The sequence below is a fragment of the Streptomyces sp. NPDC048361 genome, from assembly GCF_040651795.1.
Taxonomy (GTDB): Bacteria; Actinomycetota; Actinomycetes; order Streptomycetales; family Streptomycetaceae; genus Streptomyces.
On the sequence record NZ_JBEZKW010000056.1, the window covers coordinates 1 to 49,156 of the forward strand.

The following is a 49,156-nucleotide window of genomic DNA, read 5'->3' on the forward strand; positions in this document are numbered from 1 at the left end:
GCCCGCTCGCTTCGTCGCGGCGACCTCCTCGCGCCAGGCGACCAGCCGGGGGCACGCGCGGCAGCCGGTCAGCCGGCCGTCCAGCTCCCCGAGCCCGCCGCAACGCGCCGCGTGGAATACGGGGAACCCGCGATCGCCGGCGGAGGGCTGCGTACCTGTGCTGCCGACCTCGTTCATGGGCCCACGCTACCGGTGTGTTCCCGCTCGCAGCGGCAGGGGTAGTGCCAGTGGGGTTGTCGCCGGTGTGGGCGTCGGTGAGGCAGACGGTTGTGCGCCGAAGCACCTCGCCGGTGTGGGCGTCGGTGAGGCAGACGGTTGTGCGCCGAAGCACCTCGTCGGTGTGGGCGTCGGTGAGGCAGACGGTTGTGCGCCGAAGCACCTCGTCGGTGTGGGCGTCGGTGAGGCAGACGGTTGCGCGCCGAAGCACGCGAACGGCACGTTGGGATCAGGGACACCCGCCGGGAAACCCCGCCCTGCGACCGGTTCCTGGCCCGCTGCCATCGCCGCTGAGCCGGCGGCCGTCGCTCGGTGCGTGCCGCTGCGCGGGTGGGAGTGGCTCTACCCCCACCCCCTCGGGTGCCCGTGCCGCCGCCATGGGCAGGAGCGCCGACGAAACGGAGAAGGTATGGGCACAGCTGGGGATGCGTCTCGACGCGCGGCGCGCATGCGGTGGCCGCTTCCTCAACTCAGGGGAACCCACACGAGAGTTGTGCCGAATCCTCGGATGCCCGGCCACGCCCTGCGGTAGAAGTACGGCATGACGCCAGTCGAGGAAGCCCGGGACGAACTCAAGCACCTGCTGACCCGCTGCGAGCGCTGGCTGGGTGACGAAGGGGGAGTGAACGCCCTGCTTCCCGAGATGGCCGGCCTGGCCGACGACGCCGCACGCATGGCGGACCTGCGGACCCGCGCGCTGTCCTCCATGCTGAACGTGGCCCTGCTCGGACGGCAGTCGTCCGGGAAGAGCTTCCTGATCAGCGGCCTGCAAGGCGGCCTCGAATACGTCCCCATCACCGATGAGGACGGCATGTCGTCGGCGGAATTCCTCGGCATCCTGCCCTCCTCGGCGCGGCCCACCACGGCCTGCCCCTGCACGGTCATCCCGGTGGGGGACGAGGCCCGCGACCCCGGCATGGGCCGCGCGGTGCTGCGCGCCCGATTCGCCGGGGGCAGGACCGAAGAGATCGGCAGCGACGTGCTGCCTGCCGTGGTGGCCGCGTACGGAGCGGCGGACGGCGACATCACCAACCGCCGCCGCGAGCACTTCAACCTCCGCGTCGAAGCGATCGAGATGCTCATCGCCGACGCCCGCCTTCCGGTGAAGCTCTTCGATCTGCCCGGCTCGGAGTCGCCGATCGCCGAGCACGAAGTCATCATGCGCGAGGCGTGGGCGAAGGCCGACTGTTTCCTCTACGTGAGCCAGGCGACGTCGGCGCTGACCGCGAACGAACTCCAGCTCATCCGTGACCTGTACGCCCATCACGTGCAGAGCAACGGGAACAAGCAGGTGCTGTGGGTCCTGACCGGAATCGACCTGGCGACCCAGCGCGAGCGGGGAATGGCCGCCTGGAAGAGCGTACTGACCACGAACAACGACTATCTGCGGACGCACTTCGGCGTGCGGGACAGGCACTTCATCGGAGAGGGATTCCTGCCGGTCTCGGCTGCCTGGGAAGCCGAGGCGGCGTTCAAGGCCGCGCATGACGAGGACGGCAGCACCCTGGCGCGGCTCAGCGGAATGGAAACGCTGCGCGATCACCTCCGCGACCTCATGGAGTCTGGCGCCGGCCATGCCCATCTCCGTCAAGTCGCCGACGAGGCACGCTGGTTGGTGCGGAGGCGCCAGCGCCGGGTCTCCGACGTGCTCGACACCCACCAGCTGGCGGTGGAGGATCTGGAGACCCAGCAGAACAGCCTGCGTGAGCGCATCGCGGGCGCCGAACGCTCACTCGACCGCATCCGTGCCGAACTCGAGCGTGAGCTGCAGCGCAGGATCCGGGCGGCACGCGGCCCGTTCGGCGGTCTGGCCGACGAACTGCACCAGCACCTCGATCCGTTGATCGACAGCGGCAGCCTGAGCGCCGAGCACGCCAACGAGGTCGACGTGCACCAGGTCCAGTCGTTCAACCAGTGGATGACCGCGCCCGGTGGCCCGGCGACGCTGTGGCAGCGTGAGCTGCGCGCGCTGGACGAGAGCGCCCGGCACTTGCTCCGCGCGGACCTCGGCGTGGACGCCGGTCCCCAACTGGTCACGCCCGAACCGCTCGACACGAGCTACTTCCCGATGCAGACGGACGGCCGTCAGCCCCTGACCGCCTACGGGGTGGTGCAGGCCGCCGCGAACACCCTCGGCGTCGCCAGCCCCATCGCCGCCGGAGCCGTGTGGCTCACGACCACGCTCAGCCTCGCCACCATCGCGGTTCCGGCGGGCGCAGCCGTCCTTGCGGCCATCGCCGTCGCCAAGGTCACGGACCTCCTCAAAGACCGCGAGTCCAAGGTCCACAAGGCCCGTCAGGAACGCAAGGGCATGATCGACGAACATGTGGAGCAGGTACGCGGTGCCTTCGACAACGTCACCCAGAGCCAGGGCAGGCTCCTGCTCGACGCGGTCGAGCAGCACCACTTGCAGCATCAGGCGCGCCTGAAATCGACGCTTGCCCAGATCATGGAGCGGATCAACGCGGAGGACACCGTCCGCAACCGCGCCGTCATCGACCGCCTGACCCCCGTCAACCAGGCCGGCCAAGCCCTCGTCACCGCGTTGCAGGACCTGAGCGATTCGCTCGCGAACGACGTACGCGCAGTGCGGTGAGCCGCGCTGCGCCCGGTATACCACCGAGCCCCCGGCCCGGCCGCCGCCGGGGGTTCGGCGCCGGATCACGGATAGTAGGGCGTGTAGGTGATCGCGGAGACCTTGAGGTACCGGGCGCCGTCGGCGGTGGCCCAGGTGGAGGCGTCGGGGTTGCCGGGCCAGTCGCCGCCCACCGCGGTGTTGACGATGAAGTGCATGCCGGTGCCCGGCGGGGTGGTGTACCACTTGGTGCCGGTGAAGCCACCGTCCACCCAGAAGTCGATGTGGTCGGGCCACCAGGAGTACGCGTACGTGTGGTAACTGTTCGTCCAGGCCGAGGCGTTGTTCCGCACCCACTGCGTCTGCGCGTTGTTGGTGTCGTGGAACGTCTGGTAGACGGCGTTCGGGTTCTGTCCGACGATCTCCGCGGCGTCCATCTCGGGCAGCCAGGGGTTGAGATACGCGCCCCACACCGCGGGAAGCAGCCCCCGCCCGTCGGGCATGCTCGCGGTGAAGCTGTAAGTGCCGTATCCGTACAGGGCTTTGGACTCGGCACGGCCGGAACGGTACTGGCCGCCGCCCGCGTTGTTCGTCTTGATGATCAGGGTGCTGCCTTCGTACCAGACGCAGTCGGGCGTGTAGGTCTCCAATTCGTGGTTGGCGGTCCACCGTCCGTTGACGACGTTCCACGAATTGACCGTCTGCGGCGTGCCCCAGGATGCGGCATGGGCAGGCGGTTGTGCCAGCAGAAGCATCGACAGGGCGGCAAGCACCGCACCCGCCCACCGGGGGGATCTCACACGTGCTGAGAACATCGTGGCTCCCTCGCTCGAAGCACCGGGGCCGTGGGAGCGGTTCCACGGCCGCTTGTGCCACGGAGGGTAGGTGTCGGCTCATGGCATGACAAGACCCTCCCAGGGCGTGGTGCACCGGAGCCCTCCGAACGCGACGGCTTCGAGGAACACGGGAAACCGAGGAGATCGAAGCAACCGAGGAAGTCCAGGAAGCCCAGGAAAGCGATGGGCGCCGGAAAATGGTGCAGCCCAGTAGGTCGAGGAAACCCAGGGAATCGAAGGCGGGGAATGCCGTCAATCCGGGCCGGGGCGTACCGGAAGTGATATCAGGCCGTATGCAAACATTTCTGCCCTGCCCGGGCTTCACGGACTCGGCCGCGGTGCTGGACCAGCGCCGACTCGGAAAGCAGCGGGTCGAAGCCCTCCAGGTGTTCCGCGGCCTGACCGTGCCGGGCTACGGATGGCGACGGCACCCCGCGGTGCGGATGTGGTCCGGGTACGAGGAAGCCCTGGTGCGGTACGGCCTGGTGATGTGCGCGGCGTGGACGGCAGAGGGACGTGCCGACACCTGCGCGGGAACCCTGATGGAGGACTACCGCCGGTGGCACGACACGGGGAGCGTGCGCGACCAGGAGGAACTCGCCCGTGACGGGGAACTCCCGCCCTGGCTGGGCTCACCGGAATTCCACCGGAGCCACCGGTCGGCACTGGTCCGCAAGGAACCGGACTTCTACCGGTCCCTGTTTCCCGAGGTCCCGGACGACCTGCCCTACGTCTGGCCGGCCTCGGACCGTGAGCAGCGGCCGGACGGAACGTCGTAGCCGGGCCGGCGGGCGCGACGCGAGATCCGCTCAACGGCCTTGTCTGCAAGCCTGTTCACCGCTGCCGTGACGGCATCGTCGCCGTCCTCGATGTCCATACGGTCCGCCAGGTGCCGGGCGCGCTGTCGGTAGGCCGGGTCGCGGGTGGCCTCCCCGGAGGGCCGACGCCAGACGGGCCGCGGTGAGCTGACGCAGGGGGAGTGTGCGGGGTGCCACCGTGAGCCGGACGAGAAGGTCGGACCAGAACCCCCGGGGGACTTCGCTCGGCTCGGCAGGCGACTTGGGTGACCGGGGCCGGGATGGGGCCGGGATGGGGCCGCCCGGTCGCGGGCGCGCCGGGTCTATCCGCTCGGGGCCCGAGCGGGACCTCAGTCCGCCGCGAACACCCGCTCCAGCCAGGAACGACGGGCCTGCCACGCAGCCCGGCTGATCACCGCGTCCGGGACCACCAGGTCGAACGTGTGGTAGCCCCCGGACCACACATGGAGCTCGGCAGAGCCACCGGCCCGCCAGATCCGGTCCGCATCCAGGCCGAGTTCGGCCGCGTGCTCAGCGGTCCACAGCAGCCCGGCATAGACATCGTCGAGCGGTGCGGGATACGGATGCTCCGGTGCGAGCCGGTAACCTGCCGAGATCAGCGACGCCCCGAACCGCGACGACGGGGCCGAGGACTGGGCCGACCCTGCCCCGCGAGGTGTGTACCGGTAACCCGGGGGACGGGCAGGACCATCCCTCGGGCGGGGCTTCCCAGGGACGGGCAGGATCATCCCTCGGGCGGGGCTTCCCAGGGCCGGGCAGGACCATCCTTCGGGCGGGGCTTCCCAGGCACGGCACGGACAGTCAGCGGAACAGGCGGAAGAATCCGCGCACTTGCTTGACCAGTGACTCCGGCTGCTCCAGCGCGGCGAAGTGGCCACCATGCGGCATCTCCTCGAACCAGCGCAGGTCGGTGAACCGCCGCTCGGCCTCCCGCCTCGACGGGCGGGTGATGTCACGCGGGTAGACCGACAGCCCCGACGGCGCGGTCACCTTGTCACGGAAGTTGGCGAAGCTCTCCCAGTACAGGCGCGCCGACGACGTGGCCGACGCGGTGAACCAATAGACCGAGATCTCGTCGAGGATCGTCTGCCGCGACACCGCGTCCTCGGGATGACCGTCGTTGTCCGTCCACGCCCAGAACTTCTCGGCGATCCAGGCGGCCTGCCCCGCCGGGGAGTCGGTGAGGCCGTAGCCCAGCGTCTGCGGCCGGGTCGCCTGGATCGCCGAGTACCCCCGGCCGGTGCGCCGCATCTCCTTCTCCGCCTCAAGATTCGCCAGCTCCGCGGGTGTCGGGTCGTCGAACGAGCCCGCCGCCACGGAGCCCAGGTTCACGTGGACGCCGGCGACCCGCTCGGGCGCCACCTCGCCCAGCACCCCAGTCACCGCCGAACCCCAGTCACCGCCCTGCGCGCCGTACCGTTCGTAACCCAGCGAGACCATCAACGTGTCCCAGGCGCGCGCGGTGCGAGTGACGCCCCACCCGGTGGTCGATGGCTTGTCGCTCCAGCCGTACCCGGGCAACGACGGTGCGACCACGTGGAACGCGTCCGCCGGGTCACCGCCGTGCGCGCGCGGGTCGGTCAGCGGGCCCAGAACCTCCAGGAATTCGAGCACCGAACCCGGCCAGCCGTGCGTGAGCACGAGCGGGAACGCGTCCGGCTCCGGCGAACGGACGTGCAGGAAGTGGATGCCCAACCCGTCGATCGTGTCGCGGTATTGCGGGAACACGTTCAGCCGCTCGGCGAACCCGAAGTCGTAATCCTCGGCCCAGCTGCGGCAGAGCTCTTGCGCATACGCAAGCGGCAGACCCTGCGACCAGTCGTCCACCGGCTCGCGCTCGGGCCACCGTGTCCGACGCAATCGTTCACGCAGATCCGCGATCTCGGCTTCGGTGACGCTGACCTCGAAGGGCTCGGCCGACATGGCAAGACTCCTTACTGGTAACGGTGTTGTCGGAGTTCTCGGATCGCAAGCGGGTGGACCGTCATCGCGGGCTCGCACGTGTGGCGTCCGTTGGAACCGTCATCCCGGGCTCGCAGGCGCGGACCAGACGCACCGGGCTCAGTTGCCGCGCCATCCCGCACGGTTGCCCTGCACGTCGGCGATGCTCGGGTGACGCACGGCGTCCAGGCCGTCATCGGCGAGAAGGTCGGCGAAAACCCTCCTGGGGCTCATACCCCAGCACGGCGTCATCCCCGTCCAGGATCGGACGCATACCGCCCAGCGAATCGTCATCCGGTACCAGCTCCAACACCGCATCCCCCTTCTGATCCCGCGTGTGACGTCCCGTAACTGTCGAGGTTAAACGGCTGGCTGAACCGACGGGCCAATCGGTGTCACAGGCAGATTGGTTGCCGCCGATGTCACGAACTGATCGGCGACCGGCCAAATCATCGCCGGTGGGCCGGTTTGCCGGATATATGCGGCGCATTGCGCATGGGCATGAGCACCCCATGGGCACTCTGTGCGCCCTCCCAGTTCCTGCGAGTGACGGAAATGATGAGCGCATCGCACATCAGCCAGGTGATCCGCCGTCCCCTGTCCCTCGGCCGGGCGGACTGGCGGCCAAGGAGGTCATGGTGTTGCTTCTCATCTCCCCGAACGGTGTCGAGGAGGCTCTCGATTGCGTGAAGGCGGCGGAGCATCTCGACATCGTCGACGTGAAGAAGCCTGATGAGGGCTCTCTCGGCGCGAACTTCCCCTGGGTCATCAGGGAGATCCGCGACGCGGTTCCGGCGGACAAGCCGGTGTCCGCGACCGTGGGGGACGTCCCGTACAAGCCCGGCACCGTGGCCCAGGCCGCGCTCGGCGCGGTCGTATCGGGAGCTACGTATATCAAGGTCGGCCTCTACGGGTGCACGACGCCCGATCAGGGCTTCGAGGTCATGCGCGCGGTCGTCCGGGCGGTCAAGGACTACTGTCCGGACGCGCTCGTCGTCGCCTCGGGCTATGCCGACGCCCACCGGATCGGCTGCGTCAATCCGCTTGCTGTGCCCGACATCGCCGCCCGCTCCGGCGCCGACGCGGCCATGCTCGACACCGCTGTCAAGGACGGGACGCGGTTGTTCGACCACGTTCCGCCGGACGTCTGTGCCGAGTTCGTCCGGCTGGCCCACGCGTCCGGTCGTCTCGCGGCCCTCGCGGGCAGTGTCACGCAGGCCGACCTCGGTCCGCTGACCCGCATCGGTGCGGACATCGTGGGGGTGCGGGGCGCGGTCTGTAAGGGCGGTGACCGCAATACCGGCAGGATCCAGCCGCATCTGGTGGCCGCTTTCCGGGCGGAGATGGACCGGCACGCCCGCGAGCACGCCGCCGGCGTCCCCTCCGCGCGCTGACCGCCGGCATGGCGACCTCTGAGGCCGATCGCCTCCCCGGACCCCGAGCCGTACGCTTCGCCGTCATCGACCCGGCCACCGGGGAGGCTTTCGACGAGGCCCCCGATCAGCAGCAGGACGAGCTGGACGCCGTGATCGACCGGGCCCACCGGGCCTGGCACGGCTGGCGGGCCGACCCCGTCGCACGCACCACCGCGTTGCGCGAGGCGGCCGACGCAGTGGAGGGGGCCGGCGACGACCTCGCCCGGTTGCTCACCCGGGAACAGGGCAAGCCCCTGGCCGAGGCGTACGCGGAGGTCGCCCGTACGGCGGCCCGCCTGCGCTACTTCGCGGACCTCGCCCCCAGAACCCGGCGCATCGCCGACGGCCGGCCGGTGCGCAGTGAGATCCGCTGGCGACCGCTCGGGCCCGTCGCCGCGATCGTGCCATGGAACTTTCCCCTCCAACTCGCGGCGGCGAAGTTCGCGCCCGCGCTCGCGGCGGGCAACACCGTGGTCCTCAAACCCTCCCCGTTCACGCCTTTGGCCACCCGGCTGCTCGGTTCCGTCCTTGCCACCGTGCTGCCCGAGGACGTCCTGACCGTCGTCACCGGCCGCGAACCCCTCGGTGCCCGTCTCGCGTCCCATCCGGGCATCCGCCATGTCACCTTCACCGGTTCGGTGGCCACGGGGCGGGCCGTCGCCGAAGCGGCGGCTGCCTCGCTCGCCCGGGTCACGTTGGAGCTGGGCGGCAATGACGCTGCCATCCTGCTGGACGACGTCGACATCGACCGGATCGCGGACCGGCTGTTCTGGGCGGCGTTTCGCAACTGCGGGCAGGTCTGCATGGCGGTCAAACGCCTTTACGTCCCTGCCCGGTTGCACGCCGACGTCGTCGAAGCCCTCGCCCAGCGGGCGAAGACCGTCGCCGTCGGCCCCGGCCTGAACCCTGAAACCCGCCTCGGCCCGCTCAACAACGCCCCGCAGCTGACCCGAATCGAGCAGATCACACAGCAAGCTCTGGCGGACGGTGCACGGGCAGCGGCCGGCGGCCACCGGCAGGACAGGCCGGGTTACTTCTTCGCTCCCACCATCCTCACCGACGTGCCACCCGGCAGTGCGGTGGTGACCGGAGAACAGTTCGGACCGGTTCTGCCGGTGCTGCCGTACCGGAGCCTCGACGAAGCCGTCGACGGGGCCAACGGCACCGGCTTCGGACTGGGCGGCTCCGTATGGGGTACCGACCTCGACCGGGCCGAGGCAGTGGCCGAGCGGCTCGAATGCGGCACGGCCTGGATCAACCACCATGCCGAACTCTCCCTCGCCCAGCCCTTCGCAGGTGTCAAGGACAGCGGGGTCGGCGTCGCGGGCGGGCCCTGGGGAATGTACGGCAACCTCCGTCCGTTCGTCGTCCACCGCCCGCAGGAGGCGTGACGATGAGATTCCAGGCGGCCGTACTGCGCTCGTACGAGAACCCATTCACCGTCGAGGAGGTGGTTCTGCGGACAGAGCCCGCCGCCGGTGAAATCCTCGTCGAGATCGCGGGCACCGGGATGTGCCGGACCGATCTCGCGGTCCGGCGATCCGCCGGCCGGAGCCCTCTGCCGGCCGTCCTCGGCCACGAGGGCGCCGGCGTCGTCATCCGCACGGGGGATGGGCCGGACGCCGCGATCGGCGTCGGTGACCACGTCGTGCTGAGCTTCGACTCCTGCGGACACTGCCGGAACTGCCGCGGCGCGGCCCCCGCACACTGCGATTCCTTCGCTTCCCTCAACCTCTTCGGAGGGCGCAAGGAGGAACCGCCGCGGCTCACCGACGCGGCCGGTAAAGCACTGGCACCCCGGTGGTTCGGGCAGTCCTCGTTCGCCGAGTACGCCCTCGTCCCGGCTCGCAACGCCGTACGGGTCGACCCCGCGCTACCGCTCGAACTGCTCGGGTCCCTCGGCTGCGGTGCCCTCACCGGTGCCGGAGCGGTACTGAACACCTTCCACGCGGGTCCCGGCGACACCTTCGTCGTCTTCGGCGCGGGAGCGGTGGGCCTGACCGCGGTGATGGCGGCAACCGCCGCCGGAGTACTGACCGTTGCCGTCGACCGGCATCCTGACAGGCTCGCTTCGGCCGAGAGGTTCGGCGCGACCCCGCTGGCCGCCGGCTCACCCGACCTGCCCGAACGGATCCGGCGCCTGACCGACGGCGGCGCCCAGTACGCACTGGACACCACGGCCTCACCTCTGCTCATCAACACGGCACTGCAAGCCCTGCGTCCCACCGGCAGCCTCGGCCTGGTGGCACGCCTCCACACCCCACTGGCCCTCGAACCGGGCTCGCTCGACCGTGGCCGCAGCATGCGCCACATCTGCGAAGGGGATGCCGTACCCGGGGTGCTGATACCCCGGCTGATCGGACTGTGGCAGGCCGGACGCTTCCCCTTCGACCAGCTGATCCGCACCTACCCGTTGGCCGCCATCAACGAGGCCGAACGCGACTGCGACGCGGGCCGTGTGATCAAACCCGTCCTGCTCCCAGAGAGGGCAAACCAATGAGCGAGACACGCGGCACCGAGGACGCACTCGATCCCACAAGTGAACATCTCGCAACCCCCACTTCCGCCAACGGAGGAAGCATGGCAGACACGACGCCCCAGCACCCGGACGTGGATGGCGTGGACGGAGGTGTGGGCCTGACCGCCCTCCTGGTCGCGGCGGCACGGGCCATCGAGACCCACCGCCACGACAGCCTGGCCCAGGACACCTACGCGGAACACTTCGTGCGCGCGGCCCCTGCCTGCGCGGACTGGCCGGTACGTATCGAGCAGGTTCCTGACGGGGACGACAACCCGCTGTGGGGGCGATTCGCCCGCTACTTCGGCCTGCGGACGAGGGTCCTTGACGACTTCCTCCTGCGGTCGGTCGACACGAACGCCCGCCAAGTGGTCCTGCTGGGGGCGGGGTTGGACACCCGTGCTTTCCGGCTCGCCCTGCCGTCCGACTGCGTCATCTTCGAGATCGACAGGCCGGGCGTGCTGGCGTTCAAACAACGGGTGCTCACAGGCCTGTCGGCCGCCCCGAAGGTGAAGCGTGTCCCCGTACCGGCCGACCTGCGCGGGGAATGGAGCAGCGCGCTGACCACCCTCGGCTTCGACCCGACCGCACCGAGCGTCTGGCTGGCCGAGGGACTTCTCTTCTACCTGCCGGGCCCCACCGAGTCGCACCTCATCGACACGGTGGACAGGCTGACCACCGCAGGCAGCGCGCTGGCCTTCGAGGCCAAGATGGAGAAGGACCTGCAGGCCTACCGGGACAGCGCCACCTACACGGCGACGCGAGAAGAGATCGGCATCGACCTGCTCCGCCTTTTCGACAACGGACCACGGCCCGACTCCGCGGGCGACCTGGCGGCCAAAGGCTGGTCCACCTCGATCCACACGCCCTTCGACTTCACCCGCCGGCACGGACGCGGCCCCCTCCCCGAGCCCAACGACGCGCTGGAGGGAAACCGGTGGGTATTCGCGCACAAGCCCTGCCCATGACGGCGAAACGCCCTGGAAGCGCCGCCGCCATGAGGACGCGCCGCCTTAGGTTCGCCCGCTGCCCGCTGCCCGCTGCCCGCTGCCCGCTGCCCGTGGCGCGGCGAGCTGATGCGCGCTCCTTTCCCTGGGTCATTACGTCCTGGCGTTGCCCCCGGCCCTGAAGCCGGACCGTGTCAGACGGCCCGGGCAGCGACCAGCTGGTCGCCCGGGATCTGGGCCAGGTCCGGCGCGTAGTACTCCTTGATGCCGACGGACCACGTATCCACGGTGATGCGGTCCTTGGCGTCGGGACCGAAGGCGTCGAAGAGAGCGTGGATGTTCGCTTCCTCGAAGCCGATCGCCAACATCAGCGACACGAAGAGGGGGCGCTCGATCAGGCCGTCCCCGTCGGGGTCACCGAGTGCGGAGAGGGCATCGGCGAACTCGGCGATCGTGGGACCGAAACGCTCGGGGTCGAGCACGAACGGACGGAACTCTTCCACGGTGATCACACCGTCGCCGTTGGCGTCCAGTTCCGTGGCCAGCGTCGTCCAGTAGCGGCGGAACGCGGCCCGGATGGCGGCCTTGGCGTCGTCGTCCGAAGCGGCCGCCGCCTCCAGAACACGGCTCGTCATCAGGTCGAAGTCGTCGGAGTCGAGGACTCCGTTGCCATTGGCGTCGAAGAGGGAGAAGACCAGCTCGACCCGCTTGGCGGCTTCATTTCGCATTTCCATCACCTGTCTTCTGCGACCCGACGATTTCGGGCCTGGGCCAGTGAGGGCCTCTACTCAACCGCGTCGGAACCCACGAATTCGCCTGCCGGCTGTACTGGTGCGACCGGACGACCATGGTGTCAGCGGCCTCGACCGCCCTTCCCAACCCAGCGCGTTTAGCGGCCGTGACCCAGAGAACTGCCAGGAAGAGCCATAGTTTCTCGATCTTCACTTCTGGTGACAGAAGGACTGCTGAATGATCATGTGTGACAAGTCGGATGCCTCGTCTGCGACAGCGAGACCGTTTCGATCCATCCCGTTCGTCAGCTCATCCGAAGCCTGTGGTGACAAGGACGGGCGGGCGAATGAACCGCGTGAGGCTGAAGGTTGTCCCGGTCGGACCCGTCCCCGACAGCCTTGTCCACCGGAAGCTCAGTGCACCACGCGATGCTCGGCATGGCGGCATGGCCCGCAGTTGGCCGGGTGCTCGTCGAGGGAGGTGGGCGGCTTCGTGTTCTGGTCGATGTCCTTATAGATGGTGACCTCGCCGTCGATCCACTTGACCATCAGGTCGGAGGCGTTGGACCCGGCGAAGTCGCCGGCGGTGATGACGTCGGCGTCGAACTGGGACGAGTAGGAGATGTCATCGGTGGTGACGCCGGTCTGGTAGCCGCCGATGACGTCGCTGCGCTTGCCGTCGAAGTTACGAATGAAGGGTCCGCCGGACACTCCGGCGGCGAAAGCATCTGATCCCGAGGAAGGCGAGGGGGCGGTGGGGGTCTCGGGCATTGTGCTGCAGGCCGGAGGTGATGTTGGTGGGGCCGGCGAGTCGTAGGGGATCCATGGCGAGATTGCGCCAAGTGGGCATGGCGGTCGGTATCACAGGCCAGGTGAGTTGGGTTGTGGTCGCGGGAGGGGTCAGCTGCGGATCGCGGCGACTTCGCGGGCGAACTGGCGGCGGTCGATCAGCTTGTAAGCCAGGCGTGCTGGGGCCGGCACGACCTGCATAAACCTCTGCTGTTCCGCGTCATCGGCTTCCTCGGTGATGTGGCCGAGGAAAACCAGCCGCCGCGTGAGCGGAATCGCGCTCATGCCGTGCCTGCCGAGTGCGTCCCATTCGCTCTGGGTCAGCGTGACCGAGACAATCGGGAGGATTTTCCGCTCCTCCTCAGCCAGGTGGTCGATCAGCGTCGGCAGCATGGCATCGATGAGGTCCGCCATCCGCTCGCCGACGGCCGGGTCCGCGCTCGCTGTCCACGCCGGCAGCTCCACGTCGATGGCCGCGACGGCGCCGTCGACCTGTGCATGTTGGGCCTCCATCCGGTCCATCAGCTCCGGTTCGAGCACGGCTCGCTCGCGCAGCAGGGGAAAGAGCAGTTCGTCCTCGCCGGTGTGGTGGGTGTGGAGGAAGTCCAACATCTCCCGGGCGTGCGCGCCGATGACTTTGGACCGCGAACGGTCATTGGCCGCGGAGCGGAACAGCCGGGGGAGCTGATCGAACTCGCGCCGGATGACGCGGTGGATCAGAACCATCTCGTGGGTGTCGACGTTGGATCCGGAGGTACTCACGGTGACTCCTCGATGGTCGCGGCCTTCTGGACGGCTTCGCGCGCCGTGGTCACCGGTCGGCCGATGAGCTTGACCAGGTCGTCGCTGGCGGTGAACAACTCTCCGCGGGCCAGGCCGGCATCGGCGTCGGCGACGGCGGCAGCCATCTCCGGGAGCAGCCCGGCACCGGTCAGGATGGCGGTGTAGTCGGCGACCGACATGTCCTGGTAGGCGATGTCGGTGCCGAGGACGTCGCTGATCGTGGTGGCGAGTTCGGTCAAGGTGAACGGTGTTCCGCCCAGCTCGTAGGTCGCTCCGAGGTGCCCGTCCTGGCTGAGCACCGCGACGGCGGCGGCCGCGTAGTCGCGCCGGCCGGCCGCGCTGACGCGTCCGTCCCGGGCGCTGCCCATCAATGCGTGGTGTTGGGTGACCATCGGAAGCTGGTCGGTGTAGTTCTCCAAGTACCAGCCGTTGCGCAGGATGACGAAAGCCGAACTGTTCTCACGCACGTAGTCCTCGGTGCGGCGATGCTCGTCGGCGAGCGTCATCTGTGCGGTCGAGGCGTTGACGATGCTGGTGTACGCGATCCGGGAAACACCGGCTCGGGCCGCCGCGTCAATGGCATTGCGGGCGTTGTCGAACCGCTCTCCGATCGTCGTCGTCGAGACCAGAAGCATGGTGTCGGCGCCCGTGAAAGCCTCGTCAAGGGTGCTCGGATCGGCGAAGTCCGCGCGCCGCACCGTGACGCCGCTGCGTGCGAGATCGGCGAGCTTGTCGATATCCCGGCCAGTGGCCACGATCTGAGCCGGCGGCGTTCCGGCGGTAAGGAGCTGATCCACGACGAGTCGGCCGAGGTGACCTGATGCTCCGGTGATGACAATGGGCATGGTTTTCCCCTCAGAATATGAGGCGGTCCCGAAGGACCGGGTATGGGTGATGGGGTTTTCGCCCGGTGATGGCTCTGAAGGAATGGGCGCCCGGTCCTTCGGGCACTCCGACCAGTGATCGGGAAATGCGGTCATCGCTGGTTGGGGACCTTTCGGCGGAGTGCTCTTCGAGTTGCGGAATGCTGATCATGGGAGGAACGGGGCAATGGGATTGAGCACCAGGCACGAGCACATCTGGCATCGACGCAGGCAAGGGGTACCACTGGGCAGCCGCAATCGACTCCGCCAGCGAGAGTGTTTTCTCGACGCCACTGAATATTGTCCTGGAAAGCCGAAGCGGTAGACCCGTTGTCGCGGAGTTCGCCGACGAGCTCATCGGCGCCAACCATGTCGGATCGATATTTGAGCGAGGGGGTGGCTCCCTGGGAGGCTGGCCGCCGCACGATCGCGGCACCGGTTTCGCTGCTGCCTCCGGCGGCCAGGTCCCGCTTGCCGGCCAGGACTGCTGTCGCTGTCATCGCGCTACCTGTCTTCTTCTGTCTTCTCTGGACGTGAGAGGTCCTTGCGTCACGCCGCCCGTCTCTCGCTGACCCTGACGCTAAGGTCGTCAGGAATCTTGACTACCGTACGCATGTGGCGGCTCCGATGGCAACCGCGACAACTGCGAAGCCGCCGAGGGGTGGACGGTGCGTACGGGACTCAAAGTGCGCCGTGCCGCGCTCGCACCGCCGCGACCGGGCCGGCGGCGACCCGAGCGCGGCGGTGGTGACATAGGGTGTGGAGCTCGCAGGATCAGGCGGGCGATGGAACCGAGGGCGGCATGGACGACGAGCAGCGGGTCGATCTAGGGGTGGCGTTGTTCATCCCGTACCGGTACACCGAGGACCGGATCTTCCGGGCTCTCCAGGGCGCCGGGTTCGACGACTGGACCCTCGCCCAGTGTCGGGTGTTCCAGCGCGTCGCCCCGGACGGTTCTCGCCTCCAAGATCTCGCTGACCAGGCACAAATGACCAAACAGAGCGCCAGCGTGATGGTCGACCAACTGGAGCGCCTGGGCTACGTCCGCCGGGTCCCGGACCCCACCGACGGCCGCGCCCGGCGGATCGTGATCGAGGAGCGCGGCCGACAGGCGGTCGAGGTGGCCGGGGCGACATCCGACGAGATCCTCACGGAGTGGAAGGCCTATCTGGGCACCCGCAACTTCACGCTGCTGCAGCAGATCCTGGAACAGCTCCGCGAGATCACCGACCCCTACGCACGCTGACCCGAACACGCCGAGCCACCTGCCATCCACCCCTGCTCGCCCCGGGCCGCCCGGGCCCAGCCGGCACCCGCAGGCTTCGACCACACCTTGACATAGTCAGGTTTGCTGACTAAATTCGCTGACCGTAACCCTCGACGCACGTCATGCCCCGCCACCGGCAGTGAGCTGACGAGGTTCGATTCGACTTCAGTGGAAAGCGAAATGTCATGAGGTTTCTTGTCCTTGGAGCAACCGGTCGCACCGGTGTCCTCTTCGTCAAAAAGGCACTCGACCAGGGACACCAGGTCACCGCTCTCGTTCGGAGGCCCGACGCCACCGTTGACCCACGCGCTCAAATCGTCAGTGGCGACGTCACCGACGCAGCCGTGATCGCGACGGCAGCTCGGGGCCATGATGCTGTCATCAGCACGCTCGGAAACGCCCCCGAAGTCCCGTCTCTGATCACTGACACCGTCCGTGCAGTCATCACCTCCGCGAAAACATCAGGCGTTGACCGGTTCATCATCGTGTCCGCGTTCGGGGTCGGCGACTCTCTCGCCAAAACCTCATTCCTCGTACGCCTAATATCCCGCACCATGCTTCGGAAAAAGTACGCAGACAAAGCCGCGTCGGAAGCGCTCTTGAGGGCCAGCGATCTGAAGTGGACCGTCGCATACCCCGGACCATTGAACGACGGGGCTGTCAGCCGCTACACCGAGATCACGCTTGATGAGGTCACGAAATTGCCGGTCTTTCCCTCGACCTCTCGCGCAAACGTCGCCGACTTCCTCCTCCGTTCCGCCGTGGAAGACACCTTTGTCCATCAGATCGCCGTCGTCACCAACGCCAAATAGGTCACCGATGCTGGCCCCAAATACCCCAGGGGCCTCGGCAGAGTCGGCGCCGTCCCAGAGCCCGGTCCAGTGGGTCGCCGTCGATCCTGGCCAGCAGTCGGCGAACCGTCGTCTCCGCGGACAGGGACCGGTTGGGGAACAGCGGGTCGAGCTGCACGCCGACGTGTTCCAGCACGTGGGGCGGGGCGTGGGCGATCCACTCACCGACCGCCGGCAGCGACGTCCCGCCAGCCAGTAACGTACACGCGGCCAGGGCCAGGACGACGACCGACGGGTGACGGACCCCGCGCGGTCCGCGTGGATCTGGCACCTGGGCGAGGCGCTCAAGCAGCCCGGGCATCTCGTCCGGAGCGATACCGGGATGCTCACACGGTTGGTCAAGGGCAGCTGGGATCAGCGACGACGCGTCGACAGGCACGGTCTTCCCGGTGGACCAAGGAACGTAGAGAACTCCAGGGATCTTGGGCGGCCGTGCCCGCCCCATCAGCGACCCCACCGCGAGCTGACACACCATCACAAACTGGGCCGCTTCCGACTTTGGCAGGCCAATCGCCTCGTCGAGCAGTCGATGGAGGAGTGGAACCGTGTCCGTCAGGGCCCGGCACCCGCTGACTGAGCCCGGCTCTTGGTCCGTGACTGGTCCGGAAGCGCTGGTCAGAGGTGGGATATCTGTGGGAGGAACTGGGAGTTGCAGCACAGTCCGGACCTCGCTCTGAGCGAGCCGAGCGGAAAGGCGCCTGACCAGCGAAAGGCCAGGTCAGGCGCATTTTTTCGCGCCCCTAGAAGAAGCCGAGCTTCTTCGGGGAGTAGGACACCAGGAGATTCTTCGTCTGCTGGTAGTGATCCAGCATCATCTTGTGGTTCTCGCGTCCGATCCCCGACTGCTTGTAGCCGCCGAAGGCGGCCGCCGCCGGGTAGGCGTGGTAGCAGTTGGTCCAGACGCGGCCTGCCTGGATGGCGCGGCCCGCGCGGTAGGCGGTGTTCATGTCGCGGGTCCAGACGCCCGCGCCGAGGCCGTACAGCGTGTCGTTGGCCGTGGCGATCGCGTCGTCGAGGTCGGTGAACGACGTCACCGCCACCACGGGGCCGAAGATCTCCTCCTGGAAGATCCGCATGCGGTTGTCGCCCTCGAAGATGGTCGGCTGGACGTAGTAACCACCGGCCAACTCGCCCTCGTGGTGGATCTGCTGGCCACCCGTCAGGATTTTCGCGCCCTCCTGCTGGCCTATGTCCAGGTAGGAGAGGATCTTCTGGAGCTGGTCGTTGGAGGCCTGGGCTCCGATCATGGTGTCGGTGTCCAGGGGGTGCCCGGGAACGATCTGCTCCGTGCGGGCGATCGCCGCCTCCAGGAACGCGCCGTAGTGCCCGCGCTGGATCAGGGCGCGCGAGGGGCACGTACAGACCTCGCCCTGGTTGAGGGCGAACATGGTGAACCCTTCGAGCGCCTTGTCGCGGAAGTCGTCGTCCTGCGCCCACACGTCGTCGAAGAAGATGTTGGGGGACTTGCCGCCCAGTTCGAGGGTGACCGGCTTGATGTTCTCCGAGGCGTACTGCATGATCAGCCGCCCCGTCGTCGTCTCGCCCGTGAACGCGATCTTCGCGACGCGCGGGCTCGACGCCAGCGGCTTGCCCGCCTCCACGCCGAAGCCGTTGACGACGTTCAGCACGCCCGGGGGCAACAGGTCCCCGACGATGCTCAGCCACACGTGGATCGAGGCGGGGGTCTGCTCGGCGGGTTTCAGGACCACCGCGTTGCCGGCCGCAAGCGCCGGTGCCAGCTTCCACACCGCCATCAGGATGGGGAAGTTCCACGGGATGATCTGGCCGACCACACCGAGCGGCTCGTGGAAGTGGTACGCGATGGTGTCGTCGTCGAGCTCGCTCAGGGAGCCCTCCTGTGCGCGCAGCGCCCCCGCGAAGTACCGGAAGTGGTCGATGGCCAGCGGGATGTCGGCGGCCAGCGTCTCGCGGACGGGTTTGCCGTTCTCCCAGCTCTCCGCGACGGCCAGCTCCTCCAGGTGTGCCTCCATCCGGTCCGCGATCTTCAGCAGGATGTTCGCGCGGGACTCCGCCGAGGTGCGCCCCCACGCGGGCGCGGCCTCGTGGGCCGCGTCCAGGGCGAGCTCGATGTCCTCGGCGGTGCCGCGCGCGATCTCGGTGAAGGCACGCCCGTTGACGGGGCTCGGGTTCTCGAAGTACTGGCCGCGCCGCGGCGGCACATACGCGCCGCCGATCCAGTGGTCGTAGCGGGACTGGAACGAGACGAGCGCACCCTCGGAGCCGGGCGCTGCGTAACGGGTCATCTCCGTGGCCTCCCTGTACCGCGCCGCCCGCCCTTGGGCGACGCACGGAGCGCACCCTAGGCGCGGGGAGGTTGCAGTCCCGTTGCGCGACTCTGCCCCGTTGCGAGGCTCTGCTCCGCGGACAGGGCCGTCAACCGGGCCCGCACAGCGGCCTGTTGGTGCCGGGGAAGCGCCGCCGTCAGGGCCTGCCACACCGGCAGGTCGTCCTCTCCCCATGGGCTGTACGCCCAGTCGGACAGGAGTCCAGGGTCGGCCCGGGCGATGAGCGCGGCCCGCAGCTGGCCGGCGAGGCGAGCACGCAGGCGGACCACGGCCGGGGCCTGCGAGCCGGGAAGGAGGGGGCCGCCGTAGACGTTCATCGCGGCGGCGACCGCGCCGGAGCCGAGCCGCCGGGCGACCGTTTGGAAGTCCGCGTCCACGGGCGCGGACAGCCGGTAGGGGCGGGACGCGAGGAGCTCCGGGCCCAACAGCCTGCGCAGTCGCGAGAGTTCGGCCCGCAGTGTCACCGGCCTGACCGCCTCGTCCTCGTACAGAGCCACGAGCAGTCCGTCGGTGCTCAACCCTTCGGGGTGGCACGCCAGCAGCACCGCGATCTCGCTGTGGCGGCGGCTGAGGCGCACCGTGCGGCCGTCGGCGACGAGCAGCGCCTCGTCCCGGCCGAGGGCTTCGAGGCGGATGGTGTCGTGGACGGGCGGTGGTGCGAGCAGCGCCAGTTCGGACTCGGCGGCCCGTGCGACGGCCTGGACGAAGCCCAGGCTGTGCGGGTGGGCGAGGCCGTCGCCGCCGGTGAGGTCGACGGCGCCGAGCAGTCGTCCCGTCCGCGGGTCGTGGACGGGGGCCGCGGCGCAGGTCCACGTCTGTACGGGCCGGCGGAAGTGTTCCGCGGAGAACACCTGCACGGGCCGGTCCTCGGCCAGCGCGGTGCCGGGCGCGTTGGTGCCCACGGCCGACTCGGCCCAGCGGGCGCCCGGTACGAAGTTCATCCGTGCGGCCGCGGCCCGGGCCCGTGGGTGGCCCTCCACCCACAGGAGCCGTCCCTGCGCGTCGCACACGGCAACCACGTGCTCACCGTCTCCGGCGTACGCGTCCGTCAACTCCCGGACGACGGGCATGACCCGGGCCAGTGGATGGCCGTCGCGGTAGGCGGAAACGTCCTCCTCGCCGAGTTCCACACGGGCCGCGCCGTCCGGGCTGACCCGGGCCCGCGCCGAGCGCTGCCACGACGCCGCCACGAGCGGCCGTACGGGCCGCACCAGACGTCCGTCGGCGGTGAACTGCTCGTGCGCGCACCGCAGTTGGCGGCTTCGTTCGGCCGGGTCGGCCCCCGCGTCCAGGGCCACCCAGGACTCGTCCCGCCTGTCCGTCACCGTGGCCTCCCCGCACATCGAATGCGCCGCCTCCATCGTCGCCGCCGCCCCACGGTCCGGCAAGGCGTGCGGAACCGCCGTCGTGACGGGTCGGCGCGCCGCGTGCCGTGAGCGGTGAACGCGAGCGGATCAGGCGAAGTTGACCAGGCGGATGTACCGCACCCAGTCCCACTGCGGACCCGGATCGGTGTGATCGGTGCCCGGAACCTGGTAGTGGCCCAGGATGTGCTCGCGGTCCTTGGGGATCCCGTACCGGTCGCAGATCGACGCCGTGAGCGCCGCCGACTGCTCGTACAGCGCGTTGGTGAAGTAGGCGGACTGATCCACCCAGCCCTCGTGCTCGATGCCGATGCTGCGCGTGTTGTAGTCCCAGTTCCCGGCGTGCCAGGCGATGTCGTGCTCCCGGACCATCTGGGCGATGTATCCGTCGGCCGAGCGCGTCACATAGTGCGCGGACACCTCCTTCGCCGGATTCTGGAAGATGCCGATCGTGTTCGACCAGGTCTCCTGCGTGACATGGAGGATGACGCAGTCGATCGCGTACGCCGAAGGCCTGGACGAGGCGGTGTAGTTGGACGCCGACGCGGGCAGCCAGTGCGCCCGCGGATAGTCGGTGGTGCCATCCGCGGCTGCCTCCGTCGCCGGGAACAGCAGGCCGGCGGCGACCGAGCCGGCCGCCCCCTGCAGGAGTCTTCTTCGATTCATCGAGGCACCTCTGAGGTAGAAATTCGCTGCGGTAGCAGCTGAACTACGAGGAAAGGGAGGCGAGTTGCGTGGTTCGCTCCCTCAGGTGGCGGTGGAGGCCCCGGTGTGGCTCGCCCCGGCCGGGCAGCCACTCCTTGCGGATCTTGGCGACACAGGTGTAGTTGGTGTCGCAGACATTGGCAAGCGGGGCCTCACCCGCCTGGCTCAGCAACTGGTACGCGTCCAGGGCGGACAGGCCGTAGTCGCGCTCAAGCCAGCGCACGAGGTCCAACTGCGAGATGCGGAAGGCGTCTTCGAGAGGGCGCGCGGACCCCGTCGACATGATGTGGGTGTCCGACTCGATGCGCGGCCACGGCGTGACGACGCCCTTGAGGAGCTCGACCACGACGACCGTGTTCATGGCGCACTCCACGGCGACGCCGCACGTCTCGCCCTCGCCCTGGCGGGCGTGACCGTCACCCAGGCTGAACAGGGCGCCCGCCACGTTGACCCCCAGGTAGCAGGTCACCCCCGCCCGCATCTCCGGCGTGTCCATGTTCCCGCCGTGCGCGTCGGGCACGAGCGCGGAACGCACCTCCAGGTTGGCCGGAGCGACGCCGACCGTCCCGTGCATCGGGTCCATCGGCAGTTCGACCTCGATGTCGCTCTCACGGGCCCGGAACAGACAGGTGCCGCGGGCCCGGTCGAGCTCCCACATCCACACCGTCTCCGGCAGGGGCGGCTGGAGCGTGGCCGTGGTGTGCGTCGAGGTGAGGGCGCCGAACAGGGGCACGGTCGTGGACGCCGCCCAGTCCCGAGCCGGCTTGACGGACACGAAGTGCACGGCGAGCGTGTCGCCCGGCTCGGCGCCCTCGACGTAGAAGGGGCCCGTCTGCGGATTGAGGAAGGGGAACTCGCAGACGCGCGAGACCAAATCGTCCTCCGAGCGGACCCGGCCGGCGAAGCAGTCCTCGGTGTAGAGGTCGAGGACGGTTCCGGGGGCCACCCGGGCGATCGGTGGCGCCCCGCCGAACGTCCAGGCGTACTCGTTCTCCTTGGGCCGCACCGTCAGGATCCGCGGGTCGTCACTCATCCTCGTACCACTCCTGTCTCCTCGTGGTCCTGGTGGTCCTCATCGGGTTCGACGAGGTGAACGCGGCCGGTCTGCGCCAGCCGCTCCGGGTGCCGGCGCGCGAGCACCACCAGCACGACAACCCCGGCCGCCATCCAGAGCCCGACGACCGGCCCCGCGTACGACACCGGCGGCGAGAGTTCGGCGACGAAGGAGAACACGGGGATCCCCGCCGCGGTCAGCAGCGCCGGGACGAACGCGGCGATGCCGAGCACCGGGAACACCATGTGCCGCAGGGGGCTGAACAGGTCACGGCGCCGCCGCAGAAAGTATCCGGCGCAGGCCAGGTCCACGACGATGTACACGCCGATGATCACCGTGACGATGACGGTGGCGAGCAGGGTGAACGCCGTCACCGGACCGTAGGCGAGCCCGAGCCCCAGGATCGCGGCCACCGCCACCGCGAACTGCACGGCGACGCCCGTCACGGGCGAGCGGCGCCGCGGGTGGAGGCGGGCGAACGAACGGGGGAAGACGCCGATCCGGCCGAACGCGAAGGCCGTGCGCGTCGAGACGTTGGCACAGGCGTTGGCGTTGGCGACCGTCGAGTTGACCACGGCGAGGAACAGAACCACCCAGAAGAGACCGAACGAAGCGCGCGCCACCCCCTCCCACGAGGCGTCGCCGGACGCCCCGAACCCGGCGAACCGGTCCGGGCCGTAGTAGACCGCCATCGCGTACGTGGTCAGGACGTAGACCACCCCGATGGCCAGGGCCGCCCCGAACACCGCGCGGCGCATGGTGCGGCGGGGATCGCGGGCCTCCTCGGCGAGCGGCGCGGCCGCCTCGAATCCGGCGAAGGCGAGCACCGTATAGACCGAGCCGGCGAACACCCCGCCGAACCCCCCATAGCCCGTCGCGGTGTGCGAAGTCCCGAATACGGTCAGGGTGTTGTCGGATCCCGCCGCCACGATCAGCATGACGGCGAACACCACGAACACCAGCACCTCGAAGACGCCGAGCACCGTTCCGAAGCGCGCCGAGGCCCGCACCCCGAAGAACCCCGCGATCGCGATGACCACCGCCCCAGCGAGCGACCACGGCCACCACAGGCCCACGGGGTAGGCGGCCCACTGCTGGTGCAGGGTGCCCGCCGTGGTGAAGCCCAGTTGCAGCAGGAGCAGGGGAGGCACCAGCGCCTCCACGAAGACATAGCCCCAGCCCACCAGGAAGCCGACCGCCGGGTGCAGCCCCTGGGCGCTGTAGGTGGCGACCGAACCGGCCGCGGGCAGCTCCTGCGCCAGTTCCGCCACACAGGAGGCGGTGAACAGGCACGCCGCGAGCGCCACCAGGACCGAAAGGGGCAGACTGCCGCCCGCGAACGCGGCACCCGCAGGAATGGACGCGGCCACCGCGGCGGCGGGCGCCATCGCGGTGACGCTCTGGAAGAGGACCTCGCGCAGACCGACCGCGTCCCGTGCGAGGCCGACGTCCGTACGCGTACGCGATGTGCCCCGCACAGTGGCTCCCTCGGTCGTTCAACAGGCAGGCTGCTCACGGGAGTTACCGTACGGTCCGGGGTGCGCGAGGTGGAAGGGGACGGCCGGTGCGTGCGGTGGAAGCGGTGCAAGGGGGCGGTCGGTGCGCCGAGTGTAAGCGGTGGAAGCGGTGGAAGGGGACGGCCGGTGCGCGGGGTGGAAGGCGGTGGAGGGGGCTGGCCGGTTCTCGCGGGGGCGCCCGAGTCAGGCCTCGGCGTGGTCCTCGGTCGCGTTGAGCACCGGGGCGAGGGCCGCCGCAGGGTCCCGGTCGGATGGGCCCGCCGGGGTCCAGCGGCCGCGTTCCTTGCGGTAGGGCCACCAACGGCCGTCGGGGCCGAGTCGCAGTTGGGCGTCCCGCCCGGTCACCGTCCAGCGGTTGGTACCGGTCGCCCGCAGAGCGGGGCGTTCGGCCTCGGCCCAGGCGCGGTCGAGGTCCCCGACGGCCCGTGCCAGCTCCTGCCGCTCCGGGGCCCACTCCTCCTCCAGCACGCGCAGCGACGCGACCCCGCCGAACCGCCAGGCGGTCACGGCCACCGACAGATCGGCGGGCCGGCGACCCGAAGCGGCGCCGATACGCGCGGAGAGGCGACCATCGGTACAGCCCGCCGCGAACCGCACTATGTCCTGATCCCCCGTCAAGCTCCCTGAGAATGGCTGGAGTTCGTGCCCCTGGGTGAGAGCATCGGCGAGCAGGCGGTGCGCCCGTCGCGCGGCGTCGGCCGCCAGGAACTCCAGCGCCGCCGGGTCCACCCCGGGCTCCGGCGCGGTCTCGGTGTCCAGGCGGGCAGGGCCGCCCGGCTCCGGCGGCAGGGAGGGCGGGGCGGGGAGCGGCGGAACGATGTCACGGGCCGCGAATGCCTCGGCGGCCGGTACGCCCTGTGCCGTCGCGGGCTCACCGGCGGCCGGGGCGGCGCCGTGCTCTTGAAGGGCGTCGAGGAGCGCCCGTTCCGTACGGCCCCGCAGCAGGAGCAGGACGAACGGGTCCTGGTCCAGGAGGCGTGCCACCTGATAGCAGAGCGCCGCGGTGTGTGGGCAGTGGTCCCACGCGTCGCAACCGCACTCGGCGTCCAAGTCCCCGATGCCGGGGAGGAGTTCGATGCCCTCGCTCGCGGCGTCCTCCACGAGGTGCGGCGGCATCTCGCGGTCCAGCAGCGCCGCGATGTGTCCGGCTCGCTCAGCGGCCATGGCGACGAACCGGTCCCACTCGTCCGCGTCCAGCTCCTGAAGCAGTACGTCGCTGCGGTGCTGCGCACCGTCCCGGTCCCGTACGACCGCGGTGATCCGGCCCGGGCGTACGGTCACGGCGCCGACCGCGCCCGCGCGGGCCAGGCGCCGCCCCTGCTTGAGCTGCTGCCCGTCGAGCGCGGTGTCCTCCAGGGCCTTGAGCCACGCCTGACCCCACCAAGTGACGGCGAAGGCACGCCCGCTCACGGGAGCCAGCGGCTCGAAGGTGTGCTCGTTCGCGTAGGCGTCCCGACCATCAGTGCCGGGCTTGTATGTGTCGCTCATCGACCGCTCCCTCGCAGCGCCACCAGATCCGTCAGCTCGGCATCGGACAGTTCGGTCAGCGCGGACTCGCCCGCGCCGAGCACCGCGTCCGCCAACTCCCGTTTGCGGGCGAGCATCTCGGCGATGCGGTCCTCGATGGTGCCCTCCGCGATGAGCCGGTGCACCTGCACGGGCTGGGTCTGGCCGATGCGGTAGGCGCGGTCCGTGGCCTGCGCTTCCACGGCGGGGTTCCACCAGCGGTCGTAGTGGATGACATGACCGGCCCGGGTGAGGTTGAGGCCCGTGCCCGCGGCCTTCAACGACAGCAGGAACACCGGGACTTGGCCGTCCTGGAAGGATCGCACCATCTCCTCGCGGCGTTCCACCGGCGTGCCACCGTGGAGGAACCGGGTCGGCACGCCGCGCACCGCGAGGTGTTCCTCGATGAGCCGCGCCATGCGGACGTACTGCGTGAAGACCAGCACGGCGCCGTCCTCAGCGACGATGGTGTCCAGGAGCTCGTCGAGCAGCTCCAGCTTGCCCGAGCGGCCGGCGATCGTGGGGGCGTCCTCCTTGAGGTACTGCGCGGGGTGGTTGCAGATCTGCTTCAGCGCGGTGAAGAGCTTGATCACCAGGCCGCGCCGCTCGAATCCGGCCGCGCCCGAGATCTCGGCCAGCGTCTCGCGCACCACCGCCTCGTACAGACCGGTCTGCTCCCTGGTGAGGGAGACGGCGCGATCGGTCTCGGTCTTCGGCGGCAGCTCGGGTGCGATGCCCGGATCGGACTTGCGGCGCCGCAGCAGGAAGGGCCGCACCAGCCGGGAGAGCCGCTCTGCGGCCGCCGGGTCCTGGCCGCTCTCGGCTGCGGACGCGTACTTCGTGCGGAACGCGCCGAGCCGGCCGAGCAGTCCCGGCGTGGTCCAGTCGAGGATCGCCCACAGCTCGGAAAGGTTGTTCTCGACGGGGGTGCCGCTGAGCGCCACCCTGGCGCGGGCCCCGATGGTGCGCAGCTGTCGGGCCGTCGCGGAGTACGGGTTCTTGATGTGCTGGGCCTCGTCGGTGACCACCATGCCCCAGGACGCGGCGGCCAGCCTGGCCGCGTCCATACGCATGGTCCCGTACGTGGTGAGCACGAACTCGCCGTCGCCCAGGGCCTCCAGGGAGCGGGCCGAGGCGTGGAAGCGGCGGACGGGGGTGCCGGGGGCGAACCGCTCGATCTCGCGCTGCCAGTTGCCCATCAGGGAGGTCGGGCACACGACGAGGGTCGGGCCGGCCGTCGCCGGGTCGCTCTGACGGTGCAGATGCAGGGCGATGAGGGTGATGGTCTTGCCGAGCCCCATGTCGTCGGCGAGACAGCCGCCCAGACCCAGCGACGTCATGTCGGCGAGCCAGTTGAGACCGCGCAGCTGGTAGTCGCGCAACTGCGCGGCGAGCGCAGCCGGTTGGACCACAGGCTGCTCGCGAGCGGCCTCGGGATCGGCGAGCCGGTCGCGCAGGCGGGCAAGCCAGCCCGTCGCCTCGACGTCGACCCGCCGCCCGTCCAGCTCGGTCGACCCGGTGAGGACGGCGGCCAGCGCATCGACAGGCGTCACCTTGCGGTCCTGCGCGGTGCGGGCGCGCCGCACCTCCTCGGGGTCGACGAGCACCCACTGGTCACGCAGTCGCACCACGGGACGGCTTGCCTCGGCCAGTTCGTCCAGCTCCTGGCGGCTCAACTCGCTGTCGCCGAGCGCGAACCACCAGCTGAAGCCGAGCAGCGCGTCGGCGGACAGGGTCGACGGTGCGGCGGACTCGATGTGCCCGGGCTCCTGTTCCCGCGGGCCGATCACGGCGCGCGCCGTCAGCTTGCGTGACAGCTCCTTGGGCCAGTGCACCTGGACGCCGATCGCGGCGAGCGCGCGCGAAGCCGGGCCGAGCAGTTCTCCCGCCTCGTCGTCGGCGAGCTCGACCGCGTCCGGCACGGCGGCCGACAGGAGCGGGGTGAGCGGCGGCCACGCGCGGGCCGCCCGGCGCAGCGCGAGCAGCGCGTCCATGCGGGCCCGCGGCCCGAAACGCGCGGCCGCACCGGAGCCCGCCCACACCTCGGCGGCGTCAGCGACCAGCGCCGGATCGCTGACGCTGTGCATCTGGAGCACGGCGCGGAACACCGGCCCGGCGCTCTCCGGGTCCGCCGAGGCCAGCCCCGGCAGCTCCACGCGCAGCGAGATCCGTACGCCCGCGTCGTGCCCGGCCGCCACATCGGCGGCCCAGGCCCGCTGCCCGGGTAGCCGCTGGGAAGCCTCCGCGGCGAAGGCGGGCGAACCGGTGACGCGGGCCGCGCCCGGCGTACGCGGCAGCCCGTCCGCGACGGCGTCGAGGAAGGCGCGCAGGAGCCGCTCGGGGTCGGGCAGCAGCACCGGCTCGGGCGCGGCCCGCAGCGGGATGGCGTGTGCCTCGGGAGGCATCGCGGCGGCGAGTTGGCGAACCTTGTCCAGGTCGTCGGCGCCGAGCGGCCCGACCCGCCACGCGTCGTGGTCGGTCTCGGTGAGGCCGGGCAACAACAGCCCGCGCGCGGCGAGTTGGAGCGCGAGCAGCGCGGCCGAGCCCCAGAAGGCGGTCGCGCGCGAAGCGTGCGCGAGAGCACGGGCCCGGGTGAGCACGGGCAGTGCGTCACGGACGGGCAGGAGCAGAGCGGGCACGGTGTGGGGCAGGGCGTCCGCGCCGACGACGGTGAGCTGCTCGACGGCGCCGGGAGCGGCCGGGGCCGCGTCGCCTCCGGGCTGCCACACGGCGACGCGGCCGGTGCGGAAGGGGTCGTCGGGCAGGAAGGTCACACAACAACGGGCGAGTTCGGCAAGCTGGGACGGCGTTGGAGCGGGGAGCCTTTGCACAGCGAAACGCATTCCTCAAATTTGACTACGTTGGCCGAGGTCGCCGAGGGTACAGCAAAGTCCGGCCGCGCGGCGGTGCGGCCGTAGTGGCCCACATCACATGGAACCGGGTGGGTGCTGTCAGCACCACCGGCGGGCTCGGGGTAACCCCCCATGCGGAGCCGGGGGGTGGCTCCATGGTCGTCAATGCGGTGGCTCCGTACGTTCATGGGGACCAGCGCAGGCAACTGCGGCGGGACACCCGACCACCGGAGACGTCATGTCACAGGCGACCATGCCGCAACCCGCCACGGGCCTCGGCGCCCGGGCCGAGCCGCGGACGGGCAGCGAGTTCGGCCCCCTGCTCAAGGCGGTGAAGGGGCAGGGCCTGCTCGACCGGCGCACCGGCTGGTACGTGACGGGGATCGCCGTCAACCTGCTCGCGCTCGGCGTGACGGTCACCGCGATGGCGCTGTCCGGCGACACCTGGTGGACCCTCCTGTTCGCCCTCCCGCTCTCCGTCCTGTGGGCCCGCAGCGCCTTCTTCGGCCACGACGCCGGCCACGCCCAGATCACCCGGGGCAAGGGCGCGGGCCGGATCATCGGCCTGTTCCACAGCGACCTGCTGCTCGGCATGAGTTACGCCTGGTGGAACGACAAGCACAACCGCCACCACGCGAACCCCAACCACATAGAGAAGGACCCCGATGTCGGGGTCGGCGCCCTCGTGTGGACCCAGCGCCAGGCCGAGCAGCGCGAAGGCTTCGCCCGCTGGCTCACCCGCAACCAGGCCCGGCTCTTCTTCCCGATGCTGCTCCTCGAAGGCATCGCCCTCAAGGTGTACGGATTCCAGGATCTCAAGCGACAGCCGCCCCGCGAGCGCGCCGTCGAGGCGCCCCTCCTGATCGCCCACCTCGCCGGCTACGCGACTCTGCTCCTGAGCGTCATGTCCCCGGGCAAGGCCCTCGTCTTCGCCCTGGTGCACCACGCGCTGTTCGGCCTGCACCTCGGCATGACGTTCGCCCCTAACCACAAAGGCATGGAGATGCCCGACCCGGACGACGCCGAGGACTCGTCCTGGGGACATCTGCGCCGTCAGGTCCTGACCTCGCGCAACGTACGGGGCGGGCCGCTCACCGACTGGGCACTCGGCGGCCTGAACTACCAGATCGAGCACCATCTCTTCCCGAACATGCCGCGCCCGCACCTCAGGCTCGCCCAGCCCATGGTCCGCGCCCACTGTGCGGCGCTCGGCATCCCGTACGCCGAGACCTCGCTGACGGACTCCTACCGTCAGGCCCTCGGGCACATGCACGAGGTCGGCGCACCGCTGCGGAAGTGACGCATAGTGGAAGGCAGCTGGAACCAGCGGACGCCGCCGGGCGTTCTCTGGACAGGAAGAGCGGCCGCGGGCCGCGCAAAGGAAGGCGACGGACATGTCGAAGCGCGCGATGATCGCCGCCGGTGGAATCGTGGCGGGGCTCATCCTGATCCCTCTGATCGGATTCTGGCTCGCCCTGCTGGTGCTGATCGGCGTCCCCGTGGTGGCCTACTTCACGCTGGACCCCAGCCAGCGGCGCAGGCTGCGGCACATATCCCGCAAGGAGCTCGGCCGCTAGGGCCCGTCGATCGGGTGAGGCCGAGCGAGCCCGGAACGCGGCCGACGCCGGGGTGAGCGGGGCCCGGCCGGGTTAGGCTCGAGCCGATCATTGGCACGGCAGAGGGGAGCTCCGCGCGATGAGCGGTGCCAGGGGAACGGTCACAGCGGTCAGCAGCAACGGTGAGTACTCCTTCACCAAGCCGAACCGGGAGAGCATCACCCTGCTCCCCGGGCTCGGTGTGGCGGGGGACGTCCACGCGGGAGTGACGGTCAAGCACCGCTCCCGCGTCGCCCAGGATCCGACGCAGCCCAACCTCCGTCAGGTCCATCTCATCCACGGCGAGCTTTTCGACGAGGTCGCCGAGCAGGGCTTCGACGTGGCCCCGGGCCAGCTCGGCGAGAACGTCACGACCGAGGGCATCGACCTGCTCTCGCTGCCCGTGGGCACCCTGCTGCGCATAGGGCCCGAGGCGGTCGTCGAGGTCACGGGGCTGCGCAACCCGTGCCTGCAGATCGACGGTTTCCAGAGTGGGCTTCTGAAGCAGGTCGTCGGCCGCGACGACGACGGCAACATAGTGCGCAAGGCCGGGATCATGAGCGTGGTCCGTTCGGGTGGCGAGATCCGCCCCGGCGACACCATCCTGGCCGACCTGCCGACGGGCCCACACCGGCCACTCGACCGGGTGTGAGCTCCGCTCCACTTCAACTGGGTTGCGCTGACCATGAGTTGAGGCGGGTGTGCTCATGGGCCGGCCTGGTCAGCTCTGTGGGCCGGGCCGGGTTGCACTGAGTTCGGCTGGGTCCGGCATGGGCCGTCCGTACGAGGAGCAGGAGCCGTCCTCGTGAGGGACGGCGTGCCTACCGCGAGGTCGGGCCGGCTCGGTGGACGGGCTGGGCCGGGCTGGGCTGGGCCCGGCGCGGGCCAGCCGCAGGAAGCGCGCGTGCCGTCCTCACGAGGGGCGTAACGCCATCGCTTCCAGGGATACGAGGAGGGCGGGCAGGTCTCCACCGCGGCCCACCGGGTGGACATCGCCGGGGCACTCGTCGAGCAGGACAAATGCGACGTCGTCGGTCCTGGCCACCAGGGACCAGCCCGGGCCGTCGGCGCGCAGGGTGCGTGCGCCACCCGGCGCGAAGCCGGAGCGCACGCGGCCGACCGGGGGAGCGGTATCGAGGTACCCGCGCAGCTCCGCGAGGACGCGACGGACACCGGTGCGCTCGCCGGGGTCGTCGTGGTTGTCGTGGTCGTGGTGGTGGTACCCGGCCGCCGTGTCGGGCCGGCCGTTGCCCTCGCTGTCCTTCCTCCCGCTGCTCTCGCTGTCCGTCTCCACGGACCGGTCGGACTTGACGGGGGCCGGGTCTTCGGGCTCCTCGGGGCTGTCCGGGGCGGCTCTCGTGGCGTCCGATGTCGTGGCGTCCGACGCCTTGGGGGGCGGCCCGAACGCGCCGTCGTCCAGCTGCTCGCGCCACGTCGTCCACTGCACCGCGACCGCGTCCGCACCGAGCCGGCGCTGGGCCGGGCCCCACTGGGTCGTGTCGGGCGGGGCGAGCGGGGGAGGACCCTGCGGATCGGGCTCGGGGTCGTGCGGAGACGGGACGTTCGGGGCCGAGACGACCAGCTCCAGCGGCCAGCCGGGCAGCGCCGCCACCACCGTGCGGTCGTCCGGCGACAGCTCGTACTCCATTCCGCAGTCCCAGGACGCGATCGCGACCGCTACGAGCGACACGTCATCGATGACGACCGTCCAGCGTGCGCCCTTGCCGTCCTGACCGAGGACGAGACCGTACCCCTGGGCGTACGGCCCGAGGCCGAGCGCCGCGCAGGCCTCGGGGTAGTCGTCGCCGAGCACGCTCGGGAACTGCGCGGGGGTCAGCAGCGCCGCCGTGAGTACGTAAAGTGCCTCGTCTGCGGCGGTTGCGGCCGCTTCGGCCTCGTCCGTCCCGGTCACGGAATCCTCCCCTTCGCTTCGCTCGTCGGCGCACCTTAACCAGTCGGTAACGCAGACGTCGAGGGCTCCGTGGAGGTCAATGCTCCTCATGAGTAAGGCCCTGGGGTTCAGGGGAGCCAAACGGGGAGCCGCCACGTCGCAGGATGGCTGCTGCGGCTAATCGTGCCGTTCGGAAGGGAAGATCTCACACCCAGAAGACCCCGGCCCGGAGCATTGCCCGGCAGAGTCGAACAATGGGAACGCGACCGCCACGGGCACTCCTCCGACCGCATCACCGTCGAACACGCCCTCGCCGACCACAAACGCTGGAAGCAACTGACGTGCTGGACCCACTGCCGCGACCGCCTGCCCGACACCTACCGCGCCATCGCCGGCCTCGTCTCCGACCGCACCACCAGCGCCTGAGAACACGTCACGACCAGGCCAAATATGCCTCACCCGCTATCACGCACCAACTCGTAAGAGGCGACGGTGTGCGCCACGCGATGCACGGCGTTGTCCGCCTGCACAACCTCGCTCTCACGGGATGACTCCCGCCGCATGCGGGACCTGAGAGGTGCACGGGAGACCGGCCTTGGGGAACATCGGAGCAGCCAATATCGGATGCTCCGATGTTCCGCAAGGCCGGAGACGGCTCCCCACCTCGCAGTCTCGCAGGAGAATCAGGCGAGGCAGAACTCGTTGCCCTCGATGTCCTGCATCGTGATGCACGACTCGTTGACGCCATCGGCGCGCTGCGTCAGCACGTGTTTCGCGCCGAGCGCCATCAGCCGTGCGCACTCGGCCTCGAGTGTGGCCAGGCGCTCCTCACCCACGAGCCCGGCGCCGGCCCGCACATCGAGATGCAGCCGGTTCTTGACGACCTTGCCTTCGGGAACTCGCTGGAAGAGCAAGCGCGGGCCCACGCCCGAGGGATCAGTGCACGCGAAGTAGATCTCATCCTCGGGCGGCAGCGAGCGGTGGTACTCCTCCCACGGGGCAAAGCCCTCCGGGACCGTCGGTACGACGTACCCCAGCACCTCGCACCAGAAGGCGGCTAGGCGAGCAGGCTCTGCGCAGTCGAAGGTCACTTGGAACTGGTTTGATCGTTGACATCGGCGCACGATAACAGGGGCCTGGCTCATCACCGCAGGTCGGCAGGTTCGCACGTGGGCGGGAGGAGGCGCCTGCTACCCACTGCTGTCTCGTGCGGTCGCAGGGGTGGGCCCAAAGGGAACCTGGGGTGCGATTCCGGCCAGTTACTCTCGTGCCGCCAAGTAGCAGTTACGGGACAACCCTGGGCGACCGCGCCCACTTCCTTCGGCTGTCATCCGCCGCAGCCGGGCAGCCGGGCAGCCGGGCAGCCGGGGCAGCCGGGGCCGGCTAAGAGTGAGTCCCACGCATCTTCGCCACGTCCTCGTCTCCGCCTGCGGCGCCCTCGCGCTGATCACCCCCCCGGGGCAACCCGTCCACGTGGCCTTCGCCCCACAACATGACCGACTTGTCCGCCACGGTGTTCACCGAGCCCGGCCGCACGGGCCGCTCCTTAAACGTGAAACCCCACGGCAAGCCCGGCGAGCCCGCCGCGGACCGCTTGGAGTGGCACTCAGTCGCGCTCTTCGTCCAGTGGCCGCGCCGCTGGATACAGCCCGTCGGTAGGAGCCACGTCGCCGGGGCGGCGAATCGTGAGACAGCTCCCGCCGTCAACTCCCGGGATGCGACGATTGTTGACGGCATCCAGCACCGGCTCGGCGCCGCCCCTGGCGGCCGGGCAGCCCGCTGGAGCGTGTATCGAAAATGTCTGGTCACAGATGTCAGGTGGGCGGGCTGTGCTTCCATGCTCCGGTGCATAGCGAGAATGTTCCTGCAGCCGGCGGAGCACCGATCCGGCTTGTCCGGCGTAGAACAGACTCCGACCTCGGCGCGTGCGTTCAGGTACTTGCTGACGTCCATGAGCAAGACGGCTACCCAGTGAACTGGCCGGACCGTCCCGATGCCTGGCTGTCCCAGCCGGCGCTGCTCGCGGCCTGGGTAGCGGAGCTTGACGGGCGGATCGTCGGTCACATCGGTCTGTCTCGCAGTGAGGCAGGCGATGTCGCGCCGGGCCTGTGGGGCGGTCGCGAGGGTGCGAGCAGAGCGTCAGCGGGTGTGGTCAGCCGCCTGTTCGTCGCCTCGGCCGCACGAGGCCATGGGATCGGCGCACTTCTGATGGCCCAGGCGATGCGTGACGCGCGGGAACGCGATCTGCATCCCGTGCTCGACGTCGTGGCGTCCGACGCCTCAGCAGTAGCCCTTTACGAGCGTCTGGGCTGGGAGTTGTTGGGCACGGTCGAGCAGCAGTGGAGCCTGGAGCAGACGGTAGTCGTGCATTGCTATGCAGCACCCGGGTAACACGCAGGTCATAGCCACTCGTTGCTGCCGCGACCTGCACGGTTGCCCCGTAGCACTCCCGGCCCCGTCGAAGGCGAGCGGTCGCGCAGTGCTCTTCGGCAACTCCGCCGCGGACACGGCAGCCATCATGACGAACCAGCCCAAGCTCGACTCCTTGCGCGACCGGATCCGTGCCGCTGGATCTTCGTCGGGTGCGGAAGCCGGCATCGGCGGTGTCGTCGTCGATCCGCTGCGGAACTCCATGACGCTGTACTGGCACGGCCAAGTCCCTTCGGCCGTCCAGGTCGAGACCCGGCGCGCGGCCTCCGGCCAGGGCATCAAGGTCGACACCCTGCGCGCCGCCTACACCGAATCCGACTTGAACCGGAAGTCCGTCGCGCTCATGCACGCTGCGGCGGCCGATCCGGCGCTGCTGGGCGGCCGACACATCGTGTCGGCAGGTCCCCAACCCGACGGCAGCGGGCTCCACGTCGGGCTCGACGCATCGACGGCGGCACCCCGTAACGCGGAGAAACCGTCCGCACCGGCCCCGTCGGCTGCGGCCGCGGACGTCACCACCGCGATCCGCGGCATCATCGGGGACTATCCCGTCACCATCGAGACGGTCTCGGCCAAGCCTACGACCAACTGGACCGGAAGCTCGTCCATCAACCGCAGCGTCAACGGCCCGGGCCTGTACAACATGGCAGGCGGCCACATCCACTCGGGCTCCGGCACCGGGTGCTCAACGGGGTTCGCCGCGAGCGACTCCGCCGGTCATGACGTCGTCCTCACCGCGGCCCACTGCGGCTGGGACAACTGGTACCGCGGCGACAACTCGTCCGTCGGACGCACCACGCAGATCAGTTACACCTACGGCGGGCAGGCGATCTCGGGCTATTCCTACGGTGACGTCTGGCTCGGCCCAGACTACTACAACGGGAACGGAGCCGGCCAGTACACGGCCGAAGTCACCGGTACGCAGTCGACCGGAAACGGCGACTGGATGTGCGTGTCCGGTTCCGTGACCGGATACACCTGCAACATGCAGGTGTATCGGACGGGCACCCATCACACCTACGACGGGCACACCTGGTACAGCCAGAACGACGTCCGCGACAAGAGCCCCAACTTCCGCCAGATCAACGCCAACGGCGACTCCGGTGGGCCCGTGTTCTTCCCGACGACGGGAAGCACGGTCCTCGCGAAGGGGCTCATCTCCGCAGGCCTCGTCGAATCCGGAGTCGGCGGCACGACCACATGCACGACCCCGGCGGCGGTCGGTGACCGCGTCACGTGCTGGGACCTCATGTCGTACACCGACATCGGCGCGATCACCTCCACGCTCGGCGTCACCATCAAGCACTGGTAGCCCGCGTCCGATACCGAGTTACGCCAACGGAACAACCGTGAGGGCGTCCCCGTGCAGTGCACTTCGCACGGGGACGCCCTGCTCGTCTCGGGGGTCAGCACACCTTCTTCGTCGGCGAGAACAGGCCGTAGGCCTCGTCCGGGACGGAGATGGACGCCTGGGCCTGGACGTAGCAGTCGACTCGCCAGTTGGTGGACTTCCCCCAGATGATGCCGGCGTTGTACTGCCCGCCGGGGATGTGGGTGAAGTCGCCGTGGTGGCCGTCGGCACTGTTGATCCATTGTCCGACCGAGGGCACTTCCCACATGTTCGTGAAGCCGGTGAGGTACATGTAGGGCTGCCAGTACCCGTTGCCGCCGAGGTGGATGCACTCCATCACGCTCGTCTTATTGCTCAAGGTCACGGCGTCACCGCAGTAGTATCTGTCGGCGGCGTGGGCAGGCCCGGCGAGCGTCACCCCGGCAGCCGCAGCGGCAAGGGCAGCTTCGGCGAGACGGGTAGCAGTTCTGGTCCTGAACTTCACGAGACGGATTCTTCCCCTTGGGGACACTGGCGACCGCCAGTATCAGGCCTCCGGTGCGGTGTACACATGTCAGGCGTCGGTCAAGAGTCGTCACCAATTTCCCCATCCCCAAAGGGATTTGCCTGGCCCGGATTCTCTTCGGCGTGCGGTGGCAAGGGGCCCGCAGTCCCGTATGGGCCTTCTCGTTCGTTTGGGGGCTCCGGTGGAACGGTCGCCGTGGCGACGTGGCCGCCGGAGCCCAGAAGCCGGCCCGCACCATGCGCCACGGCCGTCCGACATCGGCACCGCAGCCCCAATTACCCTATTCCTGCGGTAAGTTGTCGATCCGGGTACAGGGCAAACTCCCGGTCATCCTTTTTCCCGGCCCCTGTTCGGAATGTCGCGCACACGCCAAGATCTCTCCCGCGTCGGGCCATATCCCGTGCCCGGCACAGGGAGGAGAGCGCATGATGCCCCAACGGCATCGGCGACGGTTCATCACCTGCACCGTCGTGGCCGCCGCATTCGGACTGCTGGGCACCCAGTCGTTCGCGGCATCCGGTGACACCAGACCCCGGCCCTGGAACGCGCGCCACCAGGCCGACATAGGCAAGCAGCACACCAAAGCGGTGCAGGCGGGCAAGGGAATGTCCGCCTTTGCCGCGTCCGAGAGCGGTGACGACGGCTCGGACGAGGCGGAGAACTCCGCTGAAGGCACCGCCCAGTACACCGAGGCCCGGACCGCCCCCGGTGTGGTGGCGCCCGGCGCGTACGGGGCGGCCTGGGCGCAGTTGCAGTCGATGCGGCACACCGCGGGCGACTGGGACCATGTCACGAAGAAGGCGTACGACTCCGACGACCCGCGTTACCGCGACATCAATTCCAACTCCAGCGGCGGGTCGGGGAAGGTGACGGGTCGGATCACCGGGATCGCCGCCGACGACCAGGGCTACGTGTACGCGGGCGGCGCCAATGGGGGCGTCTTCCGGTCGAAGACCGGCGGCGGGCACTGGGAGCCGATCGCCGACAAGCTGCCCTCGCTGTCGACCGGCACCCTCGCGCTCGACGGTTCCAAGCGCCTCTGGTACGCGACCGGCGAGTCGAACACCGGAGCAACGTCCTTCGTGGGCACGGGCGTCTACGTCCTGTCCGATCCGCAGCACGGACAGTTCCAGCCGGGCGGCCGGGTGGGCGGGGCCGAGCTGGAGTCCACGGTCATCCACGCCCTGCGGTTCGCCGGCACCAAGGTGTGGGCGGCCACCAGCCGGGGCGTGTGGTCGCACTCCACCACTACGCTGTCGGGCCCGTGGAAGATGGAGTTCGCCCCCAACCCGGACTACCTGCCGGGCGGTTCGAAGGCGGACGACGAGTCGGCCCCGTACAAGAACATAGCCAATGACATTGCGGTCGACCCGAAGGACCCCTCCAAGGTACTGCTCGCCGTCGGCTGGCGGGGCGGCGACACCTACAACGGGCTCTACTCCCAGCAGGCGGACGGAAGTTGGAAACCCGCCGGCGGCCTCGGTGACCTGCCTACGGGCAGCGACGACGTCGGCAATGTGACGTTCGGTGCGGCGGCCGACGGCTCCCGCCTGTACGCGATCGACCAGTCACCGGCGCAGACCGACAGCAACCCGGACAGCGGCCTCAAGGGCGTGTACGTGTCCAAGTCGGGTTCGCCGTTCGGTCCCTGGACGCAGATCGCCGATTACACCAAGTTGCGGAATTCGGGTTCGGCGCTCCAGGGCGCGGGCTACATGCCCGGCATCCAGTCCTGGTACAACCAGTTCCTCCAGGTCGACCCGAACAACCCCGACCACGTCTACCTGGGTTTGGAAGAGGTCTTCGAGACCAAGAACGGCGGCACGAGCTGGATCACCCCGGGCCCGTACTGGAACTTCCCGTTCCCCTGCTGGAGCATCGACCCGGCCAAGCAGACCGGCGACTGCTCGCCGACCACGCACTCCGACCAGCACGCTGTCGCGGTCGGCTCGTACGGGGGCAAGACGTACGCCTATGTCGGCAACGACGGCGGCATCTACCGGCGGCCGCTGAACGGTGCGGTCGACTCGGGCGGCCACGCCAAGGACTGGCAGTCCCTGAATGACGGCACTCTCGACGTCCTGCAGTACTACTCGGTCGGCGTCGGCAAGGACCTCGACCACGGCGGCGTCTCCGTCACCGGCGGTCTCCAGGACAATGGCCAGTCGATCCTGCGCGGCCACGACAAGGTCATGGGCTCCGACTTCGGTGGCGACGGCGGAGACACCATCACGGACGCGGCCAACGGCTGCAACATCGCGAACGAGTATGTCTACCTCGATATGTGGGTCACGCAGAACTGCGGTGTGAACAACGGGAGTTGGGTCGACGACCCGACGAAGGCGACCGAATACGAGGTCGCCCCGCCGGACAAGGACCTCGGCGGGAGCGGCGCCCGCTTCATCGCCCCCATCTCCTCCGACGCCAAGGACACCAACACCTGGGTGGCAGGCGGCCGTCACGTGTGGGTACAGACCAAGGGCTTCGCGATCCGCTCGGGCACCGAGTGGAAGAATGCGTACGACCTGGGTGACGGACATGTGGCCACCGCCGTGGCATCCTCGGGCGGGACGGTGTACGTCGGCTGGTGCGGGCCATGCAACAACCAGGGCTTCGCGCGCGGCATCGCGGTCGGCAACGCCGACGGCACCGGCTGGCACCAGCTCAACCTGCCCGTCGACGGAACGATCCCGAACCGCTACATCTCCGGCTTCGAGATCGACCCGGCCAACGCCCAGCACGTGTACGTCGCGGTCAACGGCTTCTCGCGAAAGTTCACGGAGGGTCCCGGAGCGGGCATCGGCCACGTCTTCGAGTCCCGCGACGGCGGCGCAAGTTGGACGGACATCTCCGGCAACCTGCCGGACGTTCCTGCGAACACGGTCAAGCTCCTGTCGAACGGCGGCCTCGCCCTCGGCACCGACCTCGCCACTTTCTACCGGCCGGCCGGCGCCGCACAGTGGCAGGTCCTCGGCAAGAACCTGCCCACCACCGCCGTGCTGCAACTGCGCGTCGGCCCGGACGGCGACCTGTACGCCGCCACTCACGGGCGCGGCATCTGGTCGTTCGATCCGTGGCGTCTGAAGGGGCGTACCAACTGATCCCTTCACCTTTCTGCTCATCCCCTCGCACAAGGTGACCTCTCTGTGCGGACGGTCGGCGCGGGCCCTTCCCCGGGACCGCGCCGGCCCTTTTCATGTCCACCTCGCCCGGCACACCCGACAGCAGGGGCGACATTGCGCGTGTCCGCGCGCTCCGGGGCCCACGAGCGCGGGCCGGCCGCAGAGGTGGAGCACTCGGCGAGGTCGCGGAGTCGGGTCAGATCCCCCAGTACCCGGCAGAACCTCGGCATCCCACCCACCGCGCCCACTCCGACGCCTGCCACGCCCGACCCCACCGACCCGTGGGTCAACTACTACGGCACCCCGGTCGACCGCTCCTGCGCGAGCTGCTGCGCGCTGCAGCCGGAGTTCGCCGAGCACGCTCACATGGGCTCGGGTCTGCCACGGCGACAGCTACCAGCCTCAGTGGTTCGCAGAAGAGCGATGGCCGAACGCGAGGACCTGCTCGGCAACGCCACAGGGTGCGCAGGGGTCGGGGAGCGGGCTGGAGATGACTCCTCCGCGACCCACGGCAGCTGGCGACGTCAGAGAGTGGTTAGCATCATTTGACATCCTCGTGCACTTGTCATGAGGCCTCAACCGGTGTCTTAGTCCGCCACGTTGCCCCCCTGGCGGCAGCAGCTCGCGAGAGGATCAGATGCACAGCAACGACCAGACTCACAGTCCTGAGGGCATCAAGCCCCTCCGCTCCCGAGCTTCTGCCAGACCTACCACCCGAAGCGGAGGCATACCGTGGGGGCTTCCTGCCCTGCAAAGCAGCGCGGGTAATGCGGCCGTCGTCCAGATGCTCCGGGCGTCCGGCCATGCCGGGGCCCAGTCCGAGCAGCACCAGCACGGGGCCGGCTGCGGCCACCAGCAATCCCCTGCGCAGTCAGCACCTGCGGTACAGCGCTCTGCCCTTCACGACGTCTTCCGCTCCGGAGGACGTCCTATGGATGACGCGACCAGAACAGAGATGGAGAGCCGGCTTGACGCGGACTTCTCCGATGTCCGCATTCACGACGATTCGGTGGCGAGGGCGTCGGCCGCCGAGGTCGGTGCGCATGCCTACACCTCGGGCAGCCATGTGGTCATCGGCGAGGGCGGGGCAGGCCGCCACACGCTGGCACACGAGCTGACCCATGTGATCCAGCAGCGCCGGGGACCGGTCGCGGGCACCGACAACGGCGCGGGGCTCACCGTCTCCGACCCGTCCGACCGTTTCGAGCGGGAGGCGGAAGCGGTCGCCCACGAGGTCGTCTCCGGAGGATCGGTCACCGCCCTGACAACGTCCCCTGCCCCCGCGCGCGCGGCAGGTCAGGATGTTCCAGTCCAGCGGATGATCGCCTGGGCGCGTGTGCAGAACCAGTCCCGCACCTTCCGGAATCGCCTGGCCGGCATCAGGTCGGGCCACCAGCAGCCAGAGCCGACGCAGGAGGCGACCAACGCCTGGGGTCAGGCGCTCGACACTCTTGAGCACGAGGTCTACGCCTGGTTCACGGCCAACTCCACCGCGAATGACAACGCCAGAAACTTGATGGCGACCGTGATGGACGACATTCAGCAGGAACACCACAGATACATCGAGTTCGTCGTCGCGCACGCTCTTCAGCCCTATATGACAGATTTCGCCGACGATGACGCCGAGGCAATGGCCCAGATGACCTGGTCCCGACTCAGCACCAATACCGGAATCAGCGTGACGGACCGGGGAGAGCGGAATGATGCGACGACGCCGGAGTTCAGAACATCCGTGCACTCCATGAACGCCCGGCTGATGTCCCGGCCGATGGGACGCGGTCTGCTCCAGGGACTGACCGGGGCAGTCAACGCCGACGCGCCCGGGGTGAGCATCAGCGCCATCAGCTCCGACCGTCTGGCAGAGGTCGGCGAAGCCCTCGGACTCGCGCCGGGTGCTTATCATGACGACGCTCAGGTGGGTCCGGTCAACCCCAACCAGGGTCGTGCGCTCCTTCAGAACGGCGGCCTCGTTCCCGGGGATCCGTCGGCCAGCGACATGTCCCTGGAGCAGAACTACCACGACAGTGTCCCCGGGCGCGCGGACCCCGAGACCAACCGCAGGCCACAGGACCCAGTGACACCAGCGTTCATCACCTACGGACATGAACTGATCCACGCGCTGCACAACCAGCGGGGCCTCAGCCTCACGCACGCGCTCGAACCCCAGGCCGAAGAGCTGGAGACCGTGGGCATCGACAGCGGCCACCCCGAGGCGACTGTCTTCCTCCTCAACCAGCTCATGGAGAACTACACGACGGAGAATGGTCTCCGTGACGAGCACGGACTGCCGCGCCGCACCTCCTACTGACCGCACGTACGCCCCCGCCACCACATCACCGGAATGGTGGCGGGAGATGACGCCCGCGCCAGGTACGCGCCGTTCGAGCTGCTCCGTCCCGTCGCAACGAGCCTGGGTGTTCTCGCTCAAGGATGGCGACTGGCCCTTCCGCCGTAAACGTGACTCGGTCAGGGTGAGGTTACGGCGCGTTGAGAACCTGGAGGGGCAATGGCATCTATGGCTCTGTACTACCCGTGGATGCACTTTCAGGACACCGACTGGCTGAAGCTGGCGCTGCTGTCATGGGAGAGGATCGTCAGACTCCGGCCTCATACGGTCGATGATCGCGACAGCGAGGTGGTCCGGGCGATCCGCGGAGAGAGTGATCTACTGCGGGAGGTCACTCCGAGCAGGCACGATCTGGAGACAGTTGCCGACGCCTTCTTCGAACTCCTCGGCTGCGAGGACCTGGTCTGGGAACTGAACACTCTGCGTCTACAAGCGGCAAACCCCACGCTCAGTGTCTCTGAGGACCTGTTCCCGCCGCCCAGCCAAAGGGTGACAGAGCACGAGCACCATCCCGCCCTGCTGTGGATCTACTGCGGCGGAACCGGTACCAAGATGTCGTCCACGCTGCGGCGCCAATTGCTTGAGGCCGGGCTGGCCGTTCAAGTCGACAGGCGCGATCCGTGGGTCGGGCTCCACCCCCGGCTGGGCGCCGTCTACCTCACCGCTCTGGCTGACACCGTCGCCCGCCACAACGCACTGTCACCCGTGACCGACGACCCGCGGATGCACCACGCGGTGGGCGCCCTCGACCGCCTCGCCGACCTGCTCAACCTGTCTGTGACCCCAGCCCTGCACGACACTCGGGCCGCTTACGTCCATCTCTCGCTCCGCGCAGTGATCCGGCCCGAGCGAATTGCCGCCGTGCCGGTGTCCCGGCTGGTGGCCTTCCGGCAGAGACACGCGCCCGAACTCGCCGCTTTTTACGCGCACGTCGACTCCCTCGCGACCGAACTCGGACAGATCGCCACTGTCGAGAACCTCGACCTTGCCCATGCCCACCTACAGGCGCTCTACGAGCGGGCGACCAAACCGCAACTGGACGAACTACGCCGCGCGCTGCGCGCATTCGGAGTCGAGTCAACGGTGGGCACACTGGGACTGAAGGTGGACCTCGGGGCCGTCTCCGGCACCGCGCTGGGCGCCCTGGCCGTTACCGCAGGCCAGCCAGCCATAGGAGCTGGGGCAGTCGCCCTCACCGTCGTTCCGTACATCGCCGGCCGCCTGAAAGCCCTCCGGCAACAGAGAACAGACTCTCCTGTTGCCTATCTGCTCGCCGCGGAACACATACCGAGGCGGCCCCGGCTGCGCTTTCCCGTCTGACGCTCAGGTCGCAGCCCCGTGAGTGCTGGTGCCCCTCGGTCTCCAGAGCACCAGGATCACGTGCCGCACTTCCGTCTGTCGGAGGCACACGCCGTATCGGTGCCCCACCACATCTCGTACCGGACGGGGAAGGTGGCATGACCAGCGCTTGCGAGGCGGCACGCACCCTCTCAGGTCATGCGTGGGTGTCCGGCCGACCCAGTGCTGCACGTTCGCATCAATCAGTATCAATCAGCATCGATCGGGCGCGCCCAGCGGCATGGGCGGAGTGTCCGCGAGCCCTGTGAGCCCCCTGTCACCCGGCCGCCCGGTAGGGGCGAGCCGAGCGGCAGGGATGTCCGTACGGCCGAACTACCGCTGGGCGGCCGGCCCGTCGCAGTGGATGCGGGTCTGCTCGGCGACGCGGCGGCCGAGGTGGCGCGCAGTGCTGAGGTCGGCCGCATGGACATCGGCGCTGTCGTTGAAGCTCTGCGCACCCGCACCGAGGTAGAAGCCGAGCCGGTTGTCGTCCTCGGGGCCGGAGGTCGTGGTGTTCCAGCCCGGCAGCAGTCCCAGGCTCACCCAGAGCATGCCGTGCTGGGCGGCCAGGACGGCAAAGTACTGCAGGGTATGCATCTTGTCCCCGCTCATGGAGCCGGAGTTGGTGAATCCGGAGGCGAGTTTGTCGCTCAGGCGCGGGTCATCCATCGCTTGCTGGTGGCTTCGGCAAAGGTCAGACGAGGGTGACACCGCGTCGGGGATGTGCCGGGGCCCTGAGTGAGGGGTCGACCAGTACCGGCTCCTCGCCCCGGCACCTCGCCAGGACCTGCGGATCGAGACGGGCAGTGGCCAGTCCGGGGCCGACGGTGCCCGCGTCGACGAGCAAGGTGCCGTCCGGGTTCCAGACCGCACTGCCGCCGCAGCCGTGGTACGCACCGCTGGGCCCGCTGTGGTTGGCGAGGAGGACGTAACTGGTGTTGTCCAGGGCCCGTGCCGGGAAGACCGTGGCGCGCTGGTGGGCGCCGGGGCCTCGGCCGAACATCGCGCCGACCAGGTACGCGTGGCAGCCGTCGAGCACGGCGGCGCGGGCGTGCTCGGGGTAGCCGGAGTCCCAGCAGATGCCGAGTCCGAGACGCCAGCCGTCAAGGGTGAGGGTGCACCCGCGGGTGCCGGGGCTGAAGCCGGCCGCGCGCTCGCTTGGAGTGGCGTGCTGCTTGTCGTATTGGGCGGCGAATCGGCCGTCGCGGCCCAGGACCAGGGCGGAGATGTGCAGCCGCCGGGATTGCGGGTTGTGGGTGGGCGCTCCGGCCACCACGGCGGTGCGGGTCTCGGCGCAGACAGCGGCCAGCGGGTCCAGCCGGGAGTCCGTGGCGTTCAGGGTGGAGGACTCGGGGTGGGCCGCGATTCCCGGCAGCTCGTAGCCGGTGAGGAAGAGCTCCGGAAGGACCAGCAGGTCAGCTCCCTGGTCGGCGGCGCGGCGGACCAAGTCGGCGACGACGGCAACGTTCGCGGGGATATCCAGTGCAGTGCAGGTCGCCTGACCGGCCGCCACGGTGAGCGGGCCAGAGGGCAGGGCATGAAGATCATCCATGGCGGGCCAAACTACCCCGAGCAAATGCGGATAGGAGCGCCCAGGGCATCCTTGTACCTGACTCACGCCCCGCCCGCGAAACGGACGGACCGTCACCAAATGGACGAAGCTGTGCCGCTCACCAGGTTTCCGACGGTTGCGTCACGCCGTTGGCCTGGCGGGCCTGGTGGGGGGCAAGGGCTTTGAGGGCCAGGAGTGGGAAGCCCAGGATGGAGAGCATGGCCGCGCCCACCAGCGCTGCGGCCTCGCCCTTTCCCAGTACGCCGTCGTCGACGCCAATGGTGGTGATCGCAACCACGAGGGGCAGGGAGGTGGCGCAGTAGAGCATCAGCGAGGTCCGTTCGCGGCGGGACAGGTCGCGGGGTGCGAGGAGCCCGGCGGGGACGCCGCGCAGGAAAAGGAACAGCAGTAGGAAGATGGGGAGCAGCAGAAGGGGTCGGCCGCCGCTGAGCAACGCGTGGAGGTCGAAGTTGATGCCGGTGACGATGAAGAAGACCGGCACCAGGAATCCGAAGCCCATCGCCTCGATCTTGCCGAGGACTTCCGCGCTGCTTTCCGGGGCCGCGCCGTTGAGGATCAGGCGCGTGAGCAGGCCGGCGGCGAACGCGCCGAGCAGGGTGTCGAGTCCGAACGCGACGGACAGTCCGAGCATGGCGGCAAGCAGCAACATCACCAGACGGACCGCGAACTGGCCGCTGGTGTGCAGCGTGGTGGCGACGATCCGGGCGAACCACGGCGGGCGCGGGCGCATCGCCCAGTAGACGGCTCCCGCGGTCACCGCGGCGAACGCGGCGAGGACGGCGGTGGCCGCGCCCGGCGCGCGCCCGCTGAGCAGCAGCGCCATCGCGATGATCGGCCCGAACTCGCCGACCGCGCCGAACGCCATCACCACGGTGCCGAACCGGCTGTGCAGAACACCCGAGTCGCGCAGCATCGGCAGCACGGCGCCGAGCGCGGTGCTGGTGAGCGCCGTACCGATGACGAAGCTCTTGGTGGCCTGAGCGCCGGTCAGGGCGAACGCGATCCCCAGGGCGACCGCAAGCGTCAGCACCCACGCGCCGACGGCTCGGCGCAGCGTGTCCCCGCGTACGGCGGCGAACTCGATCTCGTACCCCGCCAGGAAGATCAGCATCGAAAGACCCAAGTTGGACAGGGTGTTGATGAGTTCGTCGGGGCGGGCCCAGCCCAGGGCGTCGGGGCCGATCGCGATGCCGAGGCCGATCTCGAAGATCGCCACTGGCACGGTCAGCCGGCGGGCTGCCGCGTAGGCGAGGAGCGGGGCGAGCACCGCGATGGCCATGATCAGGATGAGCGTCCCGGGATGCGACATGTCCACTGCCTAGCATAAATTCGGGCAAAACCGTCGCCATGCGTCGCGCGCGTCCAGGCGGCTGCCGTGGCCGATATGGCTTCCGGCTCCGCTTCCGGGGAGGCCGTCCCGAACACCCGCGCGCTCCGGCTGTGGCGCGCTGTCCCAACCCGGAGCCGCCTTCGGGCCACTGTCGTCCCAGCCCGGTTCCCACCGGATCCCGCGACTGCGTTCAGGGCCCGCTGGGGGAATCGCCGGGGTAAGTGGAACAGTCGCCAGTTGCCGATCTCGTGGTTCGGTTCGATGGCGTCCGTCGCCGGGGCATCCACACTCCCAGGACCAGACCAGGTGCGATCGTCGGTGCTGCCGGGGCGCCGCTCGATCACAGCCCCTGCGGCTGGGCGGGTCCGGCTGACGGGACACCTTGTCGGCGCAGGAGTCGGCCCGCGGGCCGACTAGCCCTCTGTGCAGGGATGCCGTAGCCATCAGCGCGAGTACCGACCCTGTACGCCGATCTGCCGACACCCCCTCCACCGCCCGAGGGGGCCCGGTCCATCCCCTCGGCCGATGCGGGCGGCGTTCCGTGCTCCGTAGCGTCGTGGCATGCAGACCAACAACGCACGCTTCAGCCCTGGTTGGGCCTATTCCGCCGCCGCCTGGCTCGGAGTCAGCTTTGTCTGGCACGTTCAAATGGGCGTCATGGGCGCGTACGACCCCGACAGCGTCAGCACCGGTCCCAACGGCGGCGGACCGCTGTGGTTGTTCCTCGCCTACGACGGGCTCATCACCCTCATGTCCGGTGCCGGAGCGGTCTGCGTCCTCGCGACGGTACGGCCATGGGGTGCTCGGGCGCCCGGGTGCTTGGTGCGGGTGCCGCTGGTCATCGGGTGCGTGCTCCTGACGGTGCGCGGTGTGCCGGGGCTCGTGGAGAACATCACCGAGGCGGTGGGGCTCACCCCGCACGGGCTGCTGGGGACGAGCGAGAAGCGCATAGAGAGGGGGTCGTGGGACTTCTGGAAGGACATGCTGATCAACGGCTTCTTCTTCATCGGCGCTGTGCTCCTCGTGCCGGCGACGCGCCGTCACCTACGGCGGACCCCCAGGCGCCCCACGCACGCCCGGTGAATGAGACTTCCGCCATAGCCAGGCCGTTTGCGAGCACCGAGCCCCGGCATTGTCGAACTACCCGGCGTCTCACCAGGTCAGCAAGCGAGGGCTACGTTTCAATGCAGGGCGTGCCCAACCAGAGACAGCATTAGGGAGCGGGAGGAACCATGCGCAACTTGGCCTTGACCGCGGCAGGGTTGGTCTCCACCGTAAGCACATTAGGCCTCGCAGCAGCCCCTGAAGCCTCGGCCGCAACTCCCTGCCCATCAGGTGCGTTCTGCATCCGTGAGACGAACGGCGCCATTCTGAACCAGAACATCTTCTACAGCTACGGTGCCCACAACCTGTCGAACGTCACAGGCAAGCGTGTGTGGTCAACAGCCAGACCGGCGGGGTCGGCTTCACGGTTTGCTATGGCTACAACGGCGTCAACTGCTCCTGTGTCTCCCGCGCCACGGGGGAATATGACCTGCAGGATATGACGCCGATCAACTCCGTCGTCCTCGTGAGGTAGCAGCTCACAGGCGAGTGGTCAGACAGACACAGGCTGGCGGGACCACAGTGGCTGCCCGCTTCGACGAGCGCGGATACGTCCACCCTGGCGCCGCAGCCGCAGCCGCAGCCGCAGCCGCACCCGCAGCCGCACCCGTCATCCGGCTCCGCTCATGACCAGGGTGCCGGTCAGGAACCAGGGGTACCTGTCAGGAAGCGGGCAGGCCCATCAGTTCCTCGGCGACCGCGCGCGGGGACCGGTTCTGTTCGCGGGCCAGCGCGACGACCGCCCGGCACGCGAGTTCGCGCACCCCGAATGAGAGGGCTTCCGGCGACACCCAGCCCGCTGCCTCGTCGAGCCTTTCCTGATCGTCCTCCGCACAGGCCGTCACGTACGCGGCCGCGGCCTCGAAGATGTTGTGATGACGTTCGGCGGACGGTTGGGGGCGGGCCGATCTGTGGAATCTCGCGAACATGTGCAGGCCACCTTTCCGTTGACGGCCTCCGACGGGACGCGCTGCGGTGCGTCGCCGCGGTGTTCTGTGCGGTGCTGGGCGTGCAGCGCAGTGGAGTCCAGTGCGGCGAGGCGCGGTGCGGCGCGGTTCGTCGGAGTCAATCTTTGAAATGGTCGTCACCACCGTAGAGTTGGCGCCTGTCCGGCAGATAGGGGGATGCGGCCAGGGATCTCGCCTCCGCCGGTCTCCGGGAACGGTTCTACTCCAGGGAACGCAGCGTCGTCCGTAGCCATTTCAGTTCAGTGACGCTGGTGGCCCGCGCGATCGTGAGCATGCCGCGGCGGAAGGGATCATCCAACTCCTCGGCAGCTACCGGCCGTTCACCGTCGTAGAAGAAGCTCGCGGGCTCCTCAAGGAAGGCGAGCCGGCGGCGCAGTACCGCGGCCTGGTCCGCCGCGTCGGGCAGATGGCGCAGGAACGCGAGCAGGGTGAACCAGCGATTCTCATCGGTGACGTCGAGACGGCCCGGATGGGAGAGCCGGTTCAGGAGGTCGCGCCGGCCCGCCGGGGTCAGAGTGAGCATGTGGCGCGGCGCGGCCGCCGCCCCCGGCTGGGTCTCACGGGCCAACAGTCCCGCCTTCTCCAGGCGTTTGATCGCCGGGTAGAGCGTGCTCTCGCCGACCGGCCGCACATGACCCGTGAGCGCGGTGATGCGCTTGCGCAGCTCGTAGCCGTGCAGCGGCGCTTCATAGAGGAATCCCAGGATCGAGAGTTCGAGCATGGCTGTATTGTGCCGCACCGATGAAGTACATCGTTGACGTAGTACTACGCGAACGATGTATGGTCGACCGTGAGGGGCGGCGAGCCGGTCGAGCGACCGGGCGCCCGGGTGACGACGCGAGGGCGGGATGTGCGATGCGGGAGGCGGAGTTCGACGGGCGGGGGAGCCGGGTCCGGTGGACGGAGTGCGCGGGGGACGAGCCTGCCCTCGTGTATGTGCACGGCCTGGGTTCGATGTCGGCGGTCTACCACGCGCACATCGCGGGTCACCGGGCGCTCGCGGGGCGCCGTCAGCTCTTCGTCGATCTGCCCGGACACGGGATCAGCGACCGGCCCTCCGATTTCGACTACACCTTGGAGGACCACGCGGGCGCACTCGCGGCGGCCCTCGACGCGGCGCGCGTGACGGGGGCCGAGCTGGTGGCGCACAGCATGGGCGGCGCGGTGGCCATCGTGCTCGCCGACCGCCGCCCCGACCTGGTCGCCCGGCTCGTTCTGACCGAGGCCAACCTCGACCCCAACCCGACGCCCGCGGCGGGCAGCAGCGGCATCGCGTCCTATACGGAGGACGCGTTCGTGCGGGGTGGAGGCTTCGCGGAAGTGCTGGCTCGGATCGACCCCCAGTGGGCGTCGACCATGCGCCTGGCCGACCCGCTCGGGCTGTACCGCACGGCCATCGGCCTCGTGCGCGGTACGGAGCCGACGATGCGTCAACTGCTGATGAAGCTAACGGCTGAGCGCGTCTATGTGGTGGGTGGACTGGGCGAGGATCTGCCGGGGCGTGCCGAGCTCGTCGCTTCGGGCGTCAGGGTCGTGACGGTCGCGGACGCTGGACACAACGTCATGTTCGACCAGCCGGAGGCGTTCGTCCGCGACGTGGCCGGACAGGTTGCCGAATTGCGATGAGTGCGCGCGCGGGCAGGGCGTGGGCAGGGGTGAGGAGGGGGGTCTGCACGACGGCGGGGGTGAGAAGGGGGGTGGGCAAGACGAAGGCCGGGGAGTCGAGCGAGGTAGGCACGAGGTAGGGG

39 protein-coding genes and 5 pseudogenes are annotated in these 49,156 nt (G+C 69.3%); 20 read left to right on the forward strand and 24 right to left on the reverse strand.

What is annotated here, in order from left to right; all coding sequences use genetic code 11:
- Nucleotides 1-177 (reverse strand): annotated as a pseudogene (locus tag AB0D31_RS26960) (uracil-DNA glycosylase); the annotation flags it as partial.
- A gap of 580 nt (nt 178-757) precedes the next feature.
- Here AB0D31_RS26960 and AB0D31_RS26965 point away from each other — a divergent pair.
- Nucleotides 758-2,812, forward strand: coding sequence for a hypothetical protein (locus tag AB0D31_RS26965; protein ID WP_362727819.1), 2,055 nt, complete (start codon nt 758-760; stop codon nt 2,810-2,812).
- Between the two features lie 65 nt (nt 2,813-2,877).
- Here the strand turns inward: AB0D31_RS26965 and AB0D31_RS26970 are convergent, their stop codons facing one another.
- The gene (locus AB0D31_RS26970) at nt 2,878-3,591 is read right to left on the reverse strand and encodes a glycoside hydrolase family 16 protein (protein WP_362727821.1); all 714 of its coding nucleotides are present in this window, start codon (nt 3,589-3,591) and stop codon (nt 2,878-2,880) included.
- Nucleotides 3,592-3,920: 329 nt separating this feature from the next.
- On the opposite strand from AB0D31_RS26970, the gene AB0D31_RS26975 reads away from it, so the two are divergent.
- On the forward strand, nt 3,921-4,406 hold the full coding sequence (locus AB0D31_RS26975; RefSeq protein WP_362727823.1) for an MSMEG_6728 family protein: 486 nt from the start codon (nt 3,921-3,923) through the stop codon (nt 4,404-4,406).
- Between the two features lie 368 nt (nt 4,407-4,774).
- On the opposite strand, the pseudogene AB0D31_RS26980 reads toward AB0D31_RS26975, so the two are convergent.
- Nucleotides 4,775-5,050 (reverse strand): annotated as a pseudogene (locus AB0D31_RS26980) (alpha/beta hydrolase fold domain-containing protein); the annotation flags it as partial.
- Nucleotides 5,051-5,246: 196 nt separating this feature from the next.
- Nucleotides 5,247-6,368 (reverse strand): epoxide hydrolase family protein, encoded by a 1,122-nt coding sequence (locus AB0D31_RS26985; protein WP_362727825.1) that lies wholly within the window; start codon nt 6,366-6,368, stop codon nt 5,247-5,249.
- A 656-nt stretch (nt 6,369-7,024) separates the two neighbouring features.
- Here AB0D31_RS26985 and AB0D31_RS26990 point away from each other — a divergent pair.
- The 4 genes from AB0D31_RS26990 (at nt 7,025) to AB0D31_RS27005 (ending at nt 11,287) form a co-directional block, all read left to right on the forward strand.
- The gene (locus AB0D31_RS26990) at nt 7,025-7,780 is read left to right on the forward strand and encodes a (5-formylfuran-3-yl)methyl phosphate synthase (protein ID WP_362727886.1); all 756 of its coding nucleotides are present in this window, start codon (nt 7,025-7,027) and stop codon (nt 7,778-7,780) included.
- Nucleotides 7,781-7,788: 8 nt separating this feature from the next.
- Nucleotides 7,789-9,192: an aldehyde dehydrogenase family protein gene (locus AB0D31_RS26995; RefSeq protein ID WP_362727827.1), complete on the forward strand. Its 1,404-nt coding sequence runs from the start codon at nt 7,789-7,791 to the stop codon at nt 9,190-9,192.
- Between the two features lie 2 nt (nt 9,193-9,194).
- Nucleotides 9,195-10,301, forward strand: a complete 1,107-nt coding sequence (locus tag AB0D31_RS27000) for an NAD(P)-dependent alcohol dehydrogenase (RefSeq protein ID WP_362727829.1) — start codon at nt 9,195-9,197, stop codon at nt 10,299-10,301.
- 80 nt (nt 10,302-10,381) lie between these two features.
- The gene (locus tag AB0D31_RS27005) at nt 10,382-11,287 is read left to right on the forward strand and encodes a class I SAM-dependent methyltransferase (RefSeq protein ID WP_362727831.1); all 906 of its coding nucleotides are present in this window, start codon (nt 10,382-10,384) and stop codon (nt 11,285-11,287) included.
- Between the two features lie 173 nt (nt 11,288-11,460).
- On the opposite strand, the gene AB0D31_RS27010 is transcribed toward AB0D31_RS27005, so the two are convergent.
- From AB0D31_RS27010 to AB0D31_RS27025, 4 genes are all read right to left on the reverse strand, one after another.
- The gene (locus AB0D31_RS27010) at nt 11,461-11,994 is read right to left on the reverse strand and encodes an EF-hand domain-containing protein (RefSeq protein WP_362727833.1); all 534 of its coding nucleotides are present in this window, start codon (nt 11,992-11,994) and stop codon (nt 11,461-11,463) included.
- Nucleotides 11,995-12,411: 417 nt separating this feature from the next.
- Nucleotides 12,412-12,708 carry a hypothetical protein gene (locus AB0D31_RS27015; RefSeq protein WP_362727835.1) on the reverse strand — a complete coding sequence of 99 codons (297 nt, stop codon included), beginning with the start codon at nt 12,706-12,708 and terminating at the stop codon, nt 12,412-12,414.
- Between the two features lie 189 nt (nt 12,709-12,897).
- Complete coding sequence (locus AB0D31_RS27020; protein WP_362727837.1) at nt 12,898-13,548, reverse strand: hemerythrin domain-containing protein; 651 nt, start codon at nt 13,546-13,548, stop codon at nt 12,898-12,900.
- Complete coding sequence (locus tag AB0D31_RS27025; RefSeq protein ID WP_362727839.1) at nt 13,545-14,414, reverse strand: SDR family oxidoreductase; 870 nt, start codon at nt 14,412-14,414, stop codon at nt 13,545-13,547. Before AB0D31_RS27025 ends, AB0D31_RS27020 begins: the two co-directional genes overlap by 4 nt.
- Nucleotides 14,415-15,234: 820 nt before the next feature.
- On the opposite strand from AB0D31_RS27025, the gene AB0D31_RS27030 reads away from it, so the two are divergent.
- Both AB0D31_RS27030 and AB0D31_RS27035 read left to right on the forward strand, forming a co-directional pair.
- Nucleotides 15,235-15,678 carry a MarR family transcriptional regulator gene (locus tag AB0D31_RS27030; protein WP_362727841.1) on the forward strand — a complete coding sequence of 148 codons (444 nt, stop codon included), beginning with the start codon at nt 15,235-15,237 and terminating at the stop codon, nt 15,676-15,678.
- Nucleotides 15,679-15,884: 206 nt separating this feature from the next.
- A complete protein-coding gene (locus AB0D31_RS27035; RefSeq protein WP_362727843.1) occupies nt 15,885-16,511 on the forward strand; it encodes an NAD(P)-binding oxidoreductase in 627 nt (208 codons plus the stop codon).
- Nucleotide 16,512: 1 nt separating this feature from the next.
- On the opposite strand, the gene AB0D31_RS27040 is transcribed toward AB0D31_RS27035, so the two are convergent.
- The 8 genes from AB0D31_RS27040 to AB0D31_RS27075 all read right to left on the reverse strand — a co-directional run bounded on the left by AB0D31_RS27040 (nt 16,513) and on the right by AB0D31_RS27075 (nt 27,833).
- Nucleotides 16,513-17,025, reverse strand: coding sequence for a transposase family protein (locus tag AB0D31_RS27040; RefSeq protein WP_362727845.1), 513 nt, complete (start codon nt 17,023-17,025; stop codon nt 16,513-16,515).
- A 265-nt stretch (nt 17,026-17,290) separates the two neighbouring features.
- Nucleotides 17,291-18,814 (reverse strand): aldehyde dehydrogenase family protein, encoded by a 1,524-nt coding sequence (locus AB0D31_RS27045; RefSeq protein ID WP_362727847.1) that lies wholly within the window; start codon nt 18,812-18,814, stop codon nt 17,291-17,293.
- 56 nt (nt 18,815-18,870) lie between these two features.
- Nucleotides 18,871-20,199: a GAF domain-containing protein gene (locus tag AB0D31_RS27050; RefSeq protein ID WP_362727887.1), complete on the reverse strand. Its 1,329-nt coding sequence runs from the start codon at nt 20,197-20,199 to the stop codon at nt 18,871-18,873.
- Between the two features lie 111 nt (nt 20,200-20,310).
- Nucleotides 20,311-20,886, reverse strand: a complete 576-nt coding sequence (locus tag AB0D31_RS27055) for an N-acetylmuramoyl-L-alanine amidase (protein ID WP_362727849.1) — start codon at nt 20,884-20,886, stop codon at nt 20,311-20,313.
- 43 nt (nt 20,887-20,929) lie between these two features.
- On the reverse strand, nt 20,930-21,958 hold the full coding sequence (locus AB0D31_RS27060; RefSeq protein ID WP_362727851.1) for an acetamidase/formamidase family protein: 1,029 nt from the start codon (nt 21,956-21,958) through the stop codon (nt 20,930-20,932).
- On the reverse strand, nt 21,955-23,457 hold the full coding sequence (locus tag AB0D31_RS27065; RefSeq protein WP_362727853.1) for an APC family permease: 1,503 nt from the start codon (nt 23,455-23,457) through the stop codon (nt 21,955-21,957). The genes AB0D31_RS27060 and AB0D31_RS27065 overlap by 4 nt, the downstream gene beginning before the upstream one ends.
- 222 nt (nt 23,458-23,679) lie before the next feature.
- A complete protein-coding gene (locus tag AB0D31_RS27070; RefSeq protein ID WP_362727855.1) occupies nt 23,680-24,984 on the reverse strand; it encodes an SWF or SNF family helicase in 1,305 nt (434 codons plus the stop codon).
- Complete coding sequence (locus tag AB0D31_RS27075; RefSeq protein ID WP_362727889.1) at nt 24,981-27,833, reverse strand: DEAD/DEAH box helicase; 2,853 nt, start codon at nt 27,831-27,833, stop codon at nt 24,981-24,983. Before AB0D31_RS27075 ends, AB0D31_RS27070 begins: the two co-directional genes overlap by 4 nt.
- A 274-nt stretch (nt 27,834-28,107) precedes the next feature.
- On the opposite strand from AB0D31_RS27075, the gene AB0D31_RS27080 reads away from it, so the two are divergent.
- From AB0D31_RS27080 to AB0D31_RS27090, 3 genes are all read left to right on the forward strand, one after another.
- A complete protein-coding gene (locus tag AB0D31_RS27080; RefSeq protein ID WP_362727891.1) occupies nt 28,108-29,154 on the forward strand; it encodes an acyl-CoA desaturase in 1,047 nt (348 codons plus the stop codon).
- A gap of 94 nt (nt 29,155-29,248) precedes the next feature.
- On the forward strand, nt 29,249-29,431 hold the full coding sequence (locus AB0D31_RS27085; RefSeq protein ID WP_362727857.1) for a hypothetical protein: 183 nt from the start codon (nt 29,249-29,251) through the stop codon (nt 29,429-29,431).
- 118 nt (nt 29,432-29,549) lie between these two features.
- A complete protein-coding gene (locus tag AB0D31_RS27090) occupies nt 29,550-30,101 on the forward strand; it encodes an MOSC domain-containing protein (protein ID WP_362727859.1) in 552 nt (183 codons plus the stop codon).
- A gap of 261 nt (nt 30,102-30,362) precedes the next feature.
- On the opposite strand, the gene AB0D31_RS27095 is transcribed toward AB0D31_RS27090, so the two are convergent.
- Complete coding sequence (locus AB0D31_RS27095; protein ID WP_362727861.1) at nt 30,363-31,361, reverse strand: hypothetical protein; 999 nt, start codon at nt 31,359-31,361, stop codon at nt 30,363-30,365.
- Between the two features lie 189 nt (nt 31,362-31,550).
- Between AB0D31_RS27095 and AB0D31_RS27100 the strand changes: the two are divergent.
- A pseudogene (locus tag AB0D31_RS27100) lies at nt 31,551-31,766 on the forward strand (transposase); the annotation flags it as partial.
- Between the two features lie 257 nt (nt 31,767-32,023).
- Here AB0D31_RS27100 and AB0D31_RS27105 read toward each other — a convergent pair.
- Nucleotides 32,024-32,485 (reverse strand): VOC family protein, encoded by a 462-nt coding sequence (locus AB0D31_RS27105; protein ID WP_362727863.1) that lies wholly within the window; start codon nt 32,483-32,485, stop codon nt 32,024-32,026.
- A gap of 700 nt (nt 32,486-33,185) precedes the next feature.
- Here AB0D31_RS27105 and AB0D31_RS27110 point away from each other — a divergent pair.
- Nucleotides 33,186-33,731: a GNAT family N-acetyltransferase gene (locus tag AB0D31_RS27110; protein WP_362727865.1), complete on the forward strand. Its 546-nt coding sequence runs from the start codon at nt 33,186-33,188 to the stop codon at nt 33,729-33,731.
- Between the two features lie 127 nt (nt 33,732-33,858).
- A complete protein-coding gene (locus AB0D31_RS27115; RefSeq protein WP_362727867.1) occupies nt 33,859-35,082 on the forward strand; it encodes a hypothetical protein in 1,224 nt (407 codons plus the stop codon).
- Nucleotides 35,083-35,176: 94 nt separating this feature from the next.
- Here the strand turns inward: AB0D31_RS27115 and AB0D31_RS27120 are convergent, their stop codons facing one another.
- Nucleotides 35,177-35,485 carry a hypothetical protein gene (locus tag AB0D31_RS27120; protein ID WP_362727869.1) on the reverse strand — a complete coding sequence of 103 codons (309 nt, stop codon included), beginning with the start codon at nt 35,483-35,485 and terminating at the stop codon, nt 35,177-35,179.
- A gap of 566 nt (nt 35,486-36,051) precedes the next feature.
- On the opposite strand from AB0D31_RS27120, the gene AB0D31_RS27125 reads away from it, so the two are divergent.
- The 4 genes and pseudogenes from AB0D31_RS27125 (at nt 36,052) to AB0D31_RS27140 (ending at nt 42,415) form a co-directional block, all read left to right on the forward strand.
- Nucleotides 36,052-38,727: a glycosyl hydrolase gene (locus tag AB0D31_RS27125; protein ID WP_362727871.1), complete on the forward strand. Its 2,676-nt coding sequence runs from the start codon at nt 36,052-36,054 to the stop codon at nt 38,725-38,727.
- Between the two features lie 658 nt (nt 38,728-39,385).
- Nucleotides 39,386-39,970: pseudogene (locus tag AB0D31_RS27130) on the forward strand (DUF4157 domain-containing protein); the annotation flags it as partial.
- Between the two features lie 96 nt (nt 39,971-40,066).
- Nucleotides 40,067-41,056: a M91 family zinc metallopeptidase gene (locus tag AB0D31_RS27135; protein ID WP_362727893.1), complete on the forward strand. Its 990-nt coding sequence runs from the start codon at nt 40,067-40,069 to the stop codon at nt 41,054-41,056.
- Nucleotides 41,057-41,263: 207 nt separating this feature from the next.
- A complete protein-coding gene (locus AB0D31_RS27140; protein WP_362727873.1) occupies nt 41,264-42,415 on the forward strand; it encodes a DUF6236 family protein in 1,152 nt (383 codons plus the stop codon).
- A 351-nt stretch (nt 42,416-42,766) separates the two neighbouring features.
- Here AB0D31_RS27140 and AB0D31_RS27145 read toward each other — a convergent pair.
- The 3 genes and pseudogenes from AB0D31_RS27145 to AB0D31_RS27155 all read right to left on the reverse strand — a co-directional run.
- Nucleotides 42,767-43,125, reverse strand: a pseudogene (locus AB0D31_RS27145) (NADPH-dependent FMN reductase); the annotation flags it as partial.
- A gap of 2 nt (nt 43,126-43,127) precedes the next feature.
- Entirely contained in the window at nt 43,128-43,985 is an 858-nt protein-coding gene (locus AB0D31_RS27150) for a carbon-nitrogen hydrolase family protein (RefSeq protein WP_362727875.1), read from the reverse strand.
- Nucleotides 43,986-44,103: 118 nt separating this feature from the next.
- Nucleotides 44,104-45,315, reverse strand: a complete 1,212-nt coding sequence (locus AB0D31_RS27155) for a cation:proton antiporter (RefSeq protein WP_362727877.1) — start codon at nt 45,313-45,315, stop codon at nt 44,104-44,106.
- Nucleotides 45,316-45,897: 582 nt separating this feature from the next.
- Here AB0D31_RS27155 and AB0D31_RS27160 point away from each other — a divergent pair.
- Nucleotides 45,898-46,419 carry a hypothetical protein gene (locus AB0D31_RS27160; protein ID WP_362727879.1) on the forward strand — a complete coding sequence of 174 codons (522 nt, stop codon included), beginning with the start codon at nt 45,898-45,900 and terminating at the stop codon, nt 46,417-46,419.
- Nucleotides 46,420-47,102: 683 nt separating this feature from the next.
- Here the strand turns inward: AB0D31_RS27160 and AB0D31_RS27165 are convergent.
- Complete coding sequence (locus AB0D31_RS27165; protein WP_362727881.1) at nt 47,103-47,369, reverse strand: hypothetical protein; 267 nt, start codon at nt 47,367-47,369, stop codon at nt 47,103-47,105.
- A gap of 238 nt (nt 47,370-47,607) precedes the next feature.
- Nucleotides 47,608-48,129, reverse strand: a complete 522-nt coding sequence (locus tag AB0D31_RS27170) for a PadR family transcriptional regulator (RefSeq protein WP_362727882.1) — start codon at nt 48,127-48,129, stop codon at nt 47,608-47,610.
- Nucleotides 48,130-48,263: 134 nt separating this feature from the next.
- On the opposite strand from AB0D31_RS27170, the gene AB0D31_RS27175 reads away from it, so the two are divergent.
- Nucleotides 48,264-49,034, forward strand: coding sequence for an alpha/beta hydrolase (locus tag AB0D31_RS27175; RefSeq protein WP_362727884.1), 771 nt, complete (start codon nt 48,264-48,266; stop codon nt 49,032-49,034).
- Nucleotides 49,035-49,156: the final 122 nt, after the last annotated feature.

What these genes read in the sequence shown, in the direction of transcription:
- AB0D31_RS27025 (WP_362727839.1), bottom strand. Translation starts at nt 14,414, where the DNA reads ATGCCCATTGTCATCACCGGAGCATCAGGTCACCTCGGCCGACTCGTC.
- AB0D31_RS27040 (WP_362727845.1), bottom strand. Translation starts at nt 17,025, where the DNA reads ATGGTGTGTCAGCTCGCGGTGGGGTCGCTGATGGGGCGGGCACGGCCG.
- AB0D31_RS27050 (WP_362727887.1), bottom strand. Translation starts at nt 20,199, where the DNA reads ATGTGCGGGGAGGCCACGGTGACGGACAGGCGGGACGAGTCCTGGGTG.
- AB0D31_RS27070 (WP_362727855.1), bottom strand. Translation starts at nt 24,984, where the DNA reads ATGAGCGACACATACAAGCCCGGCACTGATGGTCGGGACGCCTACGCG.
- AB0D31_RS26985 (WP_362727825.1), bottom strand. Translation starts at nt 6,368, where the DNA reads ATGTCGGCCGAGCCCTTCGAGGTCAGCGTCACCGAAGCCGAGATCGCG.
- AB0D31_RS27115 (WP_362727867.1), top strand. Translation starts at nt 33,859, where the DNA reads ATGACGAACCAGCCCAAGCTCGACTCCTTGCGCGACCGGATCCGTGCC.
- AB0D31_RS27000 (WP_362727829.1), top strand. Translation starts at nt 9,195, where the DNA reads ATGAGATTCCAGGCGGCCGTACTGCGCTCGTACGAGAACCCATTCACC.
- AB0D31_RS27030 (WP_362727841.1), top strand. Translation starts at nt 15,235, where the DNA reads ATGGACGACGAGCAGCGGGTCGATCTAGGGGTGGCGTTGTTCATCCCG.
- AB0D31_RS26995 (WP_362727827.1), top strand. Translation starts at nt 7,789, where the DNA reads ATGGCGACCTCTGAGGCCGATCGCCTCCCCGGACCCCGAGCCGTACGC.
- AB0D31_RS27140 (WP_362727873.1), top strand. Translation starts at nt 41,264, where the DNA reads ATGGCTCTGTACTACCCGTGGATGCACTTTCAGGACACCGACTGGCTG.
- AB0D31_RS26965 (WP_362727819.1), top strand. Translation starts at nt 758, where the DNA reads ATGACGCCAGTCGAGGAAGCCCGGGACGAACTCAAGCACCTGCTGACC.
- AB0D31_RS27175 (WP_362727884.1), top strand. Translation starts at nt 48,264, where the DNA reads ATGCGGGAGGCGGAGTTCGACGGGCGGGGGAGCCGGGTCCGGTGGACG.
- AB0D31_RS27150 (WP_362727875.1), bottom strand. Translation starts at nt 43,985, where the DNA reads ATGGATGATCTTCATGCCCTGCCCTCTGGCCCGCTCACCGTGGCGGCC.
- AB0D31_RS27135 (WP_362727893.1), top strand. Translation starts at nt 40,067, where the DNA reads ATGATCGCCTGGGCGCGTGTGCAGAACCAGTCCCGCACCTTCCGGAAT.
- AB0D31_RS27085 (WP_362727857.1), top strand. Translation starts at nt 29,249, where the DNA reads ATGTCGAAGCGCGCGATGATCGCCGCCGGTGGAATCGTGGCGGGGCTC.
- AB0D31_RS27005 (WP_362727831.1), top strand. Translation starts at nt 10,382, where the DNA reads ATGGCAGACACGACGCCCCAGCACCCGGACGTGGATGGCGTGGACGGA.
- AB0D31_RS27105 (WP_362727863.1), bottom strand. Translation starts at nt 32,485, where the DNA reads ATGAGCCAGGCCCCTGTTATCGTGCGCCGATGTCAACGATCAAACCAG.
- AB0D31_RS27165 (WP_362727881.1), bottom strand. Translation starts at nt 47,369, where the DNA reads ATGTTCGCGAGATTCCACAGATCGGCCCGCCCCCAACCGTCCGCCGAA.
- AB0D31_RS27125 (WP_362727871.1), top strand. Translation starts at nt 36,052, where the DNA reads ATGATGCCCCAACGGCATCGGCGACGGTTCATCACCTGCACCGTCGTG.
- AB0D31_RS27060 (WP_362727851.1), bottom strand. Translation starts at nt 21,958, where the DNA reads ATGAGTGACGACCCGCGGATCCTGACGGTGCGGCCCAAGGAGAACGAG.
- AB0D31_RS26975 (WP_362727823.1), top strand. Translation starts at nt 3,921, where the DNA reads ATGCAAACATTTCTGCCCTGCCCGGGCTTCACGGACTCGGCCGCGGTG.
- AB0D31_RS27170 (WP_362727882.1), bottom strand. Translation starts at nt 48,129, where the DNA reads ATGCTCGAACTCTCGATCCTGGGATTCCTCTATGAAGCGCCGCTGCAC.
- AB0D31_RS27155 (WP_362727877.1), bottom strand. Translation starts at nt 45,315, where the DNA reads ATGTCGCATCCCGGGACGCTCATCCTGATCATGGCCATCGCGGTGCTC.
- AB0D31_RS27035 (WP_362727843.1), top strand. Translation starts at nt 15,885, where the DNA reads ATGAGGTTTCTTGTCCTTGGAGCAACCGGTCGCACCGGTGTCCTCTTC.
- AB0D31_RS27080 (WP_362727891.1), top strand. Translation starts at nt 28,108, where the DNA reads ATGCCGCAACCCGCCACGGGCCTCGGCGCCCGGGCCGAGCCGCGGACG.
- AB0D31_RS27055 (WP_362727849.1), bottom strand. Translation starts at nt 20,886, where the DNA reads ATGAATCGAAGAAGACTCCTGCAGGGGGCGGCCGGCTCGGTCGCCGCC.
- AB0D31_RS27045 (WP_362727847.1), bottom strand. Translation starts at nt 18,814, where the DNA reads ATGACCCGTTACGCAGCGCCCGGCTCCGAGGGTGCGCTCGTCTCGTTC.
- AB0D31_RS27090 (WP_362727859.1), top strand. Translation starts at nt 29,550, where the DNA reads ATGAGCGGTGCCAGGGGAACGGTCACAGCGGTCAGCAGCAACGGTGAG.
- AB0D31_RS27160 (WP_362727879.1), top strand. Translation starts at nt 45,898, where the DNA reads ATGCAGACCAACAACGCACGCTTCAGCCCTGGTTGGGCCTATTCCGCC.
- AB0D31_RS27010 (WP_362727833.1), bottom strand. Translation starts at nt 11,994, where the DNA reads ATGCGAAATGAAGCCGCCAAGCGGGTCGAGCTGGTCTTCTCCCTCTTC.